This window comes from Leeuwenhoekiella blandensis MED217 (assembly GCF_000152985.1).
In the GTDB taxonomy this organism is placed as follows: domain Bacteria; phylum Bacteroidota; class Bacteroidia; order Flavobacteriales; family Flavobacteriaceae; genus Leeuwenhoekiella; species Leeuwenhoekiella blandensis.
Genome location: NZ_CH672395.1, coordinates 227,849 through 285,519 on the forward strand (window position 1 = coordinate 227,849; position 57,671 = coordinate 285,519).

Below are 57,671 nucleotides of genomic sequence, written 5' to 3' on the forward strand. Positions count from 1 at the left end.
ATTTTAAAAATCCGGTTTTTTCTGCCAGTGCACTTACCATATCGAGTCCGGCTTCGATCTCACCACGGCTTACTTCCGCTTGCGGAACCCCATCAAAAACATCTAAAAAAGTTTTTTCGTTAAGCGCTTTTAGGTTTGCTGCTGTTGACTTTCCGAAGAGAATTTCTGAAGCTTTTACCGCGTTCTCATAATTTTCAACGCCGTGTGTGCTGATGGTCACTTCTTCTGCCAGACGCTTTTGCAAGGCGCGCTGATGTGGCGCTTCTTGATGCTCTGCGATAAGATTCTCTATTTCTTCTTTTCCTAAAAAGGTGAAGATCTTAATGTATTTTGCTGCATCCTCGTCGCTGGTATTCAACCAATATTGGTAAAATCTGTATGGAGAAGTGCGTTCTGCATCTAACCAAATATTGCCGCCGGCAGTTTTTCCAAATTTTGTTCCGTCTGCTTTGGTGATCAGCGGGCAGGTCATCGCATACGCTTTTCCACCACCAATTCTACGCACCAATTCGGTTCCAGTAGTGATGTTTCCCCACTGGTCGCTTCCGCCCATTTGCAGCGTTAGCTCTTTTTCACGATATAAGTGTAAAAAGTCATAACCCTGAACGAGTTGGTAAGTAAACTCAGTAAAACTCATTCCTTCCGCAGATTCTGCAGATAGACGCTTTTTAACCGAATCTTTGGCCATCATATAGTTTACGGTGATGTGTTTCCCCACATCGCGTATAAACTCCAGAAAGCTAAAATCTTTCATCCAGTCGTAATTGTTCACAAGAACGGCTGCGTTTTCTTCATCAGAATCAAAATCAAGAAAGCGCGATAATTGCTCTTTGATAGCTTCCTGATTGTGACGCAAAGTATCTTCATCAAGCAGATTACGCTCGTCAGATTTACCTGAAGGATCGCCAATCATACCCGTGGCACCACCTACAAGCGCAATAGGCCTGTGGCCGCTTGCCTGAAAATGTTTCAACATCATAACGCCTACAAGGTGACCTATGTGAAGCGAGTCTGCAGTTGGGTCGATCCCCACATAGGCAGATCGCATTTGTTCCATAAGGTGTTCTTCAGTCCCGGGCATCACATCGTGAATCATCCCACGCCATTGCAGCTCTTCAACAAAATTGGTAATCATAATTGCTAGTTTACGCGCCAAGCGCGATTTAAAATCTTTTTTTCTTACTACTGCCTGTCGAAAAGGATTTTATAAAATCAATTTTGCAACTGCGGCAGCGGGTCAACCTGTGACCATTTCTAAGCCTGCAAATATAAATATTATGCACAAAGCTTAGCTGCAAGAATAGAAGAATATGACTAACTTCGTAGCTATGATTTTAGTTACGGGAGGTACCGGTTTAGTTGGGTCGCATTTGTTGTGGCAATTAGTTGCGCAAGGCGAAAATAAGATACGTGCGATCTATAGGACCGAAGCTAAAATTAAAACGGTAGAAGCGCTTTTTCAATGGAAAAATAAGCAAGCTGAAGCGACTAACATGTCGGCTGATTTTTCTCAAATTGAATGGATTCAAGCAGATGTGACCGATATTCCTGCTCTGACCGAAGCTTTTGCCGGAGTTGCTAAAGTTTACCATTGCGCCGCACTGGTTTCTTTCAATCCTAAACGTTTTGACGAACTTCAAAAAAACAATGTCGAAGGCACAGCAAATATTATCAATTTGTGTTTAAAGCATCAGGTTGAAAAATGCTGTTATGTGAGCTCGGTAGCGGCATTGGGAGATAGTGTAAAAGCCATAACTGAAGAAACGCATTGGGAAGCCAATAAAGAAAATAGTGTTTATAGCATTTCAAAATTTGCTTCAGAAATGGAAGTCTGGCGTGGTACGCAAGAAGGCCTCGGTGTGGTGATCGTAAACCCGGGAGTAATCTTAGGAGAAGGCTATTATAACAGTGGAAGCGGCACGATGTTTAAGCAAATCGCAAACGGACTAAAATTTACAGTTCCCGGTTCTACAGGTTTTGTTGATGTGATTGATGTTGTGCGCGCGATGATTCTTTTAATGCAAAGCGATGTGCACAATGAACGCTTCATTTTAGTTGGTCATAATCTTGCTTTTGAAACCGTATTGAAAAATACAGCTACAGCTTTAGGAGTGAAGTCTCCTTCTAAAATGCTTAAAAAGTGGCAACTTGATCTCACCTGGAAAATAGATTGGTTTCTAAGTCTTTTGGGTAAACGACGTCGCCTCACTAAAAGTACCGCAAAATCTGCTTTTACGCAGACCGTTTATGACGCATCTAAATTAAAAGCTGAGCTTGCAGATTTTGAATACACGCCAATAAAAGAAACTTTACAGCGCGTTGCAAAGCATTTTAACTACTCACAGGAGCGATAAGCGAATCGGTTTTTAATGGTCTATCAGGCATTGGCGTGTTTGCTTTTTTGATAGAATCACGTCTGCGTTTACTTTCTTCAATGCGAATACTGTCCAAATCATTCTGCTTAAACTGAATTTCGTCACGTTGTGCAGTAAGACGCGTGCTTACCTCTTCCCACATCGCGATATATTCATTAAAATTTACGCTGTAATAATCGATACTTTGTGCTAGTTGCAAACTGTCGATTTCGTACTTATCGTAGATAAACGAGTCGGGTTCTATACCTAAAGCACGCATATCGTTAACACTATAGGTCTTGAGCGCGCGCAACAAGGAGATGTCATATAAGATATCGGTCATTTTTTCCCGCTCGATAAAATTATCGGGCTTTTGAGGGCGCTCGATATCGTGACAGCTCAGTACTGCCAGCATAAATAAAAGCAAGATGTAGCCTTTTTTGATCATCGGTTAAAAGTTAAACGCTTTCCATGCTTCTCATCGTATACTTTAAAGTTTTTATAGGCCAGTTGACCGTTTACAAACGTGTGAGAAATGCGCGATTTAAAGGTGTTTCCTTCAAAAGGTGACCACTTGCATTTATAGAGAATATTATCTGTAGTTACTGTCCAGGGGTTGTTTAGGTCTACTAAAACAAGATCTGCATAATAACCGGGTTTGATATAACCGCGTTTTTCTACATCAAAAAGAATAGCCGGGTTATGACACATCTTTTCAACAATTTTCTCCAGACTTATTTTACCCTCGTGATATTTTTCAAGCATTGCAGGTAACGCGTGTTGTACGAGAGGTCCGCCACTAGGCGCTTTAGTGTACACATTTTGTTTTTCTTCTAAAGTGTGCGGCGCGTGGTCTGTCGCGATGACATCAAGACGGTCGTCAAGCAAAGCTTCCCATAGTGCAGCGCGATCGGTCTTTTTCTTTACCGCGGGATTCCATTTGATAAGGGTTTGCTTGTCTTCATAATCTTCATCAGAAAACCAAAGATGGTGAATACAAACTTCTGCGGTGATCTTTTTATCTTTTAATGGAATTTTATTGTCAAAAAGCTCCATTTCTTTAGCTGTAGAAAGATGGAATACATGCAAACGCGCACCGGTTTCTTTTGCTAAAGCGATCGCTTTTGAAGAAGATAAATAACAGGCTTCTTCACTGCGAATAATGGGGTGCATATTGATAGGAATATCATCACCGTAGCGTTCTTTATAGATCTCCAGATTGTTCTTGATCGTTTCTTCATCTTCGCAATGAACAGAAATGACAAGATCTGTACTCTTAAAGATCTCTCGTAAAACCTCTTCATCATCTACGAGCATATTTCCGGTAGAACTTCCTAAAAAGAGTTTAAGGCCGGCAACTTTTGTTTTGTCGACTTTCTTGATTTCAGAAAGGTTGTCGTTAGTCCCGCCAAACATAAATGAATAGTTTGCGTGCGATGTTTCGGCAGCGCGACTAAATTTATCTTCTAGTTTCTCAATCGTAGTCGCTTGAGGGACGGTATTAGGCATCTCAATGAATGAGGTGATCCCACCGGCGACCGCAGCGCGAGACTCTGAACCTATCGTTGCTTTATGCGTAAGCCCCGGTTCTCTAAAGTGCACTTGATCATCTATAACTCCCGGTAAAAGGTGTTTTCCTTCAGCATCAAAAACATGCACGTCAGGACCTTTAACGCTTAGATTTTGACTTATTTCTAAAATTATTCCGTGTTCAATGTAAACGTCGCCACGCACAATGGTGCCTTCATTTACGATATGCGCATCCTTGATCAGTACCTTTTCCATCTATATATCGTAACTTTTAAACAGACTTTTAAATTTCATTCCTAAAACGCCAAAAACGGCTTCACTAAAAATACCTGTACTCATTTTGCTGGTACCTTTGGTACGATCAACAAATATCACAGGTACTTCAATAATATTAAAACCAAGTAGATGCGCTTTGAATTTCATTTCAATTTGAAAAGCATAGCCTACAAACTTGATTTTATCAAGGGTTATTTGCTCGAGCACTTCACGTCTATAACAAATAAAACCTGCGGTCGTATCTGCAATATCTAAGCCAGTTATAAATCTAACATATTTTGACGCGATATATGACATTAAGACGCGTCCCATAGGCCAGTTTACCACATTTACTCCGGTCTTGTATCTTGAACCTATAGCAAGATCTGCACCGCCTTTTGCACACGCATTATACAGCCTGATGAGGTCATTAGGGGCATGCGAGAAATCTGCATCCATCTCAAAAATATAGGCATAATCACGCTCTAATGCCCATTTAAATCCTGCGATATAGGCTGTGCCCAAACCGTTTTTGCCGGGGCGCTCGAGCAGGTGAATTTGTCCAATAAATTCTTCTTGTAAACTTTTTACAAGCTTGGCGGTGCCGTCTGGTGAATTGTCATCAACCACCAATACTTCAAACGCGCGTTGCTGCGCAAAAATGTTGCGCACCAATTTCTCAATATTCTCGGCTTCGTTATAGGTAGGAATTATGACGAGCGAACCTGCCATCGTTGTATGATTTATGCGCAAATGTAAAGATTTTGAAGGTTATTTGTTCTGGCATTTATTCAAACTCTCGTATTTATGGTAATTTTGGACCTATAAAAAATCAAGAGTTTGCAAGCCTTAGAACGCAGTTTTAGTAGTAATGACTGGATTACCATAGTACTTGTGGCATGCTTGGTTCTTGTGGCAGTAGCCAAAGTGATCTATGAATCCCGTTTTGTAGATTTTGCAGAGCTGCTGGTAAATGAAAAGTACCTCTTAAAATCAAATAAGGATATTCGCTTTGAAAATCCATTTAACCTGATTCTTTTTACGGTTCAGTTCTTTTCGATCTCCCTTTTTATCTATATTATCTTTAGGGAGTTGGGGGTTGAGACCGATGCTTCTTCCTTTCTGCTTTATGTGCGTATTGTTCTGGCTTATGTGGTATTTGTATCCTTAAAGTTTTTTATAGAGCGTATGCTAGGCGTTTTATTTAATGGCGAGCAGGAACTCAATACGTATCAATTTTCAAAATTGAGCTACCGCAGTTATTTTGCATTGGTATTACTTCCTGTAAATGCGGTATTTATATATGCGTTAAAACCCGGGTTTATTACCATTTGTATCATTGTGGGAATCTTTCTGATTTTTAACGTAATCAGCCTATTTAACACGTATAGACGGTATGAAAATATGATTTACAATAATCTGTTTTATTTTATTTTGTACCTTTGCGCACTTGAAATCGCACCCTACTTCATTTTATATAAGGTGTTTAGTTTTATATAGCTTGAATATGAGGAGTGAAATAAACCCAAATTTAGAATGTCTATGAAAGTGAAGACTATTTTGGTTTCGCAACCAGAACCAAAAGTTGAGAATTCCCCCTATTTTGAGTTACAGGAAAAGAAGAAGGTAAAAGTTGACTTCATTCCATTTATTCACGTTGAAGGTGTATCAGGCAAGGAGGTTAGACATCAAAAAATTGACCTTAGTAAATACACAGCGATCATCCTAACCAGCCGTAATGCTGTGGATAATTTTTTCCGCATAGCGGAAGAAATGCGTTTTAAGGTGCCAGACAGCTTGAAGTACTTTTGTCAAAGTGAAGCTGTAGCTTACTATTTGCAAAAGTATGTGGTATATCGCAAGCGTAAGATTTATGTAGGTAAACGTACGTTTACTGAATTGTCACCTATTTTAAAGAAGTATAAGAATGAGAAGTTTTTGCTTCCATCATCAGATTCTTTAAAGCCGGAGGTTCCTAATGTATTGAATGATCTTAAACTGAACTGGGATCGTGGTATTTTTTACCGTACCGTGGTAAGTGATCTGTCACACCTTAAAGATGTTACTTATGACATTTTAGTATTCTTTAGCCCAAGCGGAATCAAATCACTATTTGAAAATTTTCCAGATTTTAAACAAAACGACACACGCATTGCTGTTTTTGGAAACTCTACCATCAGAGCCGTAGAAGAAGCTGGATTAAAGGTGAACATCAAAGCACCTACTCCAGAAACTCCATCAATGACGATGGCTTTGGAGAAATATATTGACGACGTCAATAAAAAATAACGCGCTCTCAAAAAGAACTAAAAAGGCTCCTGATCAGGAGCCTTTTTTTATGGAGTCATCTCTAGCCTAAAGGCGGTTGCCCTGCTAAAAGTTCGTCATTTGCAAAAGCTTCAAATTTTTTGAAATTCTCTTTAAAGGAAGCTGCTAGTTTGTGAGCAGTCTCATAATACGCTTCATCGTCACCCCAAGTTTGGCGCGGACTCAAAACATCATCTGGAACTCCCGGACACGTGCGGGGTTGTGCCACTCCAAAAACCGAATGAATATGGTAATTCTCGTGATCGATAGGGCCAAAAGAGTTGTTTAAAACCGCGTTGATCATTGCACGCGTGTATTTTAATTTCATACGTTTCCCTACGCCATAAGGTCCGCCCGTCCATCCTGTATTGATGAGCCAAACATTTACGCCGGCTTCTTTCATCTTCTTACTTAGCATTTGTGCATACTCGGTAGGATGTAAAGGCATAAACGGGGCTCCAAAACACGCAGAAAATGATGGCACAGGTTCATTTACTCCTGCTTCGGTGCCGGCAACCTTTGCGGTGTAGCCGCTAATGAAATGATACGCTGCCTGTCCTGGTGTTAATTTTGAAATAGGAGGTAAAACCCCAAAGGCATCTGCCGTAAGGAAAAAGATATGCTTTGGGTTTTTACCCACAGAAGGCTTTTGAATGTTTTCAATATGATGTATCGGGTAGCTAACGCGCGTATTGGGCGTTATAGACGTATTGGTGTAATCTACTTGTTTCTGCTTATCAAGGATCACATTTTCGAGCAAAGCGCCTTTTTTTATCGCATTAAAAATATCGGGTTCTTGAGCTTCAGAAAGGTTGATCACTTTGGCATAACAACCACCTTCAAAATTGAAAATGGCATTGTCTGCTGTCCAGCCGTGTTCATCGTCGCCAATTAATTTTCGGTTAGGATCTGCGCTTAAGGTGGTTTTTCCTGTTCCTGATAAACCGAAGAAAATAGCGGTTTCGTCATTTTGACCTACATTGGCAGAGCAATGCATAGGCAAGGTGTTTTGCTGCGTAGGAAGTATAAAGTTAAGTACCGAAAAAATACTCTTCTTGATTTCGCCGGTATATCCCGTACCCCCAATAAGAATGGTTTTTTCTTCAAAGCTGATGACGGCAAAATTCTCTTGCCGAGTGCCGTCGATTTCAGGATTTGCTTTAAATCCGGGAGCGTTGAGCACCAGCCAATCTTCTTTAAAGTTATCAAGCTCCTCTTCAGAAGGTCTTAAGAACATATTGTGAACAAAAAGATTAGACCAAGGGTGTTCATTTACGACGCGCACGCCCATTTTGTAACGGTCATCGGCGCAGGCAAATGCATCACGCACGTAGAGTTTACGTTCTGACAAATACGTATTCATCTTGTTACGTAGCTGTCGAAATTTGTTCTTATCAAACGGGATGTTGATAGCTCCCCACCAGACCTTGTCTCTTGTTAATTCGTCAATCACGATAAATCGGTCTTTTGGAGATCTTCCGGTAAATTTCCCGGTTTCTATTGCCAAAGCCCCCGAGTCAGTGGTTGTTCCCTGACCGAGAAGTACACAGATTTGGTGCAATTCTTCTGGAGGCAATTGGTAATGAATTGTGGCATTTTTAATTCCGTATTGCGATATCGCAATCGTTTTCGTAAATAAGGCAGTTGAAGCCATAAAATTGAATTTTTAGAAATACGCCGTAAAGCTAATGCTTTAAAATTATCAAAAAGTTAAAAAAAGATAATTATTTTAGTAATTTGATAAAATTATAAGTGATTGCGATCCAGGCCGAAATAAGCAAAGCACCGCCTATCGGGGTAATCCAGGCAATTGCCGAAATATCAACTCCGGTTATAGGTTTTGTAGTAAGTAAATAAATCGAACCGCTAAAGAGTAACACGCCACTTATAACCAAATAAAAACTGATTTTTTGTGCTTTTTGAGATAAGGGCAATGCGCCGCCGACAAGTAATAATAAAAATGCGTGATACATTTGATAGCGCACTCCGGTTTCAAACGAATTTATAGCTTCAGGCGTTAAACTTTCTTTGAGTCCGTGCGCGCCAAAAGCGCCTAAAATTACTGCGGTTAATCCTAAAAGTGCACCGGTAATGAGAAGTGTTCTTTGCATGATTTTGATTTAAAATACGCGATCAAATGACTAAATTATACACAGCAAAAATACGCTTTTATTATGCGAAACATCTTAATTATAGGGGCAGGAAAATCTACTGCGCAACTTATAAAATATCTAGCCGATAAGGCTTCTTCTGAAAATTTACAACTCATTATAGCAGATCGTGATCTCGCTCAGGCACAGGCATTGGCAGGGAACTATGATTGCGCCAACGCCATTACACTAGATATCTATAATGTTGAAGACCGAAAGGAGCAAATCACAAAAGCAGATATCGTTATAAGTATGCTTCCTGCGCGTTTGCATATCGATGTGGCGCGCGATTGCCTTGCACTCAGTAAAAATCTGGTGACCGCTTCTTATATAAGTGATGCGATGAAGGAGCTTGATGACGAGGTCAAAAAGAAAGGTTTGGTGTTTATGAACGAAGTAGGTCTTGACCCGGGAATTGATCATATGAGTGCGATGCGGGTGATTGACCGTGTGCGAGATGCTGGTGGCAAAATGCTGTTATTTGAGTCTTTTTGTGGTGGTTTAGTCGCTCCCGAAAGCGATACGAATCTCTGGAATTATAAATTCACGTGGAATCCCAGAAATGTCGTTTTAGCCGGTCAAGGCGGGGCGGCAGAATTTATTCAGGAGGGAACTTATAAGTATATTCCGTATCAACGCTTATTCAGAAGAACTGAATTTCTTGATGTGGAAGGCTACGGAAGGTTTGAAGCGTATGCCAATAGAAACTCTCTAAAATACCGAAGCATTTACGGTTTGGAGGATATTTTGACGCTGTATCGCGGTACGATGCGTCGCGTAGGATTTTCTCGTGCCTGGAATCTTTTTGTGCAATTGGGAATGACTGATGATAGCTATACCTTACAAAATACCGAAGCGATGAGCTATCGCGAATTTACCAACCTCTTTTTGCCGTATTCGCCCACAGATTCTGTACAGCTCAAATTGCGTCATATGCTTAAGATTGATCAGGATGATTTGCTTTGGGATAAATTGTTAGAGCTTGACCTGTTTGATGACACCAAAAAAATAGGATTGAAAAATGCAACACCCGCGCAATGCCTGCAGCGTATACTTGAAGATCAATGGACGCTTGCCGAAACGGACAAAGATATGATCGTGATGTATCATAAGTTTGGTTATGAGATCAATGGCAAAAAGAAACAAATTGATGCGACGATGGTGAGTGTTGGTGCTAATCAAACCTATACTGCAATGGCAAAAACTGTTGGTTTGCCGGTAGGCATTGCAGCGCTCAAAATACTTAACAAGGAGATTACAACTCCCGGTGTTCAGTTGCCGATACGGCGTGAAGTTTATAATCCTATTTTAGAGGAGTTGGAGGAAAACGGGATTATTTTTAAGGAATATGAAGTGCCTTATTTGGGATACAATCCGCACCATCAATAAATCAGAATGATTAAAAATTTAAAGTTTTTTACAGGCTTACGCTTATAGTAATGGGGTTAATTGCTATTTTTAGTTGAAATACTATAGGTAATGAAAATTGTAAATGAACAAATAGCAATAGACGGAATTGATAAAATAATCTTGCGCCAACTGATGGAAGATGCGCGTAAACCCATTTTAGAGATTGCACGTCAAGTCGGTATCTCTGGTGCTGCGATACACCAACGTCTCAGAAAATTAGAAAAGTCGGGTTTGATCACCGGTTCAAAGTTCACCATAGATCCAAAGATTTTAGGATACAATACGATGGCATTTATTGGAATCTATTTAGATCGGGCGATGAGCAACCCTAAAGCTGTTAAGCAGCTTGAAGAAATCCCGGAAGTTTTGGAGTGTCATTACACGACCGGAAACTGGTCAATTTTTATCAAGATCCTGTGTAAGAATAACGAACACTTAATGCATCTTTTGAATAAAAAAGTACAGGCGATTGATGGTGTTTCTAGAACCGAAACGTTTATTTCTTTAAATCAGCAGATAGAACGTCAGATTCAGATCTAAGAAATTTAGATACAAGCTTTGGAGCTATTTGTGCCTTTGGTGAAACCAATAAAAAACCCGGCACTCTTTCTTATCAAGTAACCGGGTTTTCCAACTTAACTAACCAACCAATTATGAACAGTTATTGAGTCGGTTATATAGGAGTTACCTTACATCTTTTTTTAAAAAAATTATAAAACCATTAGGTTGCAGCCGCGAATGTCTGAAGTATCAAAACGGCCTAAAATTTCAAAGCGGTTTTCATCAAGTTTTTTACCCAAATCTTGCGTCGCTATAAAAGGACACGAATAGTGATTGGCGAGATCGATCACGTTGATTCCGCCGGTTTTTCCGGGAGCTACATAGTTTAACGCATCTTCGGTGTCGCGCATAAAAACCTGCATCCAAGGCGGATTTGTAAAAATCCCGTTTCCGTTTGAATAGCCCTGAGACAGCAATTCGGTCATCCCATATTCGCTATGAATTTCAGCCACACCAAAACCTTCTTTTAAGATGGCGTGCAACTCTTCTCGTATTAATTCTTTTCTTCGGCCTTTCATACCGCCGGTTTCCATCACAATGGTATTCTTCAGCTTAAATTCAAACAGCTCAACCAGATCAAGCAACGCAAAAGAAACGCCTATTAAAAGCACTTTTTCGCCTGCGGCATCCAGACGTTTTAATTTTTCGCTCAGCGCATTATAATCATTGAGATAAAAGCCGCTATCGGGTTTTTTACTGTCTTTGATCAAGCAATCAACCATATAAATAAGTGACGAGCCATCGCGCTCTAAGTACGATGGAAGCAAGGCAAGCACCGTATAGTCTTCGATAGCGCCATAATGCAGTTTAAAACTTTCGCGAAAGCTTTTTTCGTATAGATCAAGATCGGTCACGTGATGTTTGCTGGTAATGCTGCCGGTGGTTCCGCTACTGGTAAAAACCGTTTGCACGGCATCTTCTGAAGCCACAACTTTAAATTCTTTAAAAAACTGAATAGGCAAAAACGGAATTTGATCAAGCTCAGTAATCGTTGCAGGATCTACCTTCAAATAATTACAAAATCGACGATAAACCGTGTTATGCTCCCATTGATAGTTAAACGATGCCAGCGCAAGGTTTTTAAACTGATCTTGGGTTTGAATAGTGAATATAGAATCTGGAAGCATACCTAATTTTAGAGAATGTAAAGTTATCTAAAATCAAAAAGCAGCCGAACATTTATTATTTTTAAAGCAAGTTAAGTTTATTTAAATGTTACCAATGCGGTTAACATGACCGTGCCAAATATTAAAATGTATCTTTACGATTCGATTAAATTTTCAGTCTTATGAAGAAAAAGGAAATTAAGATTTTGCTTGTTGACGACGAGCCGGATATTCTTGAGATTGTTGGCTATAACCTTAGTAATGAAGGCTACCAAGTCATCACCGCTTCTAACGGAAAAGAAGGTGTGAAAGCGGCAAAAAAGAATAATCCACATCTTATCATTCTTGATGTGATGATGCCTGAGATGGATGGTATCGAAGCCTGTGAACAGATACGTAAATTACCAGGCCACGAAGAAACGATCATTGCTTTTCTAACGGCTCGCGGTGAAGATTATTCACAAGTTGCCGGTTACGATGCCGGAGCAGACGATTATATTACAAAACCTATAAAGCCTAAAGTTTTGGTAAGTAAAGTTAAGGCGTTGCTACGTCGTCTTAAAGAAGAAGAGGAAGGTGATAGCTCGGTTAAAATAGGCGATCTGGTAATCAATCGTGAAGAGTACAAGATCATTAAAGACAAGAAAGAGATGGTACTCCCGCGTAAGGAGTTTGAACTACTTTCTTTACTTGCTTCAAAACCCGGAAAAGTATTTAAGCGAGAAGATATTCTTGATAAAGTTTGGGGTAATGAAGTAGTTGTAGGTGGTAGAACCATCGATGTACACATTAGAAAACTACGTGAAAAAATAGGCGACAAAAAATTTAAAACCATTAAAGGCGTAGGGTACAAATTTGTGGTTTAAATGGCAGTGAATTTTAAAAAATCATACCGTTTTGCAGTGTTTTCATCACTGATGATTACGGTAGCTTTAACGCTCTTTGTGAGCGTTTTTTTCTATATGACTAATGCGATAGACTGGGTGTTTATTGTCTTATTTGCATTGGTATGTTTTGCTTTATCCTTCTTGCTTATTCAAGTGCGGGTAGAACGGTTTATTTACAATCGAGTGAAACAAATTTATGATGATGTTACGCTACTCGATGTAACCTCGTTACGCCGCGGCCAGATCACCACAGATATGTCTAGCCTTACTAAGGAAGTAGAACGCTTTGCGGCGAGTAAAAAGCTCGAGATCGAATCGCTTAAAATTAGAGAAGAATACCGAAAGGAGTTTATGGGTAATGTGGCTCACGAACTCAAAACGCCTTTATTTACTGCGCAAGGCTATATTCTCACCTTACTTGATGGGGCGATGAAAGATAAATCGGTGCGTAAAAAATACTTAAAGCGTGCAGGAGCTTCTATTGAGCGTCTGGTCTATCTCGTTAACGACCTGGATATGATCGCCAAACTCGAAGTGGGAGATCTTAATATTCGCTATGAATATTTTGATATGGTCGAGTTGGTAAAAGACACCTTCGAACTTCTGGAGATGGAAGCTGCTAAGAAGAATATCACGCTCACCACAGATATGGAGTATGATTATCCCATTATGGTCAATGCAGATCGCGAGCGTATTCAGCAGTTGTTGACTAACCTTATCGTGAACTCAGTAAAATATGGAAAACAAGACGGTACCACAGAGATTTCTATAGAAAACCTAATTCAAAATAAAGTGATCGTGCGCGTTACAGATAATGGTGAAGGAATCGCGTCTGAACATATACCACGCTTGTTTGAGCGTTTTTACCGTGTTGATAAAAGTGGTTCGCGTCGTGAAGGTGGTTCAGGACTTGGGCTCTCTATCGTCAAGCACATTATTGAAGCCCATGACGAAAAGATTTATGTTGAAAGCGACTTTGGAGTGGGATCTGAGTTTTCGTTCACCCTTGAAAAGGCCGAAGAGCTCCCCGAAGCTCCCCTCCCCAAAACGTCTTTGGTTGAGTAAAGGTTCAAAACCGGTAAAAACTTTGACTTTACTCAAATCTTTTAAACTGAATTTTTCCTGATCCTTATAAGGAACAATCCCCATAGAGTGTAAGCGCTTGGCGAGATATTCTTGTTCAGTTTGCCCGGGCGTAGGTATAAAAAAGGCTTTTTTGCCTAGTTTAAAGAGATCCATAATGGTGGTGTAACCCGAGCGGCAAATGACAAGATCGCTTGAGCAAATTGCGTTTTGTAAATCTTCAGTTTCCATAAAGTTCACAATTTTAACTTGCTCTTTACGGGTGACTTTTTGCTCTGCTTCCACGACACCGCGCACGAATAGTACTTGCCCTTTGTAGTGTTTCAACTCGTGCATCAAAATTTCTTCAAGCTCGGTACGTTGCGGTTCAGGACCGCTTAGCAACACCATAATATCGTAGCTAGACGCGGTTTCTTTCTGCTCAAGCCGCGATAACGCACCGATATATTTTACCGGGATCTCAAATTTTTTAGGATGACCCAATTTTCCGCTAAGGTTAGCATCATCTGCAAAATCAGGTACCCAGCATTCATCAAATTTTTTGATGTAACTGCGATGCATCGCAGAAGTTAAACGGGTGGTGCTTCCGCTTAAGACCTGAAGTTGATGTGTGATAAAAACCGTTGGAATTTCAGTATGATACAAGCCTAATCGGTTATCAGAGATCACGCCATCGATCTTCTTGTTTTTCACCAATTCTTTGAGTTGCTCGCGTTCTTGACGAATAGCTTTTAGGACTTTGGGACTGCGCAAAAGCATTTTCCATTTAAAACGCTTGCCTTTTTTAGCATATTCGATCTTGTAAGAAGGCAATTCAATACCTTCTAACTGCGGAAACTCCTTTTGAAGTAAGGTTAACGCCATACCGTCGCTTGCTATGATCACCTCAAAACCGTCGGCGAGAAGCGCATAAATTATGGGTATGCTTCGGGTAGCATGCCCAAGTCCCCAGTTAAGCGGAGCAACAAGTATGGTTTTATGAATTTTCATCAATACAAAAGTGTAACATACCTGATAACTAAATGTTTCAGCTAGATTATCAAACTATTAAAATTACGGTTTAGTATATTAAATCAAAGTTTTTAAATAACTGTTTTGTAGTGCTTTACGGGGATTTAGAAATGTTATGTGTATGTTAGGTTGCATTATGATAATTTATTAGCCGCGCATTTGTAAGAGTACCCGTATATTTGAGCCGATTTTTTAAAAGGTATTTGAATTCAGGTTCGTTTTAGAATACCTTCAGCAATAACCTCCGCAAAAGGAAAAAGAGCACACAGCAGTTGGGAAGTAAAAATAAATTAAAACGCTTTCGCGAAAACGAAACTTTTAGCAATGTCATTCAGCCGAAGCGGGAAGAATTGACCGATCAGGAATTTCCGTTAAAAGGAAATTGGAATAGGGATTTCTTTAAAAATGATAAGCCTATCGTTCTTGAGCTGGGTTGTGGCAAAGGAGAATACACTGTGGGGTTGGCACAGCGGTTTCCTGAAAAGAACTTTCTGGGCATAGACATTAAAGGAGCTCGTTTTTGGCGTGGAGCTAAAACCGCTTTAGAAGAAGGTATTTCCAACGCAGGTTTTCTACGTACCCAGATAGAGCTGGTTGATAAAGCTTTTGCCGAAAATGAAATCTCTGAGATCTGGATCACGTTTCCCGATCCTCAGATCAAATATAAGCGTACCAAGCATCGTATGACCAATCCGGAGTTTTTAGCACGCTATAAAGCTATTTTAAAGCCTGATGGTCTGATGCATTTAAAAACCGACAGTGAGTATATGCACGGGTATACTTTGGGCCTTTTAGAAGGTTTAGGGCACGAGATCTTATATGCGCATCATAATATTTATATCAATCACGAGGCGCCACAGGAAGTGGTTGGTATTCAGACTTTTTATGAAAAACAGTATCTTGAAAAAGGGAAACCCATTACCTATATAAAATTCAAGATCAACTAAGTACTTTTGGAAATAACAAAGCTCTTCTTTATCACCTATTTTGCTGCGTTCCTTGGGGTATTGCCACCGGGTTTGGTAAATATGTCTGTAGCAAAAACCTGTGTACATCGCGGGATGCGTAATGGAGTGCTTGTTGCGATAGGAGCTTCGATCGTTGTTTTGTTACAGGCTTTTGTTGCGGTGTTATTGGCGCGTTATATTTTTAGTCATCCTGTGGTTAGAAATACGTTGTTGCGCACGGGTATTGTGATCTTTGGGATACTGGCGGTCTATTTCTTCATCGCTGCTAAAAAGAACAAGGTCAAAGAGGTTAAAATCCCTAAGCATAGTGGTCGTCGCAGTTTTGCAAAAGGTGTTTTTGTAGCAGTGATTAATGTGTTGCCTATTCCATATTTCTGTGCGTTGAGTGCGGCGTTCAATATTACCAGTGTTAATAATAATGGTTGGTTAGAAATAGGTTTGTTCACGCTTGCAGCAGCTTCAGGAACCTTCACAGCATTGTATCTTTATGTGGTAGGTTTTAACCGAATTCAAAATGAACCGCGCAATTTTGCCAAGTATTCTAATTATTTTATGGCTGCGCTGATGATCGTATTGGTAATTCTCACGCTTATACGTATGCTTTATGCCAAAACCTGAAACGCTTAATTTCTTTCAAAAAGTATATGCCGTTGCTCGGCAGATCCCTTACGGAAAGGTCACTTCGTATGGCGCTATTGCCAAATGTTTAGGAGCTCCTCGAAGTGCGCGTATGGTGGGTTATGCGATGAATGGCGCTTCTGAGATGGAAGATGTGCCGGCGCATAGAGTGCTTAATCGTAACGGACTTTTAACAGGAAAACATCATTTTCCCGGAACACATTTAATGCAGCAACTGCTCGAGAGTGAAGGGCATACAGTTGTAGAAGACAAGCTTCAAGATTTTGATAAACATTTTTGGGACCCGGTTGAGATGATAGGTTTTGACGCTTCAACCGACCAATAAATTCAACTGAAATTATAAGGTTAAAATCCTGAAGGGTACATCAGTATTTTCAATAGGTAGATAACAAATAACTCTTTCGAGTTCTGAAGTTTTCAGCCTATATTTGCACCTTTAGAATCAATCTAAGTAAGACAACGTGAAGTTAGAAAAACAAGCAATACTTAATGCGCTTAAAACCATAAGTGCGCCGGGAGAAGGTGAGGATATGGTAACCAGTGGCGCGGTAACAAATGTAGTGACTTTTGGAGATGAGGTTATCGTTGATATCACGATCAAAAACCCGAGTTTACAAGCCAAAAAGAAGACTGAAGTTGAGATTATGAAGGCGATTCATGCCGAAGTTCATCAAAAGGCGCAGGTTAAAGTAAACGTACGTGTAGATGCACCCGAGAAAAAACAGGTTAACGAGATCAAAGGAAAACCTATTCCGGGAATTCAAAATATTATAGCAGTAGCCTCTGGTAAGGGAGGTGTAGGTAAATCTACGATTACTGCTAACCTTGCTGTGAGCCTTCAGAAAATGGGCTTTAAAGTGGGAATTCTTGATGCAGATATTTACGGGCCTTCTATCCCGATTATGTTTGATGTACAGGATGAGAAACCGCTTTCAGTAAAAGTTGACGGGAAGCAGAAGATGAAACCGGTAGAAAGCTACGGTGTAAAAGTTTTATCAATTGGCTTCTTTACAAAACCAGATCAAGCGGTGGTTTGGCGAGGACCAATGGCATCAAAAGCGCTTAATCAAATGATCTTTGATGCAGCCTGGGGCGAACTCGATTTTCTTTTAGTAGATCTTCCTCCGGGAACCGGTGATATTCACTTGAGTATCGTACAAGCGATGCCGCTTACCGGAGCTGTGGTGGTTAGTACTCCGCAAAATGTAGCTTTAGCCGATGCTAAAAAAGGAGTAGCGATGTTTCAGCAAGAAAGTATCAACGTTCCTGTTTTAGGAATCGTAGAAAATATGGCTTGGTTTACTCCAGAAGAGCTACCTGAGAATAAATACTATATATTTGGCAAAGAAGGTGCGCGCAATTTAGCCGAAGATCTAGATGTGCGTTTGTTAGCGCAAGTACCTTTGGTGCAAAGTATACGAGAGGCCGGTGATGTGGGTCGCCCTGCTGCTTTGCAAGATGACACCATATTGTCTGAAGCGTTTGAGACTATGACGCGCAATAGTGTTGAAGAACTTGTAAAACGTAATGATAACTTACCTCCTACAGAGGCAGTTAAGATTACAACTATGGCAGGCTGTGCCGCCGTTAAAAAATAGATTATGACAGATACAGAATTAAAAGGCAAAGTTGAAGCAGCTTTAGAAGAGATTCGTCCTTTTTTACAAAGTGACGGTGGCGATATCGCCTTGTTGAGTATTGAAGATGGTACTACTGTAAAAGTGCAGTTAGAAGGTGCTTGCGTGGGCTGCAGTGTTAATCAAATGACGCTCAAAAGTGGTGTAGAAATGACCATCAAAAAACACGCACCACAAATTGAACGTGTGATCAATATAGAAGCATAAAGCTTCCTTTTAAATAATTCTATACATTAAAAAGCTGATCGGAAATCCCGTTCAGCTTTTTTTTTGAGTATAAACTATCGCAGGCAGGTCCATCAGGCATAGTTTGGTATTGAATTTTCAATTTCGACCCAACTCTCGGAGTATTAAACCCATTGGCGTTGCCAATATTTTAAGCGTAAGATTTACATTTAAATAGTATATTTAGCTGTTTATTTTAATAACTATTATAATGAGTCATTCAAAAAGCCGTAGAAACGCATTGAAAAATATTGCATTAACGACAGGAGGTGTCAGTTTAGGGATCTCTGCGTTGAGCTGTAAAGAAACCAGTGAGGAACAAGAGCAAGTCGCTGCAGAAGAAGAGCAAGCGCTTAAAGGTAATATCAATCATTCTGCTTGCTATTGGTGTTATAACTCCTTTCCGTTAGATGCGTTTGCTAAAGATGCGGCTGAACTAGGTCTTAAAGGGATCGACTTATTAAAGCCTGAAGAGTGGGAGACCGCTGCCAAATACGGTTTGGAGTGTGCCGTTGCTACCGAAAGTTTCGCGAGTATTACTAACGGTTTTAACGATCCCGCAAATCATAAAGACTTGCAAGAGAAATATGCCAGACTTATTGATCAGGCAAGTGAAGCGGGAATTAAGAATGTGATCGTGTTTTCTGGAAATAAACGGGAGTTGAGTGAAGAAGAAGGTTTGGCTAATTGTGCTGAAGGTCTGGCACCTCTCGTGAAACAAGCTGAAGAAAAAAATGTCGTGCTTATTATGGAACTGCTTAACAGCAAGATCGATCACGCTGATTATCAATGCGACAATACCCCTTGGGGTGTGGCGCTTTGCGAGCGTTTGGGCTCAGAGCATTTTAAGCTGTTGTATGATATTTACCATATGCAAATTATGGAAGGTGACGTGATACGCACCATTCAGGATTATAATCAATATTTTGCGCATTATCATACCGGCGGAGTTCCTGGAAGAAATGAAATTACCGAAGTGCAAGAGCTTAATTATCCTGCGATAATGCGAGCGATCAAAGACACGGGTTATACCGGTTTTGTAGCTCAGGAATTTATTCCTACCTATCCCGATAAGATCGCTGCCCTAAAAGAAGGCATACGCATTTGTGATGTTTAAAATAATCCTAGTAAAACAGTAGGATTTTAAGCTTCTGAAAACTGGATTTTTATTAATTTTGCAGGTTCAAATACAGCAATTATGCAAGATGTTACCATAACCGTTATTGACCGAGAAGGAGTGGCTCACGCACTTGAGGCACCTACAGATATGAATTTAAACTTGATGGAAGTTTGTAAAATGTATGAGCTTCCTGTTGAAGGAACCTGTGGCGGAATGGCCATGTGCGCTTCCTGCCAGTGCTACGTAGTTTCTGACCATAAACTTAATGAGATGAGTTATGATGAAGAAGCGATGCTTTCTGAAGCATTTAACGTAGAAGAAAATAGCCGCTTGGGATGTCAAATTCCTATTACTCCAGACCTTAACGGGTTAGAAGTGAAATTGGCACCAGAGAGTTAAGCTAACAAATGATTCATTAAAAACGCCCTTGGTCTTGTGATCAAGGGCGTTTTTATTGGCACCACCAAAGGATCTATTATTCTGAGCTAGTTTGCTTGAATAAAGTCAAAGTTTTATTACTCGCTTTTTAAGATATTGAAAGCAAATGGTAACAAGCGCGCTACAAACTCGGCATAAGCGTCTTCAGAAGGATGTAGGCCGTCTGAGGCTACAAGGTTAGGTTCAGCAACACCTCTTCTGGTGATGTCTGTAATGTTTACAAAACGTATGCCTTGTTGTTCTGAAATTGCTCTGGCATAAGCATTATACGCATCGATCTCTTCTGAAATTGTTTCAGCGTTACCGCTGTTTTGTCCAAAAGGAGTATAGGCATAATCAGGTATTGAAACTACAAGCACACGGTCTTTGTCTCCTTGAGCAAGATTGATTGCGGTCATTAATAATTGAGGGAATTCAGTCTCATATTGACTGAAACTTCTTCCCTGATATTGATTGTTTACGCCTATGAGTAAGGTGACCAAATCGTAGGTGTTAGCAGGATTCTCATTATTTATTGCATTGATAAGGTCATCTGTGCGCCATCCTGTAGTGGCGATAATGTCGGTTTCAATAGTACCTTGTGTTTGTGTTGCTAAGGCTTCTTCAAGCTGAATAGGAAACCTGCAGGTTGAGCAAACGCTTTCTCCGATCGTATAACTGTCGCCTAAGGCTAAATAGGAATAATCAGCTTCAGATTGATCTACTGGAAATTCTTCAACTATAGTACCACTTTCATCTGAAGTGCCACAGCCCAAGGTTATTAAAATGAGTAAGAGTCGTAAAGGGTGAAGTAGGGTTTTTAGCATGTTCTATTTCGTTCTATAATCTATTAGTTTTTGAGGTCCTTCCAGCGGAATGCGTATGATTCTTAAAAAGCCTTCATCGGTTGTGGCAATTTGCCATTTGATGAGGGTGATCGCTCCGTTTTCAATTTCCAGACCGGTGATGCTGCGCGGGTGTACACAGCTTCCGTCATTAAAATACGCAATATCCCCCGGTTCTGGAAATCTTGGCCGGTGGGTATGCCCCGTGATCGTAAACTGATTGTTGCGTTGCGTGATCCATTTTTTTGTACGGCGTTCTACTTTTATGAGTTCCTGATAATTCTTCGCCGGACTCGTAGGGTCTGAAATTCCTGCTCCTTGTAAAGGACGCCACAAAACACGCACCATAAAGCGATTAAAACGCCAGGCTACATAATTCATCCAGTCGGCTTGATGCCCGTGACATAAAAAGAGCTCTTGGTTGGTTTCTTTGTGCTTGAGAATGATTCCTTCGTGTACTTTAATTCCCGGAAAAAGAGGTTGGTCGCTGTCTGTTTTTCGGTCAAAGAATTTATGAAGATGCTTTTCTACATAATGCTGGTTTTTATAAACCATATCGTGATTTCCCCAAATCAAATGCAGGCGTCCTTCAGCATAAAACTGTTGCATAAGACCGTAGACATTTTTATGGGATTCAAAAAGAATATCAAACGAGAGGTTTTCCCAAAGTTCATCTCCATCTCCAAGTTCGCAATAGGTAAACCCGTTTTGGTAATAATGCTTCAGCGCGTGAAAATAGATATTTCGGTTGTTTGCAAAATCATCTGCACCGCTATTATCACCGCGATGGCAGTCGCTAAACAAGATAAACTTACTCTCGTCTGAAAACGGGATTACCGGTGCATTAGCAAAAGCACGATCAAAACGGTGGGTAGAAGACATTTCTGCTTTTAGCTAAAGATACAACTAAAGCTAAAATCAAATGCTATGCAGTAATTTTGTCTGTGATTTCCTGTTCGATTCCGCTCCAGAGAATGATGCGTCGGCGTAAGGCTTCAACAGCAGTGTGCTTAACTTCTTCCCACTTAAGCGAATCGCTTCCGCAGAGTTCTTCGATCATTTTAAGCGCCATTGGTCCGTGCTCGTCACCATCCAATTCTATATGGCGATCAAAATAGTATTTGAATAAACTCAAATCCTTTTTTGGGAAGTTCGTCTGTATTTCAGCAATAATTTTACTGAACATATCCGGGATCAAGTCTTCGCGACCAAAGGTAAAAGCAGCTGCGATCTTGTGTGGTTTTCCTTCGGCGATTATTTCAAAGGTAAAGCGTAAAAACTCCTTCACGCTTTCAGGAATGTCACTTACGGCAATGACTAGAAAGATATCGGTGCCGTGCGTGATATGGTTTAAAAAACTGTTGATCTGTTCTAAAGAAGCGTCTGATTTTTTCATTGCGTCCAGATACATCTCAAAATGGCTTTGGCGCTTACCATCCATATTAATGTCTGTCTCTTCGGCAAGCACGATCTCATTGATCAAGTAGCGAATCTCCGGATTTCCGATGGGATACCACGGCGTAGAAACTTTGGTTAAATCAAATTGTAATGCTTTAAGCAGCGACATAAAATCCCATACGGCAAAAACGTGATGTTGCATAAACGATTGCAAATCAGCCGGGGTACGCAATTTTTTATAAAGGGTGTGATTTAAAAGTTCGTCCTGATAGGGAGCGATCGCCTTATTGATATACTTAATCATCAAACAATTTTTTGCAAAATTAAAAAAATCAATTTGACTCTATGCTATTTTAACCCTTGATAATCCTTATATCACTATTATTTAAATGCATTGAGGCCGGTAATGTCCATTCCGGTGATGAGTAGGTGAATGTCGTGTGTACCTTCGTAAGTGACTACACTTTCTAAATTCATCATATGACGCATAATACTATACTCGCCGGTGATGCCCATCCCGCCTAAAATTTGTCTGGCTTCACGAGCGATTTTTAACGCCATTTCTACGTTGTTACGCTTTGCCATGGAGATTTGGGCTGAAGTTGCCTTATCTTCATTTCTAAGTGCTCCCAGGCGCCAGGCGAGCAGTTGCGCTTTGGTGATCTCGGTGATCATTTCTGCTAATTTCTTTTGCTGAAGCTGAAAAGATCCAATAGGCTTACCAAATTGCTCCCGCTCTTTTGCATAGCGTAACGCCGTGTCGTAGCAATCCATCGCTGCGCCAATAGCACCCCAAGCGATCCCAAAACGCGCCGAATCTAAACACATCAACGGAGCGCCAAGGCCTGACTTATTAGGAAGCAGGTTTTCTTTCGGAATTTTTACATTGTCAAAAATGAGTTCACCGGTTGCACTTGCTCGCAACGACCATTTATTATGCGTTGTGGGTGTAGAAAAACCTTCCATCCCGCGCTCAACGATCAAGCCGTGTATTCTTCCACTTTCATCTTTAGCCCATACCACAGCGATATCTGCAAATGGAGCATTAGAAATCCACATTTTTGCTCCGTTCAACAGGTAATGATCGCCCTTATCTTTAAAATTGGTTACCATCCCGCCGGGATTGGAGCCGTGATCGGGTTCTGTAAGGCCAAAGCATCCCATAAATTCACCGCTGGCGAGTTTAGGTAAGTACTTTTTTCGTTGCACTTCGGTACCGAATTTAAAAATAGGATACATTACCAGCGATGACTGTACTGAGGCTGTAGAGCGCACGCCACTATCACCACGCTCGATCTCTTGCATGATGAGTCCGTAGCTTATTTGATCTAAGCCGGCGCCACCGTATTCTTCAGGAATGTAAGGGCCAAAAGCACCAATTTCAGCAAGCCCTTTAATGATTTCCTTCGGGAATTCAGCTTTTTGAGCTGCTTCCTCGATGATAGGAGAAACATCGCGTTTCACCCAATCGCGAGCAGCGCTTCGCACGAGTTTGTGCTCTTCGGTTAAAAGATCATCAAGGTTGTAATAATCGGGAGCTTCAAAAAGATCGGGTTTCATAAGGTGCTTATTGAAAACAGTGAACTGTTGAATTATTAATGCTTTAAAGATTGTGTTTTGTAATCCTCTAAATTTAGCATTTTGCTAAAGCATCAGAAACAATTCTTTTAAATTTTCAATAGGTTAAGACAGCTTACATTTTTAAATAAAAATCTTTAACCAATTCCTGATAGGCTTCGGTGTAGTGGTGACGTGAAATTTCAATAATCAATTCGTCTTTTTGCGGAGTGGTTTGTGTTCTGCTGAAAAGCAGCAAGGAGCGTTTCGCTTCAACCTGGGCATTCCCTTTTACACGGGTAATTTTCTGCGGAAATAAATTGCCGCGTGCAGCGAGATCAATAAATTCTTGCTCGCGATTATAAGGAATCACTACACTGAATATTCCGTCAGGATTGAGTAATTGATTTACCGAAGCTACAAGCAGTTCAAACGGCATTGATTCTTCAAAACGCGCTTGTTCCCTAGCGGAACCTTGCTGCTCTGCTTGCGGAGCATTTCCTTCAAAAAAGGGAGGATTACAGGTGATTAAGTCGTAAGTGTCTTCTATTTCGGTTGCAAATTCATACAAGTGTGCATGATAACAAAACAGGCGATCACCCCAAGGTGAAGCTTCAAAATTGTCTACCGCTTGCTCGTAAGCATCTTCATCCAATTCCAACGCGTCTACAAGTTCTGCATCACAGCGTTGTGCCAGCATCAGTGCAATTACACCGGTTCCGGTGCCAATATCAAGTATCGAAAACGGATTTTGGTCTACCGGCGTCCAGGCACCTAGCAAAACACCATCGGTGCCAATTTTCATCGCACAGCGATCTTGCTTGACAGTAAATTGTTTGAATTTGAAGGGTTTTGACACAGTAAGGTTTCTTGAAGCTTAGTATTAGAGTGTAGGTTTTTTGCTACTATCCCTCACGGATTTTTCGTGAAACGAATTTAGAGATTAAAAATGATAACGATAAGGATAACAATAATGCAACAAGCTATAAAAATTGCCCATTGCTTTAAGAGATGATTTTGCTTTTGAATTTTTAAAGTCTCACGAAATTTTTTCAATTCGGAAGGCTTTAATTTTTTAGAATCAAATTTAAAACCAGAGCCACTCGTTTTATAGTCAGAAAGATTTTTGCGATGTCCGCTATGTTTTTCGGAGCGCTCGCGTCGTCTTTGTAAAGTTGCTTTAAACTGATCTAAACTTCCATTCATGTCGAAGTACTTTTAGTATAAGTACCAGAATTTAGGAAACGTTACAGATATATTGCGATAAGCCCTTCGGGCGTATCTAGAGTGATGGTTTTAGTGCTTCGATCTACTTTTTTGATGAAGTCATCATTTATTGGGATAAGCACTTCTTTACCCTTATGATCAATTTCAAAAAGGGCTTGTGCAGTATTGTCATTTACCCCTGTGATGGTACCTACTTCACCAAAATAGATGTCGTTTACTTTAAAGCCAATGATCTCGTGGTAATAAAATTTATTGCCTTCGAGTTCCGGAAGCATAGAAAGCGGTAGATACAGCTCGGCATTTACGAGATCTTCTGCATCTTCTTCGGTATTGACATCTTCAAAATCTATGCGTAATAAAGTAGACTTGTGCAGTTGGCACGATTGTATAAAAAAAGGAACCAGATTGCCGTTAAATTCGACAAATACTGATTCCAATTCTTCATACATTTCGGGTTCGTCTGTGTCTAGCTTTGCTAGTAACTCGCCCTTAAAGCTAAATTTTCGCACGATTTTGCCCAGATAGAAACATTCTTCTTTGCGCATCGTGATGGGATTTACTTAGCCTCTTCTTCGTTGCTTTCTTCAGCAGCAGGAGCTTCTTCAGTAGTTGCTTCTGCTTCAGGAGCAGCCTCTTCAGCTACTTCTTCTTCAGGTTGAGCAGCTGCAATACGAGCTTCGTTAACTGCTTTTTCTGCAGCTAAAGCCTCTTGACGTGCTTTTTCCTCAGCCTTAGTAAGACCTTCTTTTTTAGCTTCAACTTTAGAAGCTTTTTCTTCAGCCCAAGCATTGAATTTTTCTTCTGCTTGCTCTTCGGTTAATGCACCTTTACGCACACCACCAGCCAAGTGATTTTTAAGTAAAACACCTGTGTAAGAAAGTAAACGTTTTGCAGTTTCTGTAGGCTGAGCCCCGTTCTGCAACCATTTTACTGAAGAATCTACGTCTATATCAATAGTCGCAGGATTTGTGGTAGGATTGTAAACTCCTAATTTTGCTAAGAATTTACCATCACGTTTTGCGCGTGCATCTGCCGCTACAACCCAGTAAAAAGGTTTTCCTTTTTTACCGTGTCTCTGTAATCTGATTTTTACTGGCATAAAAATTAATTTTTGGGGTACCCGACCCCGGTTATAATTTATAAATAACTATCTTAAAATGAAGACATTCTAAGTAGCTTCTCTAAATGAGGGCGCAAATATACCACAAATTTCTGGCTGTCAACATGTTTTTGGCTGTTATTATCATAAATTTGGGTGCCTAATGTAATTCTTGCTATGAAAAAATACATTTTAGTCGTTCTAAGTCTGTTGATGCTCTATTCTTGTTCAGACGATGTTACGTTTAACACACCTGCCTTTCAAGGAATAAGAGATACTGTTTTTTTTAAGGCAAACGGAATGCGTTATGAGCAAAGCGAAGCCGGGCAGGTCTATGTTTATGGTAGTTTGGGAACACAAAGTGTACAATTGATGCTTCCTAATTATGGCGAAGGCAATTTTCGACTGGGACCCACGAGCGCTGCTGAAGCCCAATTCACCAATAGCAATGGAAAGTTATTTACCACCGGTTTTGATGGTGAGGGAGAAGTGATCGTTGAGCGTGCTGCAGACAGTATATATACCGGTACGTTTAAATTTAGAGCGGTTTCCCCTGTAGACACTACCGAGGTGTATTTTACAAGAGGCGTATTTTATGAGGTGCCTTTCTATCTGGAGCCTGTTCCACCCGTTTTAGATCCGGTTGTGAGCAGTTCTTTCTTTTGCAGAATTAATGGAATAGGCTTTACTCCTCCTAGCGTGAGTGCTTCGGCGGGGCCTGATTTTATAACAGGAACCGGCGCAAATAACACCGCCAACATTCGACTTCGATTTCCTCGTAATGTTGAAAAAGGAACCTATTCGCTAACCGATTTTACGGTAGAAAGTGCTTATCAAGCAGCTTACTTTAGTGGTTTTGAAACCCTTGTTGAATCGGGTACGGTCACGATCACGTCACACAATACCCAAGAAGGTTCTATAGGAGGAACTTTTTCTTTTACCGCTCAGGGAGAATCAACGATTCAGGTAACCCAGGGAACCTTTGGGTTTAATTATTTATAAGATTGGAAGGTTTAGATTTTGCATACGCGAAAAAACTAAGCATAGAAAGCACGAGCCAAAAAACATCTACAAAAGCAATTTGGACGTCTCCTTGTGCAAAGGAATTCCAAAACCAGGCATCGCTTATAATTCCGTTGAATATAGGAATTAAAACGCCTAAAATGCTTCCTGAAAGCAAGCAGAAATTGCTCATATATTTAAGATCCTTCCGCCAGATAAGGTACATGCTGAATATCAACCAACTGATGAAATAAAACCAATATAAGAAGGCTTGACCTGCGGGATTTACTTTTACGGCAATAAAGGATAAGGCGGTGACCGGATACATACTTAGGCAAATAGCCATATAAACGCGAGCAACTTTGTTGTAAAAACGGCGCTTATGCTCCGGAAGGTTTTTACGGTCCCTTGCGATCAACCAAATAAGCACGCCCGAAATGATCACCACACATGAGATAATGCCTAAAATAAAAGAGATGATTCTTAGAAAATAACCGCCATAATCTCCAAAGTGCAGCCTGTAAGTCACGTTTTTTACTGCATCTAAATACGACGCCGGTTGATAAGGATCTTTAAGAATGGTCGTGCTGCCTGTTGCAGGTTCAAATTTTATACTTCCTATGCCATTAAATGTTGTAGCGTAATCCAGCTGCCCGTTAAGTGTGATCTGCATATTGGCATCAGCATAATTATTGATCGTGAGTTCATTAAGATTAATGTCGGTCCATTCGCTTTGCGTTTGTTTTATATAAGCATCAAGCCCGGGAAGCTTTTTAAGCCTATCGTGGGCAAAAGCGTAAGTAGGTTTGTTGAATTCAAGATCTTCATAAAGTTGGTTTTGATCTCCGTTGTATAAAGCGAGCACGCTGGGTGCAACCAATAAAGCTTTCAGCATAAAGAAAGCTCCGGTAACCGCGAGAATGAATTGAAAGGGCAAGCCGATAATTCCCAAGGCGGTATGTGCGTCTGTCCATAAGGTTTTCAGCTTGGTCCAGGGTCTGAAGGTGTAAAAGTTAGACACGATCTTTTTCCAATGAACCAAAACGCCTGTGATGATGGCAAACAAAAAGAAAAACGCCACAAAGCCCGAAAGGTAATAGCCTACAGGATAATATATTTGAGCAAAAAAGTGCAGGCGGTATAAAAATTCTCCCAGGCTATAGGCGTCAACATAAGATTGCTCTTTAAGATCAACCGGATCGATATAAAAAAACGCGGCTTGCTTTGCTTTTTCAGGAGCGAGGCTGTCTTGAGAAGCACTTAGATTTACCGCGATCGCACGCTCGGCGTAATAGGTTTTTAGATTGATGTCTCTACCGTCTAAGATATAGGTACTGTCGAGATGCTTCAGAATACGGTCTATCTCGTTAGGCAGGTTATCTGCATTTTGGGCCTGTTCATTACGTTCCCAGGCAACAATTTCATCTCTAAAAAATGAAAAAGAGCCTGCAAAAAAGATGACGTACAAAGCGACACTTATGACAATGCCACTCACCGTATGCAGATTAAACAAAATATTGTAGACGCGTTTTCCCATATATTATGATAGCGTGTTAAGTGGTGGAGCAAAATAGATTAGAACAGAAAAGAGCAAACTTATTCCAAGATAAAGCAGCCAGATTTTCCACGGACTTTTAGCCAGAAAAGCAAGAATGATCAGCGCAGCCCAAACGATAAATAAGCTAAAGGTTGAGGTGATCAAAACCACTACGTGATCTACATAACTGGCCAAAGCCAAATGCGCGGTTTGTGCAACGAGATATCCGCCTAAAATTCCGGCAGTGATTTTACCAAAGCGCTGCCATTTTGAGGTAGTAAGGTATTTTTTATTTGCCGGCATAGGCTAGGACTTAAAGAGGTTTAAAGGTGCCAAAATCACAATGAGACTTGCTAAAGTCATCAAGCTTACTACACCCACAAAAATACCCGTTGCCGGCCCTAACACGAGGATAAACAACCCAAAAGCCAAAATAAGCAGTACGAGACCGCAAATTTTGACTGCTGTGTTGCTCAACTTAAATAAGCCTTGATCAATAGGGTTTTTTTGCTTGCTCCGCATCTTTTCAGAAGTGGAGTAGAGGGCATAAAAACCCGTAAAAAGGAGTATAAAGGCTAGATAGATCATAGACTTAAAAGTTGCAATAGGTGGCGCAATGCCAGATAAACTCATAGGCATCCCCTTTAAATTTTCCGGGAACTTGCTCATTATGTGTTACTTCTAAAATATACTTGGTGTCAAATGGCTTTTTAAAGTTCAGAAGGCCTGATTGATCTGTGGTGAGCTTTTTGGTCCACAGGTCTAACATAGATAAAGTAGCTTCTGCTTCAGTAAGTGGTTTGCCCTTATAAAAAACCTGTAGCTTCACCGCATCGGCAGTGTTGCTCACTTCTTTAATGACAAGCCCTTCAGTATATTTTTTTACTTCAAGCGGAGTTTTTGTATTTACAAGCACTTGTTGAAACGCTTGATATTCCGGTTTAAAAATGCCAAAGTCATATTCGGTATAATCTAGAACATCGATGTTTCGGTTTTCTAGATATACGAGATAAGCGCCGGGTTTGGTTGGGGTGAAAGCTGCCGCAAAATGATCTTCTTTTGCGGTGGTATTCAATTGCATTTTTTTACCCGAAGGATCTACCAGCCAGAGTTTAAAATCTGATACTCCTTTAAAAGCATCGCCGGCAACTTCTTCAATCACACCGTAGGTGTATTCTCCAAAATAAACGCGTACTTCCTGCTTTTGATTTTGTTTTCCGGTAGCAGCTGTTTCAATCCACAGGTAATGTGCTAAAGCGGGTTTTGCTAGCAGCAACAGAATGAATAAGCCAAGGATTTTTAATGTTTTCATCAGGTTCTATGCTTAAAAGTTGTAAGTGAAATTGGCAAGTAAAGACCTTTGGTTTTGCGGACTGATGGTAGACCAACCTTTAAAGTATTCTTTGTTTGCGATGTTGTCTAGTTTTAAGCTGATGCGAAAATCCGGAGTGCCGTAAAAAACAGAAGCATTAAGAACTGTATACTCAGGAAGAGTGAACGCTCCACCAAGATTTCTGTTGAAAATTTTGTTTTCGCTGGCATAATTTCCACCAAAACCAAAACCTAATCCTTCAAATTTTCCTGAAGTCAATTGGTAGCTCGCCCAAAGATTTGCGAGGTTTTGTGGTCCTGCACTTTCAGGACGTAACCCTACAAAGTCGGCTGCACCTTCAGTAAGTTTACTATCATTATAGCTGTAGCCTGCAACTATATTTAAACCATCAACAGGATTTGCGACAAAACTCGCTTCAAAACCTTTACTCTCCTGAGTTCCGTCTTGGGTATAGAAATAGTTGGTTGCGTCAACATCTACACGAAGTGCGCGGTTTTTTACCTGAATGTCATAATAGCTTAAGGTAGCACTAAGTCTTCCGTTTAAAAGATTCAGTTTGGTACCGGCTTCAAACTGGTTGGCGTGTTCAGGATCCAGAGCGCGGTTTGTAGTCACCCCATTAGTCACTTCATCAACAGGCGCTACGTTGCTAAAGCCGTTCATATAGTTTGCAAAAAGCGAGACTTTATTTAAAATAGGTTGATACACTACACCAAATTTTGGCGAAAGCGCAGTCTGCGCGTGGTCTGCATTACTAAAGCGGTCTATACGCAAACTGGCCATTGCTGAAAGTTCAGGCAAAATGTTAATTACATCTGAAGCGTAAGCGCTAAAGATCTCCTGTTCGGTTTTTGATGGATTGATGGTTCCATTGGCTAATAAAGCATCGGTACCAGCTTGCGTAAGAATACCGCTATCGTCGGTAAAGTTTGCGGGATCTGTGATTCCCAAAACCTCTTCATTAAATTCTTGAAGATTATTTCCTATATAAATCGCACCGTTAGTGATGTAAGGCGAATTGTTATTGATCACATTGGTCTTTAAATAATCCAGACCTACCACCATACGGTTACGCATAGATCCTAAATTGAAATCACCAATAAAATTCTGCTGAATATCTGTAGCGATAGTTTCAGAATTTTGCTTGCTGATGTAACGGTTTAAAGCGATTCCTTCATCTAAAGTTGTGTATTGTGTCCCTTCATAAAGGTAGGAGTAATATCCGTCTGATTTAGAATTAGAGCGTGAGAAAGCCGTTTGTGAAGTCCAGTTATCACTCAGTTTATAGTTCATTTGACCTTGAAAACTATACGTAGGCGTTTCTATATAAAGATCGTTACCGGTGTAGGAACGGTCAATATCATAGCCCAACTCATCTATAGTATTGACGCGCAGTTGAGCGCCGCGGTCTAAGAAAAGCATGGTTTGATTGGTGCTCTTTCCTTTGTAAAATTCGGTATTGATGTAAAATGAAAGTCGATCATTTACCTGATAAGCAAGCGATGGCGCAAAGAAAAATGATTTTCTAAAGCCTGCATCCTGATAGCTGTTTTGTGTATGATAAGCCGTGTTTACACGCAATGCAATATTCTTTTCTTTACTTAATGTGGTGTTTACATCTGCAGTTACACGGTTAAGACCATAGCTTCCCGAAGTATACGACACAGAACCTCCGAAGTCATAAAAAGGTCTTTTGGTGGTGATGTTGATGAGGCCACCATACGAAATGAGGCTGCTGCCATAGAGTGTTCCCGAAGGGCCTTTGATCACTTCGATGCTTTCGATATTTGCAGGGTCCGGACTTCCATTGGTCAATGCCGGCAGACCGTTGGTCAGCGTAGGTTGCACTGCAAAGCCACGTAGAGAATAATACCCGGCACCGTCGTTTCCGCGGCCGGTAGATTCCCATAATTTATCAATACCCGGAGCGTTCTTTAAAGCATCGTCAAAATTGGTGACCACTTGTTCTTCAAGGAGGTTCGCAGTAATGCTGTTGTATACCTGAGGATTTTCGATGTCTGCCAGCGGCATTTTTGAAACACTTACGCTGGTTTCACGGGTGAATTTATTGTGTTTCTTTCCGTTGATGCTTACAACTCCCAGCATTTCTTGTGCTTCTTCAAGCTGAAATGTTCCAAGGTCTTTAGTAGTGTTTTCTGAAACAGAAAGATCTACATATTTGGTCTTAAACCCTACATAAGAAAGGATCAGTCTATAATTTCCTGAAGGAATATTGCTAAGGATAAAGTTCCCGTTTTCATCGGTTGTTGTGCCTAAAGTGGTTTGAGAAAGTTCGATGGTTGCTCCAGATAGTGGAGTGTTGGTTGTTGTGGTTACAGAACCTTTGATTTTTGCAGATTGTGCAGTTGCTGCAAGAGAAAATCCAACAAGGAGGAATACGCTTAAAATACTACGCATTGTTATTTAGATTAAATTAAAATAATGTTCACGCAGCAAATTTACTAGGTACGTTTAAAACAGCAAAACTTATTTAGACTTAATTTAAATAAATGTTTAATTAATAAATTTTAGCAGCGCAGATCATTGATTTTTTTAAAGAAGTGTAAAGGGCATTTATGATCCTTAAATGGGGGTGAAAACAGAAATGATTTGCGATACTCTTGTTAAAAGCCCTTTGTTTTAGCTGAGCTTTCATCAACTTAGCTTACTTAATCTATATTCTCTTTAAGCAATGTTAAGCTTTTGACGCATAGTATATTTTTACCTTATTTTTGCCTCCTGTTTTTTAAAATGTACGCCTCTTGATTTCAAAAAGACTCCTCCTGATTTTTACGTTTGTTTGTGCTTTTACTTTAGAAGGTTTTTCTCAAGAAGAAGAACTGAATGCACTTTTTGATAAACCTGAAACTCCTAGTGAAAAAAATATCTGGAATTATTTTACCTATGATATGGGTAACGTATTTGCCGGAGTAGGCTATGCATATTCTCGGCCTTTACATTGGCAAGGAGATGATTTCTTACGCTTGGGAGCTGTGGCGGCCGGTACTACCGGTTTGTTTTTATTGGATGATGAAATACGCCATTCATTCTTATCGCATAAAGATGATGTTCCTGATATTCTATTAGATTATGGGCGCTATGCAGGAGCACCACAAAATAATTACGGACTTACCGGAGCTATTTATATGACCGGACTGCTTACTAAAAATGAAAAACTGCGCCGTACGGGTGTTTTAATGATCTCTGCAGCAACTGCAGCCGGATTTTTACAGCAATTGAGTAAAACTTTGGTTGGTAGAGCGCGTCCGGGTGCTGGTTTTGGTAATCATCATTTTAAACCAAATGGCGGCTCGGCGGCGTACCGCTCGTTTCCTTCAGGTCACGCGGTATTGACGTTTACCACGTCGTATGCGATCGCAAAGCAGTTTGATAATAAATGGGTAAAAGGCGGAATTCTAGCCGTAGGTTTAATTCCCGGGTTGAGTAGAATTTATGAGGAAGCACATTGGGCGAGTGACGTTTTCCTCAGTTGGGCAATGAGTGCCTTTATCGTTGAAGCCATTGACAAATATCTGGACCGAAAATATGACCAGAAGTATAATGACGATGGCATCGCACAACGCAAATCAGATTTTGAATGGAACCTCACCTTTGGCGGAAATCAATTGGGAGTGGTTTTTCAATTCTAGGATATATTCGATTATATAACAGCTTTTTAGCATAAGGCTCTGTTTGTGTTTAGTACTTTTAACGCTTGCTAACTTAATTCTTCCCACCAACTTGAGCTCTAAACGAAATATTTATGCGCGTTCCGGTCTTTTTGCTAAAGCAATTTTGTTTTTGGCAATTGGTGTGATCACCGCTATGGAGGCTTTTGGTTTAGGTGGTTTTAAAGCGGGTAGCTTTACCTTGATGCAGGTTTTAGCAAAGCAAGAGTATGGCAAAGCTCTGCTTATATTATGGGCGGTTGCTCTGCTGGGCTATTTGTTTTGGAGAGTTTATGAGACCTTTGCAGACAATGAAGGTTATGGCAAAAGCATCAAAGGCATTGGGGAGCGTATTGGCTTTTGTTTTGGTGGTCTTGTATATGGTTTTTTAGCTTTTAAAGCGATACAGGTTGCTTTTTTTGCAGACGGAATGCACATGATTTCCTCTTCAAAATTTCAAGAATTAATGCACACAAGATTGGCTCAAATTGCAGTTGTAGGTGTAGGAATTGGGATGCTAGGAGCTATGCTCAACGAATTTTATATCGCCATTTCCGGTATTTTTACAAAGACCATAACCTATGATCGCATTCCGGAGAAATTTAAAATTTGGATAATTAGCTTTGGGAGAATAGGTTACTTCGCCAGAGGGTTCACCGTAGGTATCGCAGCACTTCTTCTGATGGATACGGCGTATACTGATCAAGATATTACTAATGCCAACAAAGAAGCTGCTTTTTCTTTTGTGCAATATGCCTTCGGAAATTTTATTTTAGGAGCTATTGCTATTGGCTTTATTATTTATTCTTTCTATGTTTTTGTTGAAGTACGCTACAGACGCATCGACATGGCACAAAACTAAAAGCCCGATATCAACGACACCGGGCTTTAAATTTTCATACAGAAACTTCTTACTCTGCTAGCAAGCTCTCATTAAACAGCTTCAAAATACGTTTGTATTCATCAGTCCAGCTGCTGGGCTCTATAAATCCGTGACTTTCTACAGGGTATACTGCGAGTTCCCAATTGTCTTTTCCTAACTCGATCAAGCGCTGTGTTAGACGCACCACATCTTGAAAATGTACATTGGTGTCTACCATTCCGTGCTCGATCAATAAATCGCCTTCTAAGCCTTCGGCGAAATAAATAGGCGAAGAGCGTTTGTAAGCGATAGGGTCTTGTGACGGCTCGTTAAGAATATTGGCCGTGTATCCATGATTGTAATGTGCCCAATCGGTTACCGAGCGTAGTGCGGCTCCTGCTTTAAAGGTTTCCGACTCGTTGAATAATGCCATTAACGTGATGAAGCCGCCGTAGCTTCCGCCGTAGATACCAACTTTTTCTAGGTCGATATCGTAGTTTTCGACTAAATATTCGACACCATCAACTTGGTCAGAAAGATCTTTTCCGCCCATATGGCGATAAATTCCAGTTCTCCAATCGCGACCATAACCGGCACTTGCACGATAATCAATATCGATCACGGTGTAGCCTAGATCGGTCAACATATTGTTGAACATATATTCTCTAAAATAGCTTGACCACCACTTGTGTGCATTTTGTAAATAACCGGCTCCGTGTACAAAAACAACGGCCGCATTGTTTTTTACAGAAGCTTCAGGAACATACAAACGCGCAGGCACCATAGCGCCGTCGTCTGCTTTAAACGTGATGTTCTCCGGTACGCGCCAATCGTAAGATTGAAAAGCTTCAGATTGCCCCGAAGTCAATTGCTGTGCATCTTTAGACGAACCGGTTTTCTTAAAATACAATTCCCAAGGTTTATTGCTGAAGGAATTGCGAATCGCCATATACTTTTCGTCAGGAGAAAGGCTTACTTCGTTATTTCCGGGCAGGTTGGTAAGCTTTTGCATGCTACCACCCATCACCGGCATTTTGTAAAAATGACGCTCGCCGGGACCAACTTCTGAAGTGGTCAAAAACCAGGATTTTTTATCATTAGACAAAAACGGATCAAACACTTCGTATTCCCCTTCAGTCAAGGCTTTTTTGGTTCCGGTAGTTACGTCTAACAAATACAGGTGGGAATACCCGCTAGCTTCAGACTGAAAATAAATATGCTTATTGTCTGGCAACCAACCTAAAGTTCCTCCGCCAAAAGACCAACCAATACCGGGACCGGCGATCCAGGCTTCGTCGCGTTGACGATCTAAGGTTTCTAGGCTTCCATCTTCAAGATCAAGCAATGCGATCCAGCGGTCTTTATTGTCTTTAGAGCGAACATTCACGATAGCCTTGCTTCCATCTTCAGAAAAAATCGCTTGTGAAACAATCACCTCGCGTTCTTTTTCTTCCCATTCTTTATCCGGATAATCCTTGGTATAATCAGGCAAATCTGTGATCCCCGGAAGCGTTGACGTGTCGACAGTATAAACCGTGTCTTTCTTGATGTTGTAAACAGCCAAAGAAACTTCGGTTTTATCTTCACCTACTTTACTACGTGCGCGCAAGTTTTTGGTATATCCGCTTGCATCCACATAATTAGGTACATCGGTGCTCTCACCACGGTCACGTTCCATCAACATAATGGTGATAAAATCAGCTTTTGGGCCTACTTGCAATCCTGCAACTTGCTTGTCACCGTGATAAAATGTGTAGGGTTCAGGATCTGCTGTCATCTCGCGATAAGCTCTAGACAACGAGTCTTGCTTTTCACGCTCGCGTACGATTTGTAACAGGCTTAAATTCTCGTCTTTTAACCATTGGTTCTTTTCAGAAAGTTTTTCTTCACGGGACTCACGGGCTTTGCCGCTTTGAATATTGGTAAGCTTTTTAAGCGTGCCGGTTTCTGTATTCAGCACATACGCATTGTCATCATATTCAAAGGCAATTTGCGCTTCGTCAGCCAAAAATGTAGGATTGCCTAATCGCCCGCCAAGGTCGATCAATTCTTTAGACGTATCTTTTTTTAGATCATAAAGAAGCAGTGCGCCGTCTTCAGAATATAATTTTTTGGTTTCATCTTGATTCCAAGTGCCGTAAGGGCTGGTCATCGCTTTACGCTCGGCTAGACTTACCTTTTGGATCTGATCAAGATTTGAAACTTCAATTTTATAAAGACTGTCTGACGGATTTTCTTCAGGATTGTAATTAAAGTAAATGGTTTTACTCTGTGGTCCCCAATTGATGCGGTCAGGAAAGGTGCCCATCCATTTAGGATCTTGCATAATTTTTTCTACCGAAAGCGCACTGGTTTGAGCTATGAGTGCGGTGCTGCCTAAAGCTATAAAAGCAAAAAGCAGGGCGTGTAGTGTTTTGTTCATAGAGAAGTCATTGAAATTTTAGTCGCCGTAAGTTACAGAATAGTTGAAAAAGGAAAGCGTGCCGGTAGCTGCAGAATTCTTAAAAAATCACGGTAATTCTTGAATATTTTAATCCTGAATATCAGAAAACAAAAAAGCCTCACCATTTAAGGTAAAGCTTCTCAAAGGTTTCACTACAAAACCAGTTTTCGGTGTTACCCGAAAACAACACAACTTCTTTATAAAGTACCGAATCGGAGGTTCGGTTTAATTTCTTGAATAAAGCACAAAAATAGTATTAGTTTTTGAATTTTTATTAGATAATTCAAAAATTTAAGGTTTTAAGGCTATCAAAACGTAAACCGGCAAATGGTCTGAAGGATAATGTAAGTCTTTAGAATCACTTAATATTGCGTGTTTTAGCACCTTGCTGGTGTTGCTCTTTACCTGAAAAATATAATCGATTCTTCGGGTTACCGGCTCGGTAAATTTGAAACCGTTAAATGTTCCTTTTGGGCCAAAAGCTCCGTTGGGCGCCAACTCATAGGTGTCATCAAGTTCGGTTTTTAATACGGCAATAGGAGCGCTGTCGGGTTCCAGATTTAGATCACCGCTTACAAATGCAGGTAAGTTTTTAGGATTCAATTCTTTGATTTTTGCTAAGATCAAAGCGGAAGCATTTTTGCGCGCTTCAATACCTACGTGATCAAAATGGGTGTTGAATACATAGAACTTTTCACCAGATTTTTTGTCTTTAAACAGTGCATAAGTACAAATACGCGGAAGCGCCGCATCCCAACCGGTAGATATTTTTTCAGGCGTTTCAGAAAGCCAGAAGGTATCATCTTCCAAGACTTTAAGTCGGTCTGCATTATAAAATATTGCCGAAAATTCACCTTTATTTTTTCCTTCGCGGCCAACACCTACGTGCTTGTAGCCGGTAAGATGCTTACCTAAATAATCCATTTGCTCGGGAAGTGCCTCTTGCACACCCATCACATCTGGCGCATAGAACAACACTTGACTGGTAAGATATTCTTTGCGCTTGCTCCAAGCATCAGCTCCGTCAGATTCGGTAGCCATTCTAATATTATAAGTCATTAAACTTACCTCTTGTGCGCTGAGTAGATTCAGGCAAAAGAACAGGCTTAAAAAGGCAAAGATTGATTTCATTAGGGTTTAGTTTTTTTAAAAACTGAAAATTAAAACAAAAGGCTTCCATCAAATGTTGAGGCCGTGTTATGAGATCATTAAACTATTGCATCGGCGTGCCACGAAGACGCTCAAAGTTTTTATACTCACGAGTAACGCGTGCTGCAGGAGCTTGTTCAAATTCTTTTTGAGTAACGCCGTAAACTTCTTGAACGGAATCAAGCTTTTTATGCAAGCGTTCGATCACATTGGCATACGCAGGATCATCAATTTTATTCTGAATTTCTTGTGGATCACTTTCCAGATCATAGAATTCCCAAGTGTCGATGTCATCATAAAAATGCATCAACTTATAGCGTTTGGTGCTGATTCCGTAGTGCTTTTTAACCATATGAAAGGCAGGAAAATCGTAGTAATGATAATACAGCACCTCTCTAAAATCATCATCAGCAACTTGTTGCTCTAATACCGGTCTCAAAGATTGTCCTTGCATATCGGCAGCCAAGTTGTTACCCTCGGCATAATCGAGAAAGGTTTGTGCAAAATCTAAATTTTGAACCAGAGCTTCGCTTTGGCTTCCGGCTTTGATCGCTTTAGGATATTGAATCAATAAAGGCGTACGATAAGATTCTTCATACATATACCGCTTATCAAAAAAGCCTTTTTCACCTAAATAAAAACCTTGGTCAGAAGTATACACTACAATGGTGTTTTCGTCCAAATTATTGGCTTCCAGATAGTCTAAAATATTCCCCACGCCTTCATCAACCGCCGCGATCGTCGCCATATAATCGCGTAAATACCGCTGTCCTTTCCATTCGGCTAAGGCTTTTCCGTGCAAATCGGCTTTATGAAACGCATCATTTTTTGCCTGATAAGCTGTATCCCAAGCTGCACGTTGTTCCGCCGTCATGCGTTCAAAATCGGTAGTCCAGGGATTGTGTGCCAACTCAGAACTTCCAAGTTTCTTGGTCATTTTAAGATCGTGACCTTCATACATGTCCTCGTAAATCGTCTGTAATTGCTCTTTGGAAGCCTGTGATCCTTCGTGATCTGTAAAATAGGTTTCTGGTAACGGAAAGTTTATCGAGTCGTATTTGTTAGCATAACGCAGCGCCGGCATCCAGTTTCTATGTGGTGCTTTGTGGTGTACCATCATAAAAAAAGGTTTTGTAGTGTCGCGTTGTTGCTCAAGCCAACTAATCGCATCTTCAGTGATGATATCTGTGGCGTAACCTTCAATGCGTGTGGTGTCGCCTGCTTCAATAAAATCTGGGTTATAATAATTGCCCTGATCTTTGATGATTTTCCAGTGATCAAAACCTTGCGGATAGCCGTGTAAATGCCATTTTCCCAAAATAGCGGTGGTATAGCCTAATTCCTGAAGTTTTTTAGGAAGCGTGGGTTGATCGCCATCAAAACGATCTCCATTTTGTCTAAATCCATTTATATGACTGTGTTTTCCGGTAAGAATCACTGCTCGACTCGGCCCACAAATGGAATTGGTAACATAGGCCCGATCCATGCGCATTCCGTTTTGAGCGATTCGATCAATGTTGGGAGTAGGTGCCAACTGACTCACCGGATGCCCGTATGCGCTTATTGCCTGAAACGCGTGGTCATCAGACATGATGAAAATAATGTTAGGTTTTTCTGGTTTTGCTTCAGTGATTTCAGTGTTTTTTGTTTCGGTTTTACAGGAATAAAATGCCGAAATTATTAGAAGTACCGAAAGAAGCTTTTTCATAAAATTATTTTTTTTCAACACGCTCTTCATGCTGAATCATTTGATTTTCATTGACCACCGCATTGATGAATGTGGCGATTTCATTTACAAAAGCATAACCCAGATTTGCCCAGTCATGATTACCCTGAGGCGCCGTAAGTAGGGTGTAGGAGGCATCCAGATCTTTTAATCGAGCTGCTATAAAAGCATCTCCATCCAGCGGAAGAAACCCAGGAGTATCCGGTGCGCAAAAGTGATGCGGCTGACTGTTATACGGTACCAAATTGTCTGCGTCTCCGTGAATGAAAAACCCGGGTACAGCATTTTCTTTGGTGATGTAACGTGCATCTACAACCGCGCCCGCAAGAGAAACCACAGCTGCAATTTTAGGATATGCTCCCAGATCTTTAAAGTCGGGATGATTGGCCATATAAGCCGTGTTTAAAATCCCTTCAGCACCGGCACTGCTGCCTGCAAGAATGATCTTTTCAGCATCAAAAAGGAATTCAGTATTCGATTTTAAATAGGCGATCGCTTTTAAAATATCTGCGGTGGTTTGCTTAAAGGTGTCCATTTTCTCTGAAGCAGGACACGCACATCCAAAACCGGTGGCTTTGCCTTTTCGGGTAAGATTATAACTCATAGAAGCCACCGCATATCCCTTTCTGGCTAGCGTTTGAGAAAACTCAACCTCCATCGGATTGTCGCGTTTTCCACCGCTAAAACCACCACCGTGAACGAGTATGATTAGTGGTCGGTCACTGTCCTTTTCAGCTTGCTTTGCAGTATAAAAATCCAGCTTAAGCGTGTCGCTGTAGGTATGTGTAGATTTAACCAGATCGGCATAGACTTGTCCGACAAATTTTTCCTGTGCTTGCGCGACAAGAGTGATAAAAAAGAAAACAAATAGAATACTGATCTGGCGTTTCATCTGGCTAAAAATTAGTTTAAAATAAAGGTTTCTTTAAGCGAGGCATTACTGTCTCCGCCTACAAAAACTTCAAATTCTCCGGGTTCTGAAATAAATTCAAGCGAACCGTTATAGAATTTTAAGTCTTCTGCTTTTAAAGTTAGTTCAACGGTTTTGGTCTCTCCTTGCTTTAAAGACACTTTTTGAAATCCTTTTAAGGTGCGCATAGGTGGCGTAATGCTACGTACCACATCGTGAATATAGAGTTGTACTACTTCGGTACCGTCGTAAGCTCCGGTATTGGTTACATCAACCATCACGGTAACGTCTTCATTTTGCCCGATGCTTTTTGAACTCAATTTTAAATTGCTGTACTCAAAAGTGGTGTAGCTTAATCCGTAACCAAAAGCAAGCGCAGGAGCATTTGGCGTGTCTAAATATTGCGATTTGAACTTTAAGAACTCAGCAGATGGCGCAGGACGTCCGGTGGTTTTCATACTGTGATAGACCGGAATCTGACCTACATTTTGTGGCCAGCTGGCTGTTAATTTTCCTGAAGGATTATAATCTCCAAAAAGCACATCAGCAACAGCATTACCGGCTTGAATTCCCGGATGCCAAACCTGTAAAATACTTACCGGAAGCGCTAATTCTTCAGTGATGTCTAGCGGTCTTCCGCTCATTAAAACAAGAACTACAGGCTTGCCTATTTTTACTAATTCTTGAATTAAGGTTTTTTGACTTTCAGGAATAGTAATATCGGTGCGGCTTGAAGATTCCCCGCTCATTTCGGTAGCTTCCCCTACAACAGCAACTACCACATCTGCAGTTTCAGCATTCTGAAGTGCTTCTTCAAGTAGTGTTTCAGGAGTTGCTTCTGAAATTTCAATACGCGGGCCAAATACATTTATTTTTTTCGCGTAAGCGGTATCATTAGAAATATTAGCACCTTTTGTATAGCTGATCTCAGCATTAGGAGCCACATTTTTTAAACCTTCAAAAATAGGTGTTGAAAGCTGTGGGTCACCGGTAGGAGCCCAAGTCCCTAACATATTGTTTTTATTGTTAGCCAAAGGACCAATCAAGGCAATCTTGGCCGTTTTGTCTAGCGGAAGCGTCTTGTTTTCATTCTTCAACAACACAAAAGATTTGCGGGCTGCATCACGCGCAATTTCTTTATTTGCTGCGGTGAGAATATCACGCTCTGGACGCTTACTGTCTGAATATTTATAAGGATCGTCAAAAAGACCAAGCTTGTATTTTGCCTCCAAAATACGACGGCATGCGTTGGTGATGGTGGCTTCAGAAACTTTGCCTTCGTCAACCGATTTTTTAAGCGTAGTTAAGAAGCCTTCGCCTACCATATCCATATCTAAACCGGCATTGATGGAAAGCGCAGAAACGGCTTGTAAATCACCCAATCCGTGAGCGATCATTTCATTTACAGAGGTGTAATCTGAAACTACAAAACCTTCAAAGCCCCATTGCTCGCGGAGCAAATGGGTTAATAACCATTTGTTTCCACTTGCAGGAACACCGTCTACGTCGTTAAACGAACTCATCACACTTTCTGCACCGGCGTCTATCGCGGCTTTGTACGGTGGCAAGTATTCGTTAAACATTTTTACACGGCTCATATCGGTCGTGTTGTAATCGCGACCACCTTCGGCAGCGCCGTAAAGCGCAAAATGTTTTACGGTTGAGATCATCGTGTTTTCTTCGGTAAGATCTTCTTGCTGATAACCGGTAACCATGGCTTTTGCGATCGCCGAACCTAAATAAGGATCTTCACCGGCACCTTCAGAGATACGCCCCCAACGTGGGTCGCGCGCAATGTCAACCATAGGAGAGAAGTTCCAGTTGATTCCGTCTGCAGTGGCTTCTTTTGCAGCGATCTGAGCGGTTTTTTCGATCAATTCCATATCCCAACTGCTGGATAATCCTAACGGAATAGGAAAAGTGGTTTTGTACCCGTGAATGATATCAGAACCGATCAAAAGCGGAATTCCCAATCGGGTGTTTTTTACAGCGATCTCTTGGGCCTGACGAATTTTATCAGGTCCGGTCACGCCAAATAATCCACCTACATTTCCGGCTTTTATTTTTTCTTCAACATTCTTACTTACTACAGATCCGGTTGCGACACCGCCGCCGGGCGTAAGCAAATTAAGTTGACCTATTTTTTCTTCTAAGGTCATTTTTTTTAGCAAGGCTTCAACTTCAGGAATAGGTTGGGCTTCCTGAGCGAAGGTTTGCATGCCGATAAGAATAACGGCAGCAAGAATTAGTTTTAAGGTTCTATTTTTCATTTGGGTTGCAATTTTGTTTTTGTGTGTATTTTAGTTTTTGGTATGACTGAAAAGCCACTGGAGAAAGTCAGGCTCTGCAAAAGCAGGATCCCAACTGTTATGATTGGCGTGCTCGTAAACCGTAACACGCGGTTTTGCACCGGCTTCAAGCATCGCGGTTGCCATTTGTAAACTGTAAGTGGGTTTTACCACATTATCATCGGCACCGTGAATGACCCAAAATGGGGTTTTTAAAGCATAATTTTTTACAGGTTCTGTACTGCCGGCACCACAAATAGCGATCGCAGCAGCAAAGGTGTCGGGATGGCGTTGCACCATTTCATAGGTTCCCATTCCGCCCATGGAGAGTCCGGCAATGTACACGCGTGAAGTATCTACTTTTCCTTCTTCAATAAAAGAAGAGACGAGTTCGCCGGCCATTTTTAAATGCGGCGTAGGTTTTTGATCGGGGTGAAAGGTGATCCCAATAGGATAATTGCTACGGTCAACATCTACATTGGCCCAGTATGAATCTTTAGGGCACTGCGGAAAGATCACAATCGCTGGAAAAGCATTCCGCATTCCTGGATTTGCAAACAATGCAGACCCGTGTGTAAGCTGTGATTGGTTGTCTGACCCGCGCTCTCCCGCACCATGCAAGAACAAAACCAAAGGGTATTTTTTAGTTTGATCATAGTTCAAAGGATACTGAATGCGGTATTGCAAACTGTCTCCTTCACTGTGATATACTGCTTGTTCAAAACTGTCTTGAGCTAAAGCCAATGTACTGGTGAAAAGCAAAAAGAATATGGAAAATAAGGTCTTCATATTATTGAGGTATGGTGTAGTTAAAATTGAGTTTGTCTAGCCCGGCTTGTACGCTTTCATTCTGCATAAAGAGACGCCAAAGCAAGCCACTGCGGTAATTCTCGATCATTACAATTATTGGGCCTTGATCTATTGCCAGATAGGCTTCGGCTACGGTATAATTTTGTTGCGGACTAAAAGCATCATAAAAGCCGGCAGGTCCTAGCAGTATGTTTTCAAGATCATAAAAACTGCGTAAAGCTGCCATGGATTCTTGGGGTGTATACGGGAACGAACTCAATGCAGCAGTAGGTGAAATCACGCCGGTGTCATCACCCGGGCGATGCGCTTTGTAGCCTAAACTTCCGTCTGCATTTAGGGTGTAGCTTGCGGTTAATCCCCACAAATCCTGACCATAATCGCGCCATCCTAATGGATTTTGAACGCAATAGGCGTAGTTGCTTAATGCGTGATTTACCGTTGCGGTCTCATAATTTACATAAGCATCAGAAAGTCCAAAAGGATTTAAACCTAAATAAGAATAATGCGCCCAAAAAAGTGGGCCACCGGTTTGCTCTGCTCCCGCGTGTTTCACTTCAAGGGGATACCCAAAAGCATTCGCCGAAGAGGCGATAGCTCCATTTTGTGCCCAGCCTTCCTTATAAACTTCAGGTTCAATACTGAAATTTTCTGAAGCTGCAGCTAGTATGTAGGTGATGAGCGTCTCGTTATAGCCTTGTAATTTTAGGTTGATCGCAAAGTCATTATTGGGGCTCCAATGCCAGTACAGCGCATTTTCGCCTTGCGTAAACCAATTCCATTCTACTGCGGAAACTAGATCAAAAGCTTGTGTAGCTAAGGCTTGTTCATCGCTTGAGCCGGATTTAAAATATTCACCCACGGTGATCAATCCTTGAGCAAGGAATGCAGTTTCAACTAAATCTGCCCCGTCATCTAAATCTGAAAACGGAATCACTTCACCGGTGCTTCCGTTAAGCCAGTGTGGCCAGGCACCGTGAAAACGATCTGCGTGTTCCAGAAAATCAAGGAGCGTTGTAAGTCTGTTAAAGCCTTCGGTTCTGGAGATAAAGCCACGTTCTATTCCTAACAAGATCGCCATCATTCCAAAGCCGGTTCCGCCGGTAGTGACAATATTTTGATCCTGACTAGGATTAGCAGGAAGGTAACGCTCTCGCGCACCGCCCGATTCCGCGTTAGCAAAATCCCAGAAATACTTAAAGGTTTCTTCTTGAGTGAGGTCTAATAATTCGTCATCGGTCAACTCCGGTTCAGGTGTGGGGTTTTCACCCCCATTGCCTTCTTCGGGAGTTTCCTCAGGAAGTTCAGCGACAGCATCGCCGCTGTCGCTGGAACACCCAAGTAGTGCTAGTGTTAGCGCTATGTAAATAGAATACTTAATCTTCTTCAGTTTTTAAATAAGGGCTTGAAAAGCCTAATTTTCTCAATCCGTTAAGGACGTCTTCATTGTTCATAAACAGATCCCACAATAATCCGCTGCGGTAATTCTCGATCATTACAGGAATTGGTCCTTGATCAATCGCCAGATAGCGCGGCAAATACCAATCTTCTTCAAGGCTAAACGCATCGTAAGGGCCATAAGTTCCTACAAGAGAATCCAGATCGGTGTACAAATGCTCTAAAAAGGCCTTGCTTTCTTTAGGGGTGTAAGGCATAGACGATAATGCAGCAGTGGGCGAGATCACACCGAGGTCATTGCCAGGGCGGTGACCCGCATAACCCTTCATAGAATAACTAGATGTCATTCCCCAAAGCTCAGGACCGTAGCCTTTGAATTCTTTAGGATTATCTAGTGCATACTCATATTGAATTTTTGCGTGATTTACATTCAGTTTCCAATATTCACCAAATTGATCAGTCAAGCCTTTTGGGTTAAGACCTAAGTAGCTGTAATGTGCCCAAAATAAAGGGCCTACCGGAGCATCATCATTATGCTCATAATGGTTAAGCACCGTGCGCAAACCGTACATTGTGGTATCTTTTGCGATCTGACCATCAACAGCCCAACCCTTTTCATAAACTTCTTTTGAAATAGGGTGGGTAGGAGAAGCAGCAGCAAGAACATACATTACCAAAGCTTCGTTATAACCACCTACGGGGAAATTCATTTCCCAGCCTACATTAGGGGACCAATGCCAGTACAGCACGTCTTCACCTTGTGTATACCAATCCCATTCTACTTCTTCCCACATACGCTGAATTTGCGCTGCGAGTGCCTGTTCTTCTTCAGAACCGTCTTTATAATATTCTGCAACGCTAAGTAAACCTTGAACCAAAAAAGCGGTTTCAACAAGATCTCCACCATCATCATTTTTACTGAAAGGTTTTACCTTCCCTGTGGTGCCGTCCAGCCAATGCGGCCAAGCCCCGTGAAAACGATCTGCATTATCTAAAAAATCAACTATTTTCTGAAAGCGGGCAAAAGCCGAATCCTTTGGGATAAACCCACGTTCTGCTCCGGCAACGAGAGCCATTAGGCCAAAACCGGTTCCACCTATGGTGACCACATTTTTATCATCAGAAGGGTAGATGCCGTCCATATGAATACGCTCTGGCGCTAAGCCTGAATCTGTATTGGCACCTTCCCAAAAGTAACTGATGGTCTGTTTTTGAACTTCGTCAAGAAGTTGGTCTTCTTCTGTGGAAGCTGGGGAAGTGGTGGCAGCCACTTCCCGGTTTTCTTCCGCAGTATTTTGATTCTTACAAGCAACGAGTGTTGCAAGAACCACTACAATTAAAATAAAACGCATAAAGCTTCTTTAATGTGTTTAGTACCCAGGATTCTGAGTCATCTCTGGAGTTTGAACCAATTGGTTGTTTGGAATTGGGAACAACTCGTGTTTTCCGGTTACAAAGGTTTTTCCGTCTGCTGCCATTGCTGCTTGAGCCTGACCGGTACGATTTAAATCAAACCAGCGGTCGTGCTCCATAGCTAACTCCAGGCGACGTTCTGTCCAGATCGCTTGGCGTACAGTTCCTTGATCTGTAGACGTTACAGCCGGTAAAGAAACACGTGTTCTTACTTGGTTAAGCGGTGCCAAAGCTGCGCTGGTTTGTCCAAGTTCGTTTAATGCTTCAGCACGAATAAGGAGTACTTCCGCGTAGCGTAAAACTCTGATGTTTTTATCACCGTCACTTTGACCTGCATTTGAAGAAGAATAGGCCTTCTCGTTATAACGTGGATTTTCTACACCGGCATTTACTTCACGACCGTCAAAAAGGGTCTCGCCGGCAAAAATGATGGTTGCATCACGACGAATGTCATCACCTGCTGCGTTAAACGCATCTTCTAGATTTTGAGAAGGTGTGTTGAAACCCCATCCCCAACCACCGGTACCACGGGCACCTTGGGTTTGAGAATATTGTTGCACTCCGTGCTGAGGAATTTCTCCACGCGCTTGGATTTCAAATAAAGAACCAGGACCGTTTTCACCGGTTTCTCTCCAGATATTCGCATAATCAGGATCAAGACTGTATTGGTTAGACGTGATCACATTGTTTGCCATATCTGCGGCATCTTGCCAGCGTTCTTGGTATAAATACACCTTAGCCAATAAACCCTGAGCAGCACCTCTGGTTGCACGACCTAAATCTTCGGTCGCGTAGTCATTTTTTAAGGGAAGCGCGTCAATCGCATCCAATAAATCTTGCTCGATATACGCGTATACTTCGTCAACCGGTGCACGCTCTACAAGGTCAATTTCCTGAATAGGAATTGCTCCAAACGAACGTACTAACCAGAAATAGTTCAGCGCTCTTAAAAATTTAGCTTCTCCTACAACTCTAGAGCTAGGAACCTGAGTTTGCCCTTCATAGTTTTGCGCGATATCAATAGCTTGAGATGCGCGCCCCACAGTTTTATACCACTGCGTCCACATTGCAGTTACCGAACCAGACGAAGAAGTAAAAGTCAAATCGTCTAATACGCGCTTGTCTGCCCCAGAATCGGTAGGCGAACTTCCTTTATCTGAATTGTCAGAAATGATTTCGGTGATTCCCAGGTAAGAGAATGCATAAGAGAAATCGGTATGCATCCCATATACTGAAGTAAGAAATTCAACCGGTAAATAGTCTTCACCATCTTCGGCGACAGGATCTACAATATCTACATCTTCAACAAAGTCATCACAACTGCTAAAGACAAGCCCGGTAAAAAGGCTTAATACGAGTGTTTTATATATAAATTTCATAGTGCTTTGTTTTTTATAATTTGAAGTTTGCTCCAACAATGAACGAACGAGTGTTAGGATATGCTGAAAGCTCGATACCCGTTGTATTTGTAGGGTCTCCATTTTGATTTAGTTCTGGAGTAAATCCTGAATAATCTGTAAACATAAATGGGTTTTGAAGCGTTACATACACGCGTGCACTGCTTACAAATGAAGAGATTTCAGGTAATGTGTATCCTACGGTAATGTTGTTGATTCTAAAGTAAGAACCATCTTCTAGGTAATACGAAGAAGCTTCAACATCACGATCTGCTCCGGGATTCACGTTAGTAGAGCCTGGTCCTGTCCATCTTTTGTTAAAGATGTCTTCAGAAATATTTTCTCCACCTAGTCTTGTGCTGTAAAGTCCGTTATAAACCTTGTTACCGCCTACACCAAAACCAGAAACACTTAAGTCAAAGTTTTTGTAGTTAGCACCTATATTGATCCCGTAGTTATACGTAGGAATATAAGAACCGAAATATTTTTTATCACGGTCATCAATAACACCATCATCATTTTGATCTACATAACGCAAGTGACCTGGAGCAGCACTACCTAAAGAAGTGTTGTTGTCGATCTCTTCTTGTGTTTGCCATACGCCGTCTGCTTCATACATCCACCAGGCAAAAATAGGCTGGCCTTCAGCAAGACGTTTTGTGATACGACCGTTACCTAAACTACCACCAATGGCACCGTCATAAGCAGGTCTCACATTTTGTACGCGGTTTTTATTTGTAGAAAGGTTAACACCAATGTTATATGTAAAGTCAGAACCTATCTGATCTCTCCAGTTAACTAAGAATTCAAAACCTGAGTTTGAGATCTCTGCAGCTTCATCAAAGAAGTTGCTGCTGAATTCTGAGTTTAATAACGGACGCACATTTAAAATAGCGTTAGTATTTAAACGGCTATAGTAATCGATCGTACCTGAAAGTTTTCTGTTGAATAAAGCAAAGTCAAAACCAGCTTCAAATTCTTCAGTCACCTCCCAAGAAAGTGGGATTGCCGGTGTTCCTAAAGCAGCACCTACAATTAAGCTTTGAGTAGGTCCAAATACATAGTTGGTGTTTCGGCTTCCTGATCCTGCGTTGATCGACTGCACGTTAAATGGAATCGCCTGGTTACCCAATTTACCCCAACCTGCAAACAATTTCAGGTTGTCTAACACGCCGTTGTCTTCCATAAAAGCTTCGTTAGTCATCGTCCAACCTAAACTTACCGCCGGGAAGTACCCAAAGAAGTTGTTGTCTCCGGTAGCAAAATCACTAGTACCATCACGTCTTAATACTGCACGTACATAGTAGCGCTGATCGTAGTTGTATTCTACACGACCAAAATAAGATTGTAGATTGGTGCTTTGATACGTATCGCCATCTACGTTGTCATTAAACAACTGGCTTGTTCTCAAGTTGAAATTACGCAGATTAGGATCAGCCTCTACATCGTAAGCCTGAGACTCTGTAAATTCTCCACCTTGATAGTTCTCACGGCTGATTCCTACGGTTGCGCTCAAGTTGTGCTTGTCAAAAGACTTGTCATAGGTAAGGAAACTTTCAATATTCCAACGATAAGATTCTGTACGTCTAATCGTGTAAGAGTTGTTTGCATATTCTGTAGAAACCACACCATCGTCATTAGGCACACGTTGTGCATCAAAAAATGCTTCGGTTCGGTTAGGGTCGGCATTTAACCACTGACTTCTAATATCTGTAAAGCTCTTGCTGGTTGCATAATATTTTGTCGCACCAAAACGGGTAGTCAACATTAAATCATCTGTAATGTCAAGTTCTGCAGCAATTTGTCCCTGAAGACTGGTTGTATTGATCTGCTGATCTTGATAATATACTTGAGAAACCGGGTTTCCGTGTGAATTTAAACGACCTAGAGTTTCTCCCGGTTGTGTGTTAAAATCTACAACTCCGGTAGTTTGATTAACAAAAGATTGCCCAAAAAGCCCATTGTCATAACGTACAGGAACCAAAGGAGACTGGCGATATGCCGTACTGAAAGCTCCAAAGGGTTTTGGTGTTTCGTTAGTATACGCCACGTTTAAGTTTTGTACAAAACGAAGACGGTCATTGAACAGGTGATAGGTGTTGTTACTGCGTATCGTACCACGATTGTATTGCTGACCTTCTAAAATACCTTTTTCCTGATACAGGTTGTAGCTTAAGAAATAGTCGATGCTTTCTCCCGCTCCGGAAACCGAAAAACTATTGTTGTTGATCGTACCGGTTTGTAAGAGTTCGTCATACCAATCTGTATCGTAACGCTGGTTTTGCTGAAGCAAGAAACCACCGTTTGCAGCACTTTCTTCATTAAAGTATTGCGTGTACTGTGCTGCATTTGCCATTTTTACCGGATTCAAAATGGTTTTTGCACCGTAATACGACTCAAAGTTAAACGTGGTTTTGCCTTGTTTACCTCGTTTAGTAGTAATCAAAATAACCCCGTTTGCTGCACGTATCCCGTAAATGTTAGCATAAGAAGCACCCTTAAGGAAGTCGATAGACTCGATATCGTTAGGGTTGATGCTTGTGATGTCAGATAAAGGTTGACCGTCTACAATATAAAGCGGCGATCTACCACCTTCTGCAGTACCTAAACCACGCATCAAAACCGTAGGCGTAGAACCGGGTGCATCGTTTGCGATAATATTTACACCGGCAACTTTACCTTGAACAGAGGTTAATGCGGAAGTAGCGGGCTGCTTGGTAATCTCTTCGTTATCAACAGAAACGATCGCACCGGTGATATCAGATTTTTTCTGGTTACCATAACCTACTACCACAACTTCGTCTAATTCGCTAGACTCATCTTGCAACGCGATGTTATATACATCGTCATTAGTAATAGAAAACGTTTGCGTCTGGAATCCTAAATACGTGATGCGTACTTGATCTCCTACGACAACTTCTAAGGAGTAGTTTCCGTCAAAATCGGTAACAGCATATTCGTTTTTGTCAACGACTTTTAGTTCTGCTCCCGGAAGCGGTACATCACGGGTATCGCGTACTGTACCGGTAACTGTTTTTGTCTCCTGCGCTTGCACTCCTAAGGTGATCAGCGACAAAAGAAACAGAAGGGTTATTTTAAGTTTCATACACTAAAGTTTGAGTTTGTTTTATGTGAATTTTGGGTGAATATAGCATCACAATAAGTTAATATAGGTACATAACAAATACATCAAACTGTTAAAAAGTAACAATGAGCTGTAAAACAGTAGTTTGTGGTTTGATATTTTGAGTTATAACGTTTTCGTAAAAGCCTTTGATGTAGTAATGAGAAAGTATAAATCACTAAAATTGATTATTGAAGTATGAGAATTTAATAATTTTTAATAAGATATTTTGATAAATTCTTACCACTCTTCAAGTCTAGTTTTTTACGTAATCGGTAACGGTGAATCTCTACTCCACGAACAGAAATTGCCATCAACGGAGCGATTTCTTTAGTGCTTAAATTCATTTTTAAATACGCACATAGTTTTAGATCCTTCGAACTCAACGTAGGGTGGTCTTCTAATAATTGCTGAAAGAAATCATTATTAATTTCTTTGAACGTAGTCTCAAATACTTTCCAATTGTCTTTTGCATCAATGATATGATTGATCTTATTTTGAATAGAATTCACTTTCTTCTGATTGTCACTTTTATCCTTTACAGCTTCCAGATCATTTTTTATATCTATCAAACTACTATTGCGTTTTGCAGCCAGATAGGTGGTATTAGCAAGTTCTTTACGCTTGGTGTTTATTTCTTCGAGTAAGGAGTTGCGCTCAGCGATTTGGTTCTTGCGTTCCTGTTCTTTGATCAGGCGTTCTTCGAGTTCTTTGCGATGCTTGTTGAGCTTACGCTTGTTGATAAAGGCTACGATAAAAACGACACCAAATAGCAGCAATACATAAATCACGATCATAAGGTTTGATAAGAACCAAGGCCGTTTGATCAGGAAACTGACCACTAGTGGTTGCTCGCCGCGTGTGCCATCAAGTTCAGGCCAAATCTTTAAGGTGTAGTTTCCTGCCTGTAAATTTTGAAAACTCAAGCTACCGTCTGATTGGCCTTTCAAACCGTTAGAAAGTGTGTAATAAAATTTAGGATTATGCAGTTGCGGTGCTGCGATCGCAAGTTCGATCTGTGCAGCTTCTTTGTAAGGGATCTCAAAGGGACCGGACAAGGCAAGTGACTCTTGCTTAGTTGTGAAGCCATTGAGTAAAGGCTGACTCAGTTCTAGCACGGTATTGTTGCGTTGCAATTGGGATAAATTGAGCTTTGCAAATCCTTCGTTAAGCGTGATGTAGAAAATACTATCGTTACGCTTGATGATTTTCTCATAATTCTTAATGATGCGCGCTTCAAGCAGAGGTTCATCAATAAAAATGCTGTCGCTTTTAAAGTCGGTATAAATCAGTCCGTTACCATTACGGTTTTTAAACCAGTAACTATTGTCTTGATTGCTGAGTAAGGCATACGAGGTATAAGGTTTTAAATCAGTAAATTCTTCAAGGTCATCGCTAATGCTGTTGTAGCGGTACCAGCTTCCGGCATTATAAAATGCAATTTCACCTTCCACTTTGTGAATTTCCGTCTTATAGGCTGCAAGTGCTTCGTGCTCCGTATACTGTTCTTTAGTTTCAATACGTTGCTCGTTGAGGTTGAGTTGTGCTCTGTAAAAACCTTTGTAAGGATGTGAAGCCCAAAAGTAGTTTTGATCTTCAAAAATCACATTTTCTACCGGTGCACCACCGCCATCAAACAGCGCTTGATTGGATAGTCCGTTGGCTTGGAGGTCGTATTGTTTGATGCCGTTATAGGTGTTGTTAAAGAAAGAGTTAGTCTGCGGAATTGCGGTAAGGCTATAGCTTCCTGATATGCCAGAAATCAGTGTTAAGGCATCATTCTTAAGTTCAAACAAACCAAGATTATGGTTTACAAACAGGCGATCTTCAACCTTAGTCAGGCTCCATACCTGCCCTTGAGAGCCGGGAATAAAAAAGATTCCCTCCTGAGTGACTTTATGCAATCCAGTGTTACTTCCCGCGTATAAACTTCCTTTAAATGTCGCGAGATCATAGACCGCTCCCAGTTGCCCCGTATTGTCCAGAAGGTATTGAATAGGCGTATCGGGTAACACCACATCGATCCCATTGTCGAGACCTATCCACACTTTTTGTTCGTCTCTGTGAAGGGAGAGCACGGTATTGTTTTGCAAACCATTTTGCCTAAAATGATTCTTTAAAGAACCTGTTTTGGGATTGTAATAGAGTATCCCGCCTTTAACCGTACCAATGATCACCAGTTCTTCAGAAACCGGTTGAATTTTATTGAGTTCATTTACTTCTAAAAAGGCTTTTAATTCGGGCGTACCCCAAGAAGTGAAGGTTCCGTTTTGGAGCGCAAAAATACCCTGGCGGCGTGTTCCGGCGAGCAGCGCTTCTTCATAGGTGCTCAACTCGATTATGGAGCTTTCGTTGAGTGTATTTTCTGCAAAGGAACTAAAAGTATCGTCTGTAAATTCAAAAATCTCCCCATAATTAGAGCCTATAAACAAGCGATTTTCTTCAATATGAAGCGCTGTGATGATGGTTTTAGGTTTGTGGGTCGTGATGCTGTTACCGTTGTATAAATACAGATTACCAAACGACCGAAAAACTACAGCGCCTTGCCACAGCGTGATTTGCCAAAACTCTTCATTAGCAAAGCTGGTCGTTATAAGATTAGATAAAGAAGTGTATTGGAGGCTGCCATAAGCGTCCTCGGTCCAATAACCAAATTCTTCATAGGAGCCGGTGTAAATGCGGTCATTAACGCAAAAGACCGAGCGAATGGCTGTTTTATTAGGCAAGGTAAACACCTCCCAGCGTTGTCCGTCAAAGCGGAGTAAACCCTCATTATTAGCGGCGTAAAGTGTACCGTTGTCGTCGGTGCTGAGCCCCCAGTTTTGACTTGCAGCATTATAGGTTTTACTGCTGTAATTGGTTACCGGCGGAAGAAAATTTTGAGCAAAACCGGCATTGTTCAGTAAAACTAAAGCAAGGAGTAAAGCGAATTTATGTAGTTGTTTCAAAAGCATTTTTTAAAGACTGAAGGATAACGATATCGATTGATTTTAGAACTACGCTTAGGTATTTTAAATATGCCTGAGGGGTTATTTTCGACACAACACGTGTACGTAGTGCAATCACCAATTTCAGTATCAGATGGTAAAATTATTAAAATGTAAAAACGTGGTACACTTTTTAGCGCTTCTTTAATGGCATCGCCAAAGGCTTTAATACGGCAAAGCTTGTCTGGAGGTCCTTGATCGATCTATGCGGTTGCCGGAGGAACACTACCCAGGCGTTGCGAATTGAGAATAGCAAGAAGTAATAAACCAAAAAGCGTAAGGATTAAGTACGGAAAAGCTACGCCTTGGTCGATCAAAAAACCGATCAATAGGGGTGCCGCTGCGGTGCTCAGGATCATCGACATGGAGAATAAGCTATTCACCGCTCCTAGTTTTTGAGTTCCGTAAACTTCAGCTAAAACAGCAGATTTTACAGTACCTGCGACTCCGGTGGTTATTCCGGTCATAATTAAAAAGATCAAGGCTCCCAGAATGCTATCCATAAACGCAAATGGCAATAATCCCAAAGCCTGTGGAATTAAAAAAAAGCGATAGAGCTTTTTGGCAGTAAACTTGTCTACCCATAGTCCGCCTATGACTGACATCACAAAGCGTGTGATCGCATAACCAGTAAAAAACGCGGCATACAGAGAAACCGACCATCCTTTTTCTTCAACAAAGGTATATTGGTATAGAAATACCGCGGTTGAAGTAAAACTCAGCATAAATGTAGAAGGCATCAATATCCCAAAACGCCGGTCTTTGATGAGTCCGCCAAAATCTTTAGCGAGTAGTTTTAACGAAGGTTTTTCAGCCACTTGGCTCTCCTGGTCAAAGTAGCTCAAATCTCTAAAGGAGAGTAAAAACAGGTATAAGATCAAAAATCCCGCACTGGCTTGGGCCGCAACTTCAAAACCATAGGTCACGATAAGCGTGGTGATACAAATAGGAAAAATAGCCTCTCCCATCGGGAATCCTAAAGCAGCAACGCTTAAAGCTTTACCCCGGTTAGGGCCATAATAGCGGGACATCACCGTCTGACTGATATGGCTCAACATCCCTTGACCGGTCAGGCGCAAGCCTATCATTGCTAGAATAAGTAAACTGATGTGATACGTAGAAAAACTAAGCAGTAAACACGAGAGGATCAACCCCAGGAAATTGAAAAAAACCACAAGCTTTACCGGTTTGTGATCTATGGTATGCCCTACGGTGATCAGCACTACAGAGGCGATCACAGTGCCCAAAGCGTAAATGCTTCCAAAGGTTCCTTCAGAAATAGAAAAGGTTTTGATGATCTCAGGAACGTAGAGCGAGATCAAGAAGGTTTGCCCAAAACTGGACAGAAAGGTGAGCACCCAGCCAAAACTAACCGTCTTGAAGTTATGTCGTAAAAAATAAGCGAGGCTTTTCACAAATATTCGTTCTGATTAACTTCGGATTACAAATCTAAACAAGAGTGTAGTGCCGCTAAAGCTTTAACGCATTCGTTTTAAGATTTTTATCAAAAATGAAATAATTACCACACATCTTGTCAATCTTGTTAGCAATGGCCATAAATACCCTTGTTTTTATAATTCTAAGGATGCAGGTTTAAGATTTGCACCCTTTTAAGAGAATTGAGAGCTAAGCTTACGAACTTTACCTAGGAAAAGTGGTAACCAGATCGCTTTCTCCCTTCTTAATAAAATTGTTTTATGACCAACTTTCTTAACACAAGTACCTTGATCGCGATTATAATTCTGCACGCTTTTGTGGGAAATAATGACCAGTATTTCAAAAAAAAGAATCCGGTCCATATCATAACGACCTGGGAACTTCCTGATGCGCTTGAGGAGGTGTCCGGACTTTCTTGGATTGGAGATCAAAAACTGGCAGCAATAGAAGATGAGTCTGGTTTGATCTATATCTATGATCTAGCCGAAAAGCGCATCGAACGCATTATTGAATTTGGCGATGATGGCGATTATGAAGGTGTTGCCGTGGTGGGTAAAGATGCTTATGTAATGCGCAGTGACGGCTTGCTGTTTGAAGTGCTTGATTATGCAGCAACGCATCCAGAGACTAAAACCTATCAGTCAGCGATGTCACACAAAAATAATATTGAAACCCTGGCGGTTGACCCCAAAAACCATCGCTTGCTTTTTGCACCAAAAGATTTGGATCCCAACGACGAAGATATCAAAGGGATTTATGCATTTGATCTTAAAAAGCATATGATGTTGCCCGACTTGGTCGCTCCGATTGCGATGAAAGACAAGGCGTTTAAAAAGTTTGAGAAGCATAAAAGCTATCGTACGTTTAGACCTTCAGATCTGGCGGTTCATCCTAAAACCGGAGAACTGTATATTTTAGAAGGGGTGAATCCTAAACTTATTATTCTCGATACAACCTACGCCATCAAAAAGGTTTACGAGTTGGATGAAGATGATTTTGCGCAACCTGAAGGCATCACTTTTAGTCCGGAAGGTCGTTTGTTTATTTCGAATGAAGCCAGCGGCGGGACTCCCAATATCCATGAAGTTGAAATAGAGTAGGTAGGTTTGACTTTAAATTGCCTTTACAATTCTTAACCCAATGCTAACCTGTAGAAGTAGCATAGCTTAAGGCTTTATTGTTTTTTTGGAAGGATTCTCGAAGGCAAAGCACCGAAGGGAACATTTTGCTCGTAATCCCAAATAACAATTACCTTAGCGCTTATGAAAACCTTACTTTTAGCAGGTCTTGTAGTAGCGACTTTGTTCAGCTGCAAATCAAAATCTGAAGAATCAAAAGTGATGCATACACCACAAAAAGATCGTTTAAATATTCAGGTGCAGGGGCACAGAGGCGAACGCGGTAATTTACCGGAGAATTCGATACCTGCGTTTTTAGGCGCCTTGCGCAAAGGCGTTGATGTATTAGAATTGGATGTGGTGATCTCTAAAGATCAGCAGGTGGTGGTAAGTCATGAGCCGGTGATGCTTCCTTTGTATATGCTCACGCCGGAAGGGGATTCGATTCCGCAGGATAAGGAAAAGGAATATAACCTGTACCAAATGGACTACGCCGAGATCAAACAGTTTGACGGCGGTTCTAAAGGAAATGTGCGCTTTTCACAGCAGCAAAAAATGAAAACCTACAAACCTTTACTGAGCGAAGTTTTTGATACGGTTGCTGCAAGCATTAAGGAGGAAGGGTTGAAACCCGTAAAGTTCAACATCGAGATCAAATCAGTACCTGAAGAATACGATGTGTTTCAACCCCAACCAGAAGCTTTTGTAGATCTGGTGATGGGCGTAATTCAGGAAAAACAGATGGAAGAACACATCAATCTTCAGTCTTTTGATCCGGCGATATTAGAAGTGGTACATACCAAGTATCCTGAGATCGAACTGGCGTATTTGGTTGGTGAAAACACCTATGCCGAAAACAAAACCAAGCTGAGTTTTCAACCTGAGATCTACAGTCCGTACTTTAAATTACTAGATACTGCTGAAGTCGCGCAAATTCATAAAGACGGTTTAAAAGTCATTCCGTGGACGGTCAACGAACCGGAAGATATTGATGCGGTAATTGCGCTTAAAGTAGATGCCATCATCACCGATTATCCCGAGCGTGTGCTTGAAAAATTAAAATAAAGAAGGTCTCAAGTTTTCAGTAGTAGTTGTAACGACGGGTTAATCAGTGATTTTAAACATGATGCTTTAGGTAGTTTATGGCATTAAAGCCGCTCTAAAAATTAATAGGTTTCCTAAGATAAATCGCACTAAGGGTTTTAGCTTTGTCGGCGTTTGCCTAAGGTTTATGAACAAGAGTATGCTTAGATCAATTTTGCTTAGCTGTGGTACAGCCCTGCTGG

General features: G+C 41.1%; 52 protein-coding genes and 1 pseudogene (1 of these 53 cut by a window edge). 20 read left to right on the top strand and 33 right to left on the bottom strand.

Translation table 11 applies throughout. The features are described from left to right. Positions 1 to 1,135, bottom strand: a 1,135-nt coding sequence (tyrS, locus tag MED217_RS01025) for a tyrosine--tRNA ligase (RefSeq protein WP_009778605.1), incomplete at its 3' end; no start/stop codon positions are given. Positions 1,136 to 1,328: 193 nt separating this feature from the next. On the opposite strand from tyrS, the gene MED217_RS01030 reads away from it, so the two are divergent. Further along, positions 1,329 to 2,354 carry an NAD-dependent epimerase/dehydratase family protein gene (locus MED217_RS01030; RefSeq protein WP_040533105.1) on the top strand — a complete coding sequence of 342 codons (1,026 nt, stop codon included), beginning with the start codon at positions 1,329 to 1,331 and terminating at the stop codon, positions 2,352 to 2,354. Here MED217_RS01030 and MED217_RS01035 read toward each other — a convergent pair. The 3 genes from MED217_RS01035 to MED217_RS01045 are packed head-to-tail and all read right to left on the bottom strand — an operon-like array spanning position 2,332 to position 4,871. After that, complete coding sequence (locus tag MED217_RS01035) at positions 2,332 to 2,802, bottom strand: DUF4296 domain-containing protein (RefSeq protein WP_009778607.1); 471 nt, start codon at positions 2,800 to 2,802, stop codon at positions 2,332 to 2,334. The two genes, MED217_RS01030 and MED217_RS01035, sit on opposite strands and share 23 nt — an antisense overlap. After that, the gene (locus tag MED217_RS01040) at positions 2,799 to 4,139 is read right to left on the bottom strand and encodes a dihydroorotase (protein ID WP_009778608.1); all 1,341 of its coding nucleotides are present in this window, start codon (positions 4,137 to 4,139) and stop codon (positions 2,799 to 2,801) included. The genes MED217_RS01035 and MED217_RS01040 overlap by 4 nt, the downstream gene beginning before the upstream one ends. Then, positions 4,140 to 4,871: a polyprenol monophosphomannose synthase gene (locus MED217_RS01045; protein ID WP_009778609.1), complete on the bottom strand. Its 732-nt coding sequence runs from the start codon at positions 4,869 to 4,871 to the stop codon at positions 4,140 to 4,142. 108 nt (positions 4,872 to 4,979) lie between these two features. On the opposite strand from MED217_RS01045, the gene MED217_RS01050 reads away from it, so the two are divergent. Both MED217_RS01050 and MED217_RS01055 read left to right on the top strand, forming a co-directional pair. Then, complete coding sequence (locus MED217_RS01050) at positions 4,980 to 5,639, top strand: DUF4271 domain-containing protein (RefSeq protein WP_009778610.1); 660 nt, start codon at positions 4,980 to 4,982, stop codon at positions 5,637 to 5,639. 42 nt (positions 5,640 to 5,681) lie between these two features. Further along, the gene (locus MED217_RS01055) at positions 5,682 to 6,428 is read left to right on the top strand and encodes a uroporphyrinogen-III synthase (RefSeq protein ID WP_040532481.1); all 747 of its coding nucleotides are present in this window, start codon (positions 5,682 to 5,684) and stop codon (positions 6,426 to 6,428) included. Between the two features lie 61 nt (positions 6,429 to 6,489). On the opposite strand, the gene pckA is transcribed toward MED217_RS01055, so the two are convergent. Both pckA and MED217_RS01065 read right to left on the bottom strand, forming a co-directional pair. Continuing rightward, positions 6,490 to 8,100 (bottom strand): phosphoenolpyruvate carboxykinase (ATP), encoded by a 1,611-nt coding sequence (pckA, locus tag MED217_RS01060; RefSeq protein WP_009778612.1) that lies wholly within the window; start codon positions 8,098 to 8,100, stop codon positions 6,490 to 6,492. A 70-nt stretch (positions 8,101 to 8,170) separates the two neighbouring features. Further along, complete coding sequence (locus MED217_RS01065) at positions 8,171 to 8,557, bottom strand: DUF423 domain-containing protein (protein ID WP_009778613.1); 387 nt, start codon at positions 8,555 to 8,557, stop codon at positions 8,171 to 8,173. A gap of 63 nt (positions 8,558 to 8,620) precedes the next feature. Between MED217_RS01065 and MED217_RS01070 the strand changes: the two genes are divergently transcribed. Both MED217_RS01070 and MED217_RS01075 read left to right on the top strand, forming a co-directional pair. Continuing rightward, entirely contained in the window at positions 8,621 to 9,985 is a 1,365-nt protein-coding gene (locus MED217_RS01070; RefSeq protein ID WP_009778614.1) for a saccharopine dehydrogenase family protein, read from the top strand. A gap of 90 nt (positions 9,986 to 10,075) precedes the next feature. Next, positions 10,076 to 10,546 carry an Lrp/AsnC ligand binding domain-containing protein gene (locus tag MED217_RS01075; protein ID WP_009778615.1) on the top strand — a complete coding sequence of 157 codons (471 nt, stop codon included), beginning with the start codon at positions 10,076 to 10,078 and terminating at the stop codon, positions 10,544 to 10,546. Between the two features lie 170 nt (positions 10,547 to 10,716). Here the strand turns inward: MED217_RS01075 and MED217_RS01080 are convergent, their stop codons facing one another. Next, complete coding sequence (locus MED217_RS01080; protein WP_009778616.1) at positions 10,717 to 11,694, bottom strand: LuxE/PaaK family acyltransferase; 978 nt, start codon at positions 11,692 to 11,694, stop codon at positions 10,717 to 10,719. Positions 11,695 to 11,855: 161 nt separating this feature from the next. Between MED217_RS01080 and MED217_RS01085 the strand changes: the two genes are divergently transcribed. Both MED217_RS01085 and MED217_RS18680 read left to right on the top strand, forming a co-directional pair. Continuing rightward, complete coding sequence (locus MED217_RS01085) at positions 11,856 to 12,539, top strand: response regulator transcription factor (RefSeq protein ID WP_009778617.1); 684 nt, start codon at positions 11,856 to 11,858, stop codon at positions 12,537 to 12,539. Continuing rightward, on the top strand, positions 12,540 to 13,625 hold the full coding sequence (locus MED217_RS18680; RefSeq protein ID WP_009778618.1) for a sensor histidine kinase: 1,086 nt from the start codon (positions 12,540 to 12,542) through the stop codon (positions 13,623 to 13,625). A gap of 87 nt (positions 13,626 to 13,712) precedes the next feature. Here MED217_RS18680 and MED217_RS01090 read toward each other — a convergent pair. After that, positions 13,713 to 14,633: pseudogene (locus tag MED217_RS01090) on the bottom strand (glycosyltransferase); the annotation flags it as partial. A 293-nt stretch (positions 14,634 to 14,926) separates the two neighbouring features. On the opposite strand from MED217_RS01090, the gene trmB reads away from it, so the two are divergent. The 7 genes from trmB (at position 14,927) to MED217_RS01125 (ending at position 19,642) form a co-directional block, all read left to right on the top strand. Continuing rightward, positions 14,927 to 15,601, top strand: a complete 675-nt coding sequence (gene trmB / locus MED217_RS01095; RefSeq protein ID WP_009778620.1) for a tRNA (guanosine(46)-N7)-methyltransferase TrmB — start codon at positions 14,927 to 14,929, stop codon at positions 15,599 to 15,601. Between the two features lie 6 nt (positions 15,602 to 15,607). Continuing rightward, complete coding sequence (locus tag MED217_RS01100) at positions 15,608 to 16,240, top strand: LysE family translocator (RefSeq protein WP_009778621.1); 633 nt, start codon at positions 15,608 to 15,610, stop codon at positions 16,238 to 16,240. Further along, positions 16,227 to 16,586, top strand: coding sequence for an MGMT family protein (locus MED217_RS01105; protein WP_009778622.1), 360 nt, complete (start codon positions 16,227 to 16,229; stop codon positions 16,584 to 16,586). The genes MED217_RS01100 and MED217_RS01105 overlap by 14 nt, the downstream gene beginning before the upstream one ends. Before the next feature lie 136 nt (positions 16,587 to 16,722). Next, positions 16,723 to 17,859: an Mrp/NBP35 family ATP-binding protein gene (locus tag MED217_RS01110; RefSeq protein WP_009778623.1), complete on the top strand. Its 1,137-nt coding sequence runs from the start codon at positions 16,723 to 16,725 to the stop codon at positions 17,857 to 17,859. A gap of 3 nt (positions 17,860 to 17,862) precedes the next feature. Next, positions 17,863 to 18,105, top strand: a complete 243-nt coding sequence (locus tag MED217_RS01115) for a NifU family protein (protein ID WP_009778624.1) — start codon at positions 17,863 to 17,865, stop codon at positions 18,103 to 18,105. A gap of 229 nt (positions 18,106 to 18,334) precedes the next feature. Then, positions 18,335 to 19,240: a hydroxypyruvate isomerase family protein gene (locus tag MED217_RS01120; protein ID WP_009778625.1), complete on the top strand. Its 906-nt coding sequence runs from the start codon at positions 18,335 to 18,337 to the stop codon at positions 19,238 to 19,240. 81 nt (positions 19,241 to 19,321) lie between these two features. Beyond that, entirely contained in the window at positions 19,322 to 19,642 is a 321-nt protein-coding gene (locus tag MED217_RS01125) for a 2Fe-2S iron-sulfur cluster-binding protein (RefSeq protein WP_009778626.1), read from the top strand. Positions 19,643 to 19,758: 116 nt separating this feature from the next. Here the strand turns inward: MED217_RS01125 and MED217_RS01130 are convergent, their stop codons facing one another. The 8 genes from MED217_RS01130 to MED217_RS01165 all read right to left on the bottom strand — a co-directional run bounded on the left by MED217_RS01130 (position 19,759) and on the right by MED217_RS01165 (position 25,786). Next, complete coding sequence (locus MED217_RS01130) at positions 19,759 to 20,487, bottom strand: SGNH/GDSL hydrolase family protein (RefSeq protein ID WP_009778627.1); 729 nt, start codon at positions 20,485 to 20,487, stop codon at positions 19,759 to 19,761. Positions 20,488 to 20,490: 3 nt separating this feature from the next. After that, the gene (locus tag MED217_RS01135; RefSeq protein WP_009778628.1) at positions 20,491 to 21,387 is read right to left on the bottom strand and encodes a metallophosphoesterase family protein; all 897 of its coding nucleotides are present in this window, start codon (positions 21,385 to 21,387) and stop codon (positions 20,491 to 20,493) included. A 43-nt stretch (positions 21,388 to 21,430) separates the two neighbouring features. Beyond that, complete coding sequence (locus MED217_RS01140) at positions 21,431 to 22,207, bottom strand: DUF3050 domain-containing protein (protein WP_009778629.1); 777 nt, start codon at positions 22,205 to 22,207, stop codon at positions 21,431 to 21,433. Between the two features lie 77 nt (positions 22,208 to 22,284). Then, positions 22,285 to 23,463, bottom strand: a complete 1,179-nt coding sequence (locus MED217_RS01145; RefSeq protein WP_009778630.1) for an acyl-CoA dehydrogenase family protein — start codon at positions 23,461 to 23,463, stop codon at positions 22,285 to 22,287. A 133-nt stretch (positions 23,464 to 23,596) separates the two neighbouring features. Beyond that, positions 23,597 to 24,265 carry a tRNA1(Val) (adenine(37)-N6)-methyltransferase gene (locus MED217_RS01150; RefSeq protein WP_009778631.1) on the bottom strand — a complete coding sequence of 223 codons (669 nt, stop codon included), beginning with the start codon at positions 24,263 to 24,265 and terminating at the stop codon, positions 23,597 to 23,599. A 131-nt stretch (positions 24,266 to 24,396) separates the two neighbouring features. Then, entirely contained in the window at positions 24,397 to 24,666 is a 270-nt protein-coding gene (locus MED217_RS01155; RefSeq protein ID WP_009778632.1) for a hypothetical protein, read from the bottom strand. A gap of 41 nt (positions 24,667 to 24,707) precedes the next feature. Further along, positions 24,708 to 25,232, bottom strand: coding sequence for a ribosome maturation factor RimM (gene rimM / locus MED217_RS01160; protein ID WP_009778633.1), 525 nt, complete (start codon positions 25,230 to 25,232; stop codon positions 24,708 to 24,710). A gap of 11 nt (positions 25,233 to 25,243) precedes the next feature. Continuing rightward, on the bottom strand, positions 25,244 to 25,786 hold the full coding sequence (locus MED217_RS01165; RefSeq protein WP_009778634.1) for a 30S ribosomal protein S16: 543 nt from the start codon (positions 25,784 to 25,786) through the stop codon (positions 25,244 to 25,246). Between the two features lie 177 nt (positions 25,787 to 25,963). Here MED217_RS01165 and MED217_RS01170 point away from each other — a divergent pair, with 177 nt between their 5' ends. Further along, positions 25,964 to 26,788, top strand: coding sequence for a DUF6252 domain-containing protein (locus MED217_RS01170; RefSeq protein ID WP_154648885.1), 825 nt, complete (start codon positions 25,964 to 25,966; stop codon positions 26,786 to 26,788). Here MED217_RS01170 and MED217_RS01175 read toward each other — a convergent pair. Genes MED217_RS01175 through MED217_RS01195 form a run of 5 tightly spaced genes read right to left on the bottom strand, consistent with a single transcriptional unit; the run spans position 26,775 to position 32,076 of the window. Continuing rightward, the gene (locus tag MED217_RS01175) at positions 26,775 to 28,325 is read right to left on the bottom strand and encodes a PepSY-associated TM helix domain-containing protein (RefSeq protein WP_009778636.1); all 1,551 of its coding nucleotides are present in this window, start codon (positions 28,323 to 28,325) and stop codon (positions 26,775 to 26,777) included. The genes MED217_RS01170 and MED217_RS01175 overlap by 14 nt on opposite strands. Before the next feature lie 3 nt (positions 28,326 to 28,328). After that, positions 28,329 to 28,628: a hypothetical protein gene (locus MED217_RS01180; protein WP_009778637.1), complete on the bottom strand. Its 300-nt coding sequence runs from the start codon at positions 28,626 to 28,628 to the stop codon at positions 28,329 to 28,331. A gap of 3 nt (positions 28,629 to 28,631) precedes the next feature. Further along, positions 28,632 to 28,958: a hypothetical protein gene (locus tag MED217_RS01185; protein ID WP_009778638.1), complete on the bottom strand. Its 327-nt coding sequence runs from the start codon at positions 28,956 to 28,958 to the stop codon at positions 28,632 to 28,634. Next, complete coding sequence (locus MED217_RS01190; RefSeq protein WP_009778639.1) at positions 28,918 to 29,637, bottom strand: DUF4198 domain-containing protein; 720 nt, start codon at positions 29,635 to 29,637, stop codon at positions 28,918 to 28,920. The genes MED217_RS01185 and MED217_RS01190 overlap by 41 nt, the downstream gene beginning before the upstream one ends. A 12-nt stretch (positions 29,638 to 29,649) precedes the next feature. Continuing rightward, positions 29,650 to 32,076 (bottom strand): TonB-dependent receptor, encoded by a 2,427-nt coding sequence (locus MED217_RS01195; RefSeq protein ID WP_009778640.1) that lies wholly within the window; start codon positions 32,074 to 32,076, stop codon positions 29,650 to 29,652. Positions 32,077 to 32,420: 344 nt separating this feature from the next. On the opposite strand from MED217_RS01195, the gene MED217_RS01200 reads away from it, so the two are divergent. Both MED217_RS01200 and MED217_RS01205 read left to right on the top strand, forming a co-directional pair. Further along, positions 32,421 to 33,308 (top strand): phosphatase PAP2 family protein, encoded by an 888-nt coding sequence (locus MED217_RS01200; protein ID WP_009778641.1) that lies wholly within the window; start codon positions 32,421 to 32,423, stop codon positions 33,306 to 33,308. 91 nt (positions 33,309 to 33,399) lie between these two features. Next, positions 33,400 to 34,188: a DUF1206 domain-containing protein gene (locus MED217_RS01205; RefSeq protein WP_040532487.1), complete on the top strand. Its 789-nt coding sequence runs from the start codon at positions 33,400 to 33,402 to the stop codon at positions 34,186 to 34,188. Between the two features lie 49 nt (positions 34,189 to 34,237). On the opposite strand, the gene MED217_RS01210 is transcribed toward MED217_RS01205, so the two are convergent. From MED217_RS01210 to MED217_RS01265, 12 genes are all read right to left on the bottom strand, one after another. Next, entirely contained in the window at positions 34,238 to 36,610 is a 2,373-nt protein-coding gene (locus tag MED217_RS01210; RefSeq protein WP_009778643.1) for a S9 family peptidase, read from the bottom strand. A 312-nt stretch (positions 36,611 to 36,922) separates the two neighbouring features. After that, positions 36,923 to 37,762 carry an endonuclease/exonuclease/phosphatase family protein gene (locus MED217_RS01215; RefSeq protein WP_009778644.1) on the bottom strand — a complete coding sequence of 280 codons (840 nt, stop codon included), beginning with the start codon at positions 37,760 to 37,762 and terminating at the stop codon, positions 36,923 to 36,925. Positions 37,763 to 37,844: 82 nt separating this feature from the next. Next, on the bottom strand, positions 37,845 to 39,488 hold the full coding sequence (locus MED217_RS01220) for a sulfatase family protein (protein ID WP_040533108.1): 1,644 nt from the start codon (positions 39,486 to 39,488) through the stop codon (positions 37,845 to 37,847). 4 nt (positions 39,489 to 39,492) lie between these two features. Then, positions 39,493 to 40,398 carry an alpha/beta hydrolase gene (locus tag MED217_RS01225; RefSeq protein ID WP_009778646.1) on the bottom strand — a complete coding sequence of 302 codons (906 nt, stop codon included), beginning with the start codon at positions 40,396 to 40,398 and terminating at the stop codon, positions 39,493 to 39,495. A gap of 11 nt (positions 40,399 to 40,409) precedes the next feature. Further along, positions 40,410 to 42,686 carry a beta-glucosidase BglX gene (gene bglX, locus MED217_RS01230; protein WP_009778647.1) on the bottom strand — a complete coding sequence of 759 codons (2,277 nt, stop codon included), beginning with the start codon at positions 42,684 to 42,686 and terminating at the stop codon, positions 40,410 to 40,412. A gap of 30 nt (positions 42,687 to 42,716) precedes the next feature. Then, positions 42,717 to 43,493: a carboxylesterase family protein gene (locus MED217_RS01235; protein ID WP_009778648.1), complete on the bottom strand. Its 777-nt coding sequence runs from the start codon at positions 43,491 to 43,493 to the stop codon at positions 42,717 to 42,719. A 1-nt stretch (position 43,494) separates the two neighbouring features. Further along, a complete protein-coding gene (locus MED217_RS01240; RefSeq protein WP_040532489.1) occupies positions 43,495 to 44,901 on the bottom strand; it encodes a glucoamylase family protein in 1,407 nt (468 codons plus the stop codon). Then, positions 44,888 to 46,261, bottom strand: a complete 1,374-nt coding sequence (locus MED217_RS01245; protein ID WP_009778650.1) for a glucoamylase family protein — start codon at positions 46,259 to 46,261, stop codon at positions 44,888 to 44,890. The genes MED217_RS01240 and MED217_RS01245 overlap by 14 nt, the downstream gene beginning before the upstream one ends. An 18-nt stretch (positions 46,262 to 46,279) precedes the next feature. Further along, positions 46,280 to 47,701 (bottom strand): RagB/SusD family nutrient uptake outer membrane protein, encoded by a 1,422-nt coding sequence (locus MED217_RS01250; RefSeq protein ID WP_009778651.1) that lies wholly within the window; start codon positions 47,699 to 47,701, stop codon positions 46,280 to 46,282. A 13-nt stretch (positions 47,702 to 47,714) separates the two neighbouring features. Continuing rightward, positions 47,715 to 50,825, bottom strand: a complete 3,111-nt coding sequence (locus MED217_RS01255) for a SusC/RagA family TonB-linked outer membrane protein (protein ID WP_009778652.1) — start codon at positions 50,823 to 50,825, stop codon at positions 47,715 to 47,717. A gap of 224 nt (positions 50,826 to 51,049) precedes the next feature. Continuing rightward, positions 51,050 to 53,791, bottom strand: a complete 2,742-nt coding sequence (locus tag MED217_RS01260; protein WP_154648886.1) for a helix-turn-helix and ligand-binding sensor domain-containing protein — start codon at positions 53,789 to 53,791, stop codon at positions 51,050 to 51,052. 242 nt (positions 53,792 to 54,033) lie between these two features. After that, positions 54,034 to 55,245: an MFS transporter gene (locus MED217_RS01265; RefSeq protein WP_009778654.1), complete on the bottom strand. Its 1,212-nt coding sequence runs from the start codon at positions 55,243 to 55,245 to the stop codon at positions 54,034 to 54,036. Positions 55,246 to 55,527: 282 nt separating this feature from the next. Between MED217_RS01265 and MED217_RS01270 the strand changes: the two genes are divergently transcribed. The 3 genes from MED217_RS01270 to MED217_RS01280 form a co-directional block, all read left to right on the top strand. Then, positions 55,528 to 56,367, top strand: coding sequence for an SdiA-regulated domain-containing protein (locus MED217_RS01270; protein WP_009778656.1), 840 nt, complete (start codon positions 55,528 to 55,530; stop codon positions 56,365 to 56,367). A gap of 162 nt (positions 56,368 to 56,529) precedes the next feature. Next, entirely contained in the window at positions 56,530 to 57,450 is a 921-nt protein-coding gene (locus tag MED217_RS01275; protein ID WP_009778657.1) for a glycerophosphodiester phosphodiesterase family protein, read from the top strand. Between the two features lie 178 nt (positions 57,451 to 57,628). Further along, positions 57,629 to 57,671 carry the 5' end (the start) of a hypothetical protein gene (locus MED217_RS01280; RefSeq protein ID WP_040532491.1) on the top strand. It continues 380 nt past the right edge of the window, so 43 of the gene's 423 nt are visible here — the first part of the coding sequence; its start codon is at positions 57,629 to 57,631; its stop codon lies off the right edge, out of view.

Coding starts and splice junctions, on each gene's coding strand:
- MED217_RS01035 (WP_009778607.1), bottom strand. CDS start 2,802: ATGATCAAAAAAGGCTACATCTTGCTTTTATTTATGCTGGCAGTACTG.
- MED217_RS01085 (WP_009778617.1), top strand. CDS start 11,856: ATGAAGAAAAAGGAAATTAAGATTTTGCTTGTTGACGACGAGCCGGAT.
- pckA (WP_009778612.1), bottom strand. CDS start 8,100: ATGGCTTCAACTGCCTTATTTACGAAAACGATTGCGATATCGCAATAC.
- MED217_RS01145 (WP_009778630.1), bottom strand. CDS start 23,463: ATGAAACCCGATCTTTTTGAAGCTCCCGATTATTACAACCTTGATGAT.
- rimM (WP_009778633.1), bottom strand. CDS start 25,232: ATGCGCAAAGAAGAATGTTTCTATCTGGGCAAAATCGTGCGAAAATTT.
- MED217_RS01195 (WP_009778640.1), bottom strand. CDS start 32,076: ATGCGTAGTATTTTAAGCGTATTCCTCCTTGTTGGATTTTCTCTTGCA.
- MED217_RS01250 (WP_009778651.1), bottom strand. CDS start 47,701: ATGAAATTTATATATAAAACACTCGTATTAAGCCTTTTTACCGGGCTT.
- MED217_RS01055 (WP_040532481.1), top strand. CDS start 5,682: ATGAAAGTGAAGACTATTTTGGTTTCGCAACCAGAACCAAAAGTTGAG.
- MED217_RS01185 (WP_009778638.1), bottom strand. CDS start 28,958: ATGAGTTTATCTGGCATTGCGCCACCTATTGCAACTTTTAAGTCTATG.
- MED217_RS01040 (WP_009778608.1), bottom strand. CDS start 4,139: ATGGAAAAGGTACTGATCAAGGATGCGCATATCGTAAATGAAGGCACC.
- MED217_RS01155 (WP_009778632.1), bottom strand. CDS start 24,666: ATGAATGGAAGTTTAGATCAGTTTAAAGCAACTTTACAAAGACGACGC.
- MED217_RS01080 (WP_009778616.1), bottom strand. CDS start 11,694: ATGCTTCCAGATTCTATATTCACTATTCAAACCCAAGATCAGTTTAAA.
- MED217_RS01070 (WP_009778614.1), top strand. CDS start 8,621: ATGCGAAACATCTTAATTATAGGGGCAGGAAAATCTACTGCGCAACTT.
- MED217_RS01065 (WP_009778613.1), bottom strand. CDS start 8,557: ATGCAAAGAACACTTCTCATTACCGGTGCACTTTTAGGATTAACCGCA.
- MED217_RS01190 (WP_009778639.1), bottom strand. CDS start 29,637: ATGAAAACATTAAAAATCCTTGGCTTATTCATTCTGTTGCTGCTAGCA.
- MED217_RS01235 (WP_009778648.1), bottom strand. CDS start 43,493: ATGAAGACCTTATTTTCCATATTCTTTTTGCTTTTCACCAGTACATTG.
- MED217_RS01225 (WP_009778646.1), bottom strand. CDS start 40,398: ATGAAACGCCAGATCAGTATTCTATTTGTTTTCTTTTTTATCACTCTT.
- MED217_RS18680 (WP_009778618.1), top strand. CDS start 12,540: ATGGCAGTGAATTTTAAAAAATCATACCGTTTTGCAGTGTTTTCATCA.
- MED217_RS01130 (WP_009778627.1), bottom strand. CDS start 20,487: ATGCTAAAAACCCTACTTCACCCTTTACGACTCTTACTCATTTTAATA.
- MED217_RS01165 (WP_009778634.1), bottom strand. CDS start 25,786: ATGCCAGTAAAAATCAGATTACAGAGACACGGTAAAAAAGGAAAACCT.
- MED217_RS01140 (WP_009778629.1), bottom strand. CDS start 22,207: ATGATTAAGTATATCAATAAGGCGATCGCTCCCTATCAGGACGAACTT.
- MED217_RS01255 (WP_009778652.1), bottom strand. CDS start 50,825: ATGAAACTTAAAATAACCCTTCTGTTTCTTTTGTCGCTGATCACCTTA.
- MED217_RS01120 (WP_009778625.1), top strand. CDS start 18,335: ATGAGTCATTCAAAAAGCCGTAGAAACGCATTGAAAAATATTGCATTA.
- MED217_RS01125 (WP_009778626.1), top strand. CDS start 19,322: ATGCAAGATGTTACCATAACCGTTATTGACCGAGAAGGAGTGGCTCAC.
- MED217_RS01180 (WP_009778637.1), bottom strand. CDS start 28,628: ATGCCGGCAAATAAAAAATACCTTACTACCTCAAAATGGCAGCGCTTT.
- MED217_RS01170 (WP_154648885.1), top strand. CDS start 25,964: ATGAAAAAATACATTTTAGTCGTTCTAAGTCTGTTGATGCTCTATTCT.
- MED217_RS01210 (WP_009778643.1), bottom strand. CDS start 36,610: ATGAACAAAACACTACACGCCCTGCTTTTTGCTTTTATAGCTTTAGGC.
- MED217_RS01275 (WP_009778657.1), top strand. CDS start 56,530: ATGAAAACCTTACTTTTAGCAGGTCTTGTAGTAGCGACTTTGTTCAGC.
- MED217_RS01220 (WP_040533108.1), bottom strand. CDS start 39,488: ATGAAAAAGCTTCTTTCGGTACTTCTAATAATTTCGGCATTTTATTCC.
- MED217_RS01075 (WP_009778615.1), top strand. CDS start 10,076: ATGAAAATTGTAAATGAACAAATAGCAATAGACGGAATTGATAAAATA.
- MED217_RS01045 (WP_009778609.1), bottom strand. CDS start 4,871: ATGGCAGGTTCGCTCGTCATAATTCCTACCTATAACGAAGCCGAGAAT.
- bglX (WP_009778647.1), bottom strand. CDS start 42,686: ATGAAAAATAGAACCTTAAAACTAATTCTTGCTGCCGTTATTCTTATC.
- MED217_RS01175 (WP_009778636.1), bottom strand. CDS start 28,325: ATGGGAAAACGCGTCTACAATATTTTGTTTAATCTGCATACGGTGAGT.
- MED217_RS01135 (WP_009778628.1), bottom strand. CDS start 21,387: ATGTCTTCTACCCACCGTTTTGATCGTGCTTTTGCTAATGCACCGGTA.
- MED217_RS01270 (WP_009778656.1), top strand. CDS start 55,528: ATGACCAACTTTCTTAACACAAGTACCTTGATCGCGATTATAATTCTG.
- MED217_RS01115 (WP_009778624.1), top strand. CDS start 17,863: ATGACAGATACAGAATTAAAAGGCAAAGTTGAAGCAGCTTTAGAAGAG.
- MED217_RS01105 (WP_009778622.1), top strand. CDS start 16,227: ATGCCAAAACCTGAAACGCTTAATTTCTTTCAAAAAGTATATGCCGTT.
- MED217_RS01030 (WP_040533105.1), top strand. CDS start 1,329: ATGATTTTAGTTACGGGAGGTACCGGTTTAGTTGGGTCGCATTTGTTG.
- MED217_RS01245 (WP_009778650.1), bottom strand. CDS start 46,261: ATGCGTTTTATTTTAATTGTAGTGGTTCTTGCAACACTCGTTGCTTGT.
- MED217_RS01215 (WP_009778644.1), bottom strand. CDS start 37,762: ATGAAATCAATCTTTGCCTTTTTAAGCCTGTTCTTTTGCCTGAATCTA.
- MED217_RS01150 (WP_009778631.1), bottom strand. CDS start 24,265: ATGAAAATTGGCACCGATGGTGTTTTGCTAGGTGCCTGGACGCCGGTA.